At 69.2% G+C, this 56,232-nt stretch carries 50 protein-coding genes (2 of these 50 cut by a window edge); 22 read left to right on the top strand and 28 right to left on the bottom strand.

The window, feature by feature from the left end; all coding sequences use genetic code 11:
• From FHT38_RS17610 to FHT38_RS17575, 8 genes are all read right to left on the bottom strand, one after another.
• Positions 1-1,072: the 5' portion of a bifunctional diguanylate cyclase/phosphodiesterase gene (locus tag FHT38_RS17610; protein WP_183492720.1), read on the bottom strand. 779 nt of this gene lie to the left of the window's left edge; only the first 1,072 of its 1,851 coding nucleotides appear in the window; the start codon lies at positions 1,070-1,072; its stop codon lies beyond the left edge, outside the window.
• Positions 1,069-1,638, bottom strand: a complete 570-nt coding sequence (locus tag FHT38_RS17605) for a YfiR family protein (RefSeq protein ID WP_183492719.1) — start codon at positions 1,636-1,638, stop codon at positions 1,069-1,071. Before FHT38_RS17605 ends, FHT38_RS17610 begins: the two co-directional genes overlap by 4 nt.
• Before the next feature lie 16 nt (positions 1,639-1,654).
• Positions 1,655-3,619 carry a TonB-dependent siderophore receptor gene (locus FHT38_RS17600; RefSeq protein ID WP_183492718.1) on the bottom strand — a complete coding sequence of 655 codons (1,965 nt, stop codon included), beginning with the start codon at positions 3,617-3,619 and terminating at the stop codon, positions 1,655-1,657.
• Positions 3,620-3,821: 202 nt separating this feature from the next.
• The gene (locus FHT38_RS17595; RefSeq protein ID WP_183482193.1) at positions 3,822-4,940 is read right to left on the bottom strand and encodes an ABC transporter substrate-binding protein; all 1,119 of its coding nucleotides are present in this window, start codon (positions 4,938-4,940) and stop codon (positions 3,822-3,824) included.
• A 124-nt stretch (positions 4,941-5,064) separates the two neighbouring features.
• Positions 5,065-5,841 (bottom strand): arsenical resistance protein ArsH, encoded by a 777-nt coding sequence (arsH, locus tag FHT38_RS17590; protein ID WP_183492717.1) that lies wholly within the window; start codon positions 5,839-5,841, stop codon positions 5,065-5,067.
• Positions 5,834-6,532, bottom strand: coding sequence for an MIP/aquaporin family protein (locus FHT38_RS17585; protein ID WP_183492716.1), 699 nt, complete (start codon positions 6,530-6,532; stop codon positions 5,834-5,836). The genes arsH and FHT38_RS17585 overlap by 8 nt, the downstream gene beginning before the upstream one ends.
• 4 nt (positions 6,533-6,536) lie before the next feature.
• Positions 6,537-7,040, bottom strand: a complete 504-nt coding sequence (locus tag FHT38_RS17580; protein ID WP_183492715.1) for an arsenate reductase ArsC — start codon at positions 7,038-7,040, stop codon at positions 6,537-6,539.
• A 45-nt stretch (positions 7,041-7,085) separates the two neighbouring features.
• Positions 7,086-7,412 (bottom strand): helix-turn-helix transcriptional regulator, encoded by a 327-nt coding sequence (locus FHT38_RS17575; protein ID WP_091726457.1) that lies wholly within the window; start codon positions 7,410-7,412, stop codon positions 7,086-7,088.
• 237 nt (positions 7,413-7,649) lie between these two features.
• Between FHT38_RS17575 and FHT38_RS17570 the strand changes: the two genes are divergently transcribed.
• Genes FHT38_RS17570 through FHT38_RS17560 form a run of 3 tightly spaced genes read left to right on the top strand, consistent with a single transcriptional unit; the run spans position 7,650 to position 10,847 of the window.
• On the top strand, positions 7,650-9,620 hold the full coding sequence (locus FHT38_RS17570; protein ID WP_183492714.1) for a hypothetical protein: 1,971 nt from the start codon (positions 7,650-7,652) through the stop codon (positions 9,618-9,620).
• Positions 9,621-9,649: 29 nt separating this feature from the next.
• The gene (locus FHT38_RS17565) at positions 9,650-10,318 is read left to right on the top strand and encodes an SH3 domain-containing protein (RefSeq protein WP_183492713.1); all 669 of its coding nucleotides are present in this window, start codon (positions 9,650-9,652) and stop codon (positions 10,316-10,318) included.
• Positions 10,319-10,343: 25 nt separating this feature from the next.
• On the top strand, positions 10,344-10,847 hold the full coding sequence (locus FHT38_RS17560) for a GNAT family N-acetyltransferase (RefSeq protein ID WP_183492712.1): 504 nt from the start codon (positions 10,344-10,346) through the stop codon (positions 10,845-10,847).
• 31 nt (positions 10,848-10,878) lie between these two features.
• On the opposite strand, the gene FHT38_RS17555 is transcribed toward FHT38_RS17560, so the two are convergent.
• Positions 10,879-11,751: an NmrA/HSCARG family protein gene (locus tag FHT38_RS17555; protein ID WP_183492711.1), complete on the bottom strand. Its 873-nt coding sequence runs from the start codon at positions 11,749-11,751 to the stop codon at positions 10,879-10,881.
• Between the two features lie 113 nt (positions 11,752-11,864).
• On the opposite strand from FHT38_RS17555, the gene FHT38_RS17550 reads away from it, so the two are divergent.
• Both FHT38_RS17550 and FHT38_RS17545 read left to right on the top strand, forming a co-directional pair.
• Positions 11,865-12,743, top strand: a complete 879-nt coding sequence (locus tag FHT38_RS17550; RefSeq protein ID WP_183492710.1) for a LysR family transcriptional regulator — start codon at positions 11,865-11,867, stop codon at positions 12,741-12,743.
• 358 nt (positions 12,744-13,101) lie between these two features.
• Positions 13,102-13,332, top strand: a complete 231-nt coding sequence (locus tag FHT38_RS17545) for a DUF3606 domain-containing protein (protein ID WP_183482145.1) — start codon at positions 13,102-13,104, stop codon at positions 13,330-13,332.
• A 77-nt stretch (positions 13,333-13,409) separates the two neighbouring features.
• On the opposite strand, the gene FHT38_RS17540 is transcribed toward FHT38_RS17545, so the two are convergent.
• Positions 13,410-14,324 carry a hypothetical protein gene (locus FHT38_RS17540; protein WP_183492709.1) on the bottom strand — a complete coding sequence of 305 codons (915 nt, stop codon included), beginning with the start codon at positions 14,322-14,324 and terminating at the stop codon, positions 13,410-13,412.
• On the bottom strand, positions 14,324-14,710 hold the full coding sequence (locus FHT38_RS17535; RefSeq protein WP_183492708.1) for a response regulator: 387 nt from the start codon (positions 14,708-14,710) through the stop codon (positions 14,324-14,326). Before FHT38_RS17535 ends, FHT38_RS17540 begins: the two co-directional genes overlap by 1 nt.
• A 230-nt stretch (positions 14,711-14,940) precedes the next feature.
• Between FHT38_RS17535 and FHT38_RS17530 the strand changes: the two genes are divergently transcribed.
• A complete protein-coding gene (locus FHT38_RS17530) occupies positions 14,941-15,441 on the top strand; it encodes an endonuclease V (protein WP_183492707.1) in 501 nt (166 codons plus the stop codon).
• A gap of 40 nt (positions 15,442-15,481) precedes the next feature.
• On the opposite strand, the gene FHT38_RS17525 is transcribed toward FHT38_RS17530, so the two are convergent.
• A complete protein-coding gene (locus FHT38_RS17525; protein ID WP_183492706.1) occupies positions 15,482-16,981 on the bottom strand; it encodes an efflux transporter outer membrane subunit in 1,500 nt (499 codons plus the stop codon).
• 104 nt (positions 16,982-17,085) lie between these two features.
• Between FHT38_RS17525 and FHT38_RS17520 the strand changes: the two genes are divergently transcribed.
• The 8 genes from FHT38_RS17520 to FHT38_RS17485 all read left to right on the top strand — a co-directional run bounded on the left by FHT38_RS17520 (position 17,086) and on the right by FHT38_RS17485 (position 28,610).
• Positions 17,086-17,703, top strand: coding sequence for a TetR/AcrR family transcriptional regulator (locus FHT38_RS17520; protein WP_183492705.1), 618 nt, complete (start codon positions 17,086-17,088; stop codon positions 17,701-17,703).
• A gap of 86 nt (positions 17,704-17,789) precedes the next feature.
• Complete coding sequence (locus tag FHT38_RS17515) at positions 17,790-18,905, top strand: efflux RND transporter periplasmic adaptor subunit (RefSeq protein ID WP_183492704.1); 1,116 nt, start codon at positions 17,790-17,792, stop codon at positions 18,903-18,905.
• Positions 18,902-22,015, top strand: a complete 3,114-nt coding sequence (locus tag FHT38_RS17510) for an efflux RND transporter permease subunit (RefSeq protein ID WP_183492703.1) — start codon at positions 18,902-18,904, stop codon at positions 22,013-22,015. Before FHT38_RS17515 ends, FHT38_RS17510 begins: the two co-directional genes overlap by 4 nt.
• Positions 22,008-22,814 (top strand): oxidoreductase, encoded by an 807-nt coding sequence (locus FHT38_RS17505; protein WP_147239954.1) that lies wholly within the window; start codon positions 22,008-22,010, stop codon positions 22,812-22,814. The genes FHT38_RS17510 and FHT38_RS17505 overlap by 8 nt, the downstream gene beginning before the upstream one ends.
• A gap of 54 nt (positions 22,815-22,868) precedes the next feature.
• Positions 22,869-23,177: a hypothetical protein gene (locus FHT38_RS17500; protein WP_183492702.1), complete on the top strand. Its 309-nt coding sequence runs from the start codon at positions 22,869-22,871 to the stop codon at positions 23,175-23,177.
• A gap of 250 nt (positions 23,178-23,427) precedes the next feature.
• On the top strand, positions 23,428-24,636 hold the full coding sequence (locus tag FHT38_RS17495) for a C2 family cysteine protease (protein ID WP_183492701.1): 1,209 nt from the start codon (positions 23,428-23,430) through the stop codon (positions 24,634-24,636).
• Positions 24,637-24,763: 127 nt separating this feature from the next.
• A complete protein-coding gene (locus FHT38_RS17490) occupies positions 24,764-25,081 on the top strand; it encodes a protease inhibitor I42 family protein (RefSeq protein WP_183492700.1) in 318 nt (105 codons plus the stop codon).
• A 415-nt stretch (positions 25,082-25,496) separates the two neighbouring features.
• Positions 25,497-28,610, top strand: a complete 3,114-nt coding sequence (locus FHT38_RS17485; protein ID WP_183492699.1) for a class I SAM-dependent DNA methyltransferase — start codon at positions 25,497-25,499, stop codon at positions 28,608-28,610.
• A 516-nt stretch (positions 28,611-29,126) separates the two neighbouring features.
• Here FHT38_RS17485 and FHT38_RS17480 read toward each other — a convergent pair.
• Positions 29,127-29,903 carry an alpha/beta fold hydrolase gene (locus FHT38_RS17480; protein ID WP_183492698.1) on the bottom strand — a complete coding sequence of 259 codons (777 nt, stop codon included), beginning with the start codon at positions 29,901-29,903 and terminating at the stop codon, positions 29,127-29,129.
• A gap of 124 nt (positions 29,904-30,027) precedes the next feature.
• Here FHT38_RS17480 and FHT38_RS17475 point away from each other — a divergent pair, with 124 nt between their 5' ends.
• Positions 30,028-30,909 carry a LysR family transcriptional regulator gene (locus FHT38_RS17475; RefSeq protein WP_183492697.1) on the top strand — a complete coding sequence of 294 codons (882 nt, stop codon included), beginning with the start codon at positions 30,028-30,030 and terminating at the stop codon, positions 30,907-30,909.
• A 96-nt stretch (positions 30,910-31,005) separates the two neighbouring features.
• The gene (locus FHT38_RS17470) at positions 31,006-31,902 is read left to right on the top strand and encodes a hypothetical protein (protein ID WP_183492696.1); all 897 of its coding nucleotides are present in this window, start codon (positions 31,006-31,008) and stop codon (positions 31,900-31,902) included.
• Positions 31,903-31,920: 18 nt separating this feature from the next.
• Here FHT38_RS17470 and FHT38_RS17465 read toward each other — a convergent pair whose 3' ends face one another.
• From FHT38_RS17465 to hemP, 9 genes are all read right to left on the bottom strand, one after another.
• Positions 31,921-35,502 carry a hypothetical protein gene (locus tag FHT38_RS17465; RefSeq protein WP_183492695.1) on the bottom strand — a complete coding sequence of 1,194 codons (3,582 nt, stop codon included), beginning with the start codon at positions 35,500-35,502 and terminating at the stop codon, positions 31,921-31,923.
• Between the two features lie 164 nt (positions 35,503-35,666).
• The gene (locus FHT38_RS17460; protein WP_255488842.1) at positions 35,667-37,121 is read right to left on the bottom strand and encodes a DUF2325 domain-containing protein; all 1,455 of its coding nucleotides are present in this window, start codon (positions 37,119-37,121) and stop codon (positions 35,667-35,669) included.
• 12 nt (positions 37,122-37,133) lie between these two features.
• Positions 37,134-37,976, bottom strand: coding sequence for an energy transducer TonB (locus tag FHT38_RS25675; RefSeq protein ID WP_183492694.1), 843 nt, complete (start codon positions 37,974-37,976; stop codon positions 37,134-37,136).
• Positions 37,973-38,761, bottom strand: a complete 789-nt coding sequence (locus FHT38_RS17450; RefSeq protein WP_183492693.1) for an ATP-binding cassette domain-containing protein — start codon at positions 38,759-38,761, stop codon at positions 37,973-37,975. Before FHT38_RS17450 ends, FHT38_RS25675 begins: the two co-directional genes overlap by 4 nt.
• Complete coding sequence (locus tag FHT38_RS17445) at positions 38,761-39,834, bottom strand: iron ABC transporter permease (protein ID WP_183492692.1); 1,074 nt, start codon at positions 39,832-39,834, stop codon at positions 38,761-38,763. The genes FHT38_RS17450 and FHT38_RS17445 overlap by 1 nt, the downstream gene beginning before the upstream one ends.
• A gap of 22 nt (positions 39,835-39,856) precedes the next feature.
• Positions 39,857-40,738, bottom strand: coding sequence for a hemin ABC transporter substrate-binding protein (locus FHT38_RS17440; protein WP_183492691.1), 882 nt, complete (start codon positions 40,736-40,738; stop codon positions 39,857-39,859).
• The gene (locus FHT38_RS17435; RefSeq protein ID WP_183492690.1) at positions 40,732-41,826 is read right to left on the bottom strand and encodes a hemin-degrading factor; all 1,095 of its coding nucleotides are present in this window, start codon (positions 41,824-41,826) and stop codon (positions 40,732-40,734) included. Before FHT38_RS17435 ends, FHT38_RS17440 begins: the two co-directional genes overlap by 7 nt.
• A 15-nt stretch (positions 41,827-41,841) precedes the next feature.
• Positions 41,842-44,067 (bottom strand): TonB-dependent hemoglobin/transferrin/lactoferrin family receptor, encoded by a 2,226-nt coding sequence (locus FHT38_RS17430; protein ID WP_183492689.1) that lies wholly within the window; start codon positions 44,065-44,067, stop codon positions 41,842-41,844.
• A gap of 147 nt (positions 44,068-44,214) precedes the next feature.
• On the bottom strand, positions 44,215-44,439 hold the full coding sequence (gene hemP / locus FHT38_RS17425; protein WP_183492688.1) for a hemin uptake protein HemP: 225 nt from the start codon (positions 44,437-44,439) through the stop codon (positions 44,215-44,217).
• A 202-nt stretch (positions 44,440-44,641) separates the two neighbouring features.
• On the opposite strand from hemP, the gene bfr reads away from it, so the two are divergent.
• Complete coding sequence (gene bfr / locus FHT38_RS17420) at positions 44,642-45,118, top strand: bacterioferritin (RefSeq protein WP_067068504.1); 477 nt, start codon at positions 44,642-44,644, stop codon at positions 45,116-45,118.
• A gap of 230 nt (positions 45,119-45,348) precedes the next feature.
• On the top strand, positions 45,349-45,588 hold the full coding sequence (locus FHT38_RS17415) for a bacterioferritin-associated ferredoxin (RefSeq protein ID WP_183492687.1): 240 nt from the start codon (positions 45,349-45,351) through the stop codon (positions 45,586-45,588).
• Between the two features lie 141 nt (positions 45,589-45,729).
• Here FHT38_RS17415 and FHT38_RS17410 read toward each other — a convergent pair whose 3' ends face one another.
• The gene (locus FHT38_RS17410; RefSeq protein WP_091726326.1) at positions 45,730-46,002 is read right to left on the bottom strand and encodes a hypothetical protein; all 273 of its coding nucleotides are present in this window, start codon (positions 46,000-46,002) and stop codon (positions 45,730-45,732) included.
• 188 nt (positions 46,003-46,190) lie between these two features.
• Between FHT38_RS17410 and FHT38_RS17405 the strand changes: the two genes are divergently transcribed.
• The 3 genes from FHT38_RS17405 to FHT38_RS17395 all read left to right on the top strand — a co-directional run bounded on the left by FHT38_RS17405 (position 46,191) and on the right by FHT38_RS17395 (position 50,210).
• Complete coding sequence (locus FHT38_RS17405; RefSeq protein WP_183492686.1) at positions 46,191-47,822, top strand: gamma-glutamyltransferase family protein; 1,632 nt, start codon at positions 46,191-46,193, stop codon at positions 47,820-47,822.
• Positions 47,823-48,193: 371 nt separating this feature from the next.
• Positions 48,194-49,588, top strand: coding sequence for an MFS transporter (locus tag FHT38_RS17400; RefSeq protein ID WP_183492685.1), 1,395 nt, complete (start codon positions 48,194-48,196; stop codon positions 49,586-49,588).
• A gap of 7 nt (positions 49,589-49,595) precedes the next feature.
• On the top strand, positions 49,596-50,210 hold the full coding sequence (locus FHT38_RS17395; RefSeq protein ID WP_091726312.1) for a GNAT family N-acetyltransferase: 615 nt from the start codon (positions 49,596-49,598) through the stop codon (positions 50,208-50,210).
• A gap of 36 nt (positions 50,211-50,246) precedes the next feature.
• Here FHT38_RS17395 and ugpQ read toward each other — a convergent pair whose 3' ends face one another.
• The 5 genes from ugpQ to ugpB form a co-directional block, all read right to left on the bottom strand.
• Positions 50,247-51,023, bottom strand: coding sequence for a glycerophosphodiester phosphodiesterase (gene ugpQ / locus FHT38_RS17390; protein WP_183492684.1), 777 nt, complete (start codon positions 51,021-51,023; stop codon positions 50,247-50,249).
• 81 nt (positions 51,024-51,104) lie between these two features.
• Positions 51,105-52,190 (bottom strand): sn-glycerol-3-phosphate import ATP-binding protein UgpC, encoded by a 1,086-nt coding sequence (locus FHT38_RS17385; protein ID WP_091726304.1) that lies wholly within the window; start codon positions 52,188-52,190, stop codon positions 51,105-51,107.
• A gap of 21 nt (positions 52,191-52,211) precedes the next feature.
• Positions 52,212-53,060, bottom strand: a complete 849-nt coding sequence (ugpE, locus tag FHT38_RS17380; protein ID WP_183492683.1) for a sn-glycerol-3-phosphate ABC transporter permease UgpE — start codon at positions 53,058-53,060, stop codon at positions 52,212-52,214.
• A 1-nt stretch (position 53,061) separates the two neighbouring features.
• Entirely contained in the window at positions 53,062-53,949 is an 888-nt protein-coding gene (ugpA, locus tag FHT38_RS17375; RefSeq protein WP_183492682.1) for a sn-glycerol-3-phosphate ABC transporter permease UgpA, read from the bottom strand.
• Between the two features lie 27 nt (positions 53,950-53,976).
• The gene (gene ugpB, locus FHT38_RS17370) at positions 53,977-55,299 is read right to left on the bottom strand and encodes a sn-glycerol-3-phosphate ABC transporter substrate-binding protein UgpB (RefSeq protein WP_183492681.1); all 1,323 of its coding nucleotides are present in this window, start codon (positions 55,297-55,299) and stop codon (positions 53,977-53,979) included.
• 409 nt (positions 55,300-55,708) lie between these two features.
• Here ugpB and FHT38_RS17365 point away from each other — a divergent pair, with 409 nt between their 5' ends.
• On the top strand, positions 55,709-56,232 hold the 5' end (the start) of the coding sequence (locus FHT38_RS17365; protein ID WP_404935744.1) for a DUF3683 domain-containing protein. 3,379 nt of this gene lie beyond the right edge of the window; only the first 524 of its 3,903 coding nucleotides appear in the window; its start codon is at positions 55,709-55,711; its stop codon lies beyond the right edge, outside the window.

Genomic DNA, 56,232 nt, shown 5'->3' with positions numbered 1-56,232 from the left:
GGTCGTTCTCGAGCGCGAGGCGCGACTGCAGCGCCTCGCCCAGCTGCGGCGTGAACAGCTGGAAGGTGTCCTTGCCCATCTGCTTGGCCTGGCGCATCGCCGCGTCGGCGCAGCGCATCGCATCGCTGGCGTCGTCGGCCTGGTCGGGCAGCAGCACGGCGCCGGTGCTGGCATGCAGGTGCAGCCAGTGGCCGTCGAAGAACAACGGCTGGGCCAGGCCCGCCTGCAGGCGCTGCGCATAGGCCTGCAGCGCGGCCGCGTCGGGCCGCGGGGAGAGCAGCACCGCGAATTCGTCGGCCGACAACCGCGCGGCCGCGTCGCCGGGCCGGCAGAGCTGGCGCAGGCGCTGGCCGGTCGCCTGCAGCGCCGCATCGCCGGCGGCGTGGCCGAACTGGTCGTTGATCTGGGTGAAGTTGTCCAGGTCCAGCAGCAGCAGCGCTGCGCCGCCGTCCTGGCGCAGCGCCTTCTCCAGCAGCCGGCGAAGGTGCTCGCGGTTGGGCAGGTCGGTGAGCGCGTCGAAGCGGGCGAGGTAGCGGGTGCGGCGCTCCGCCTCCTGCATCTGCGCGCGCAGCCGCTTGGACAGCAGCCAGGCCAGGCCGGCGGTAGCCGCCAGCGTGCCCAGCGTCGCGCCGATGAACTGCGCCAGGTCCCACCACATCGGCAGCCGGCTGGCCTCGACGGACAGCGTGCCCACCGCCTGGCCGTCGGCCATCACCGGCACCTCCAGCGCCACCTGTCCGGCCCAGGCCTCCAGGCGCGAGCGCTGCGCGGCCGGCCGGGTGTAGACCGCGGACGGCTGGCCGTCGCGCTTGAGCAGCCGTGCCCGCAGCGTGGCGGGATTCTGGCGCAGCGCCTGCAGGATCTCGCCGGCCTCGTCGCGGCTGTCGAAGACCAGTGCGGCGGAGGCCGTCTGCGCCACGATGCCGGCCTGGGTGCGCAGGTCCTCGAGCTGGCGCTGCTGCAACCGCCAGTACTGCATCACGCTGAGCAGCAGGGCGAAGGTGAGCAGCGCGGCCAGCGACACGGCCAGCTCGCGCCAGCGTTCCAGCGCGTCGAGGATCTTGGCGTTCATGGCGAAGTGGCGGGGTGACGCACGTAGCGCGCCAGGCGCAGCAGCTTCGCGCTGATGGCCAGGCCGGCGCGCCGGACGGCGTCGAGGTCGACGTCGAAGACGATACGCCCGTCCTCGATCTGGAGGTTGAGCATGGCGCCCTGGTCCAGCATGCCGGCCTGGTCGGACAGCACCAGCACGGGCTGGCGGTCGAGCAGGGCGCGCCAGGCGGGTTTGGGCTCGGACAGGTAGAGCAGGTGGCAGCCGGCGAGCTGGTCCGGGCGGGCGAGGCGGCGCACCTCGATCGCCAGGTGCCGGATCGAGCGCCCGGTCAGCCCCTGCAGGGCCGTCTCCAGGCCGCTGTCGCCGGCGGTGCACAGCTGCAGCGCGCGGCCGTGTTCCCGCTCCGCGGGCCAGTTGACGAACATCAGCGCGCGGTAGACCACCTCGGCCTTCAGGCCGTCCGGTCCGGCGGCCTGCGCCGCGACCGGGCGCAGCGGCGCCGCGCCTGCGAGCGCGAGCAGCAGCAGCGCCGCCATGCGCCAGGGGCGCAGGTCGGTCGGTCGTCGAAGCAGGCGAGCGCGCATCGGCATCGTCGGCGGCTCAGAAGGCGGTGCGCCACGCCAGGCGCCAGGCGCGGCGCGATTGCGGGATCGCGCTCAGCGCGGCGTCGGGGGATGAGGGGTCGAGGTTGTCGCGGTCCAGCAGGTTGTCCACCTGCAACGCCAGGCTCTGGCGCGCGTCGATGCGGTAGCTCAGCTGGGCGTTGACGAAGCAGGCGGGCGGCACCTTCACGCGTCCCAGCCGCGTGCCCAGCGCGGTCCACTCGACGCCGAGCTGCCAGGCTCGCCATTGCGGCGTGATCGCATGGCCCTTGACCATCCAGGTGGGCGCGTTGCTCAGGCGCCGGCCCTGCTCGTCGCGGGCGTCCATCCAGGAGGCGCTGGCGCGCCACAGCCAGCCGCCCTCGACGCGCTGCTCCACGCCCAGGTCCAGGCCGCGCAGACGCACGCGGCCGCGGTTGACGTACTGCACCACGGCGTCGGGGTCGTCGCTGAGCGGCACCTGTTCGATCAGGCGGTTCAGGCGGGTGTCGTAGAGGTTGGCGCTGAGCGCCTGGCCCGAGGCGAGCAGGTATTCCCAGGCGAGCTCGGCGGAGCCGAGCCGCTCGGGCTTGAGCCCCGGATTGGCCAGCTGCGTCTGGCCGCCGTCGTCGTAATAGCGCTCGTAGAGGTTGGGCGAGCGGAAGGAGCGCGCCCACATCAACTTCAGGGTCTGGCGTTCGTCCGGCCGGAAGACCAGCACCGTGCGCGGCGACAGCGCCGGCGAGAAGCCGCGCGCGTGGTCCAGCCGCAGGCCGGTCGTCAGCTGCCAGTGCTGCGACAAACGCCACTGGTCCTGCACGGACAGCGCGGCGGAATCCTGCGAGACGTCGCTGTCGAGCCGCGACTCGTAGGGCGCCACCTGGTAGTTGCGCTGGATGCCGTAGGGCGAGGTGCGGATCTCCGCGCCGGCCATCAGCTCGTGGTTGAGCAGGCCGCGCCAGAGCACGCGCGCGTCGAGCGTGAGCCACTGGGCATAGGCCTCGTCGCGGTCGATGACGTCCGGCGACTGGCCGAAGACGTAGCGGCCGCGGAAGTCGTACTGCGACAGCCCCAGGCGCAGGCTGCGCCGCAGGTCGTCCTGCCAGCCCTCGTCGTAGGCGGCCTCGACCATCAGCTGGCGGTCGGTGTAGCGGGTGCCGGACACGCCGGGCAGCGTGCCGTAGGGGGCGGTCGGCGCGTCCTTGTCGCGCTGCACCGCGGCCATCGACAGCTTCCAACGGCCGAGCCGGTACTTGGCCAGCACCGCGGCCTGGCGCTCGCCGTCCAGGCCGCGGATCCAGCCGTCGGCGGTGCCGAGCTCCGGGAGGAAGAGCGTCTCGCCGGCGGTGCGCTGCAGGTTCAGTCCGATGAAGAGGTCGCCGCCCGCGGCGTCGGTGGCGCCGTAATGCATTTCGACCCGGCGCTGCCCGCGCGAGCCGGCGCTGCCGAGCACGGACAGGCCCGGCGCGTCGGCGCCGTCCAGCGTGACGACGTTCACGACGCCCAGCAGCGCGTTGCTGCCGTAGATCGACGACCCCGGCCCCTGGACCAGCTCCACCCGCTTGGCCCATTCCGCGACGACGGGGAATTCCAGCTGCGGCAGGCCCTGGTCGTAGATGGCGTCGTTGACGCGCTGGCCGTCGATGGCCATGAGCACGCGGGAGTTGTAGTCGCCGGGCCGGTTGAACCCGCGCACGCCGAGGTTGCTGTAGCTGCGCGTGTTGCCGAGGTAGACGCCGGGCAGGCGGCCGAGCATGTCGCCGATGGTCTGGTGGCCCAGCGCGGCGGACTCCTGGCGGGTGATCACGCTGACCGCGGCGGGCGCGTCCATCAGGCTCTGGGCGTAACGCGACGGGCCTTGCACCTCGCGCCGGAGCAGCGCCTCGAGCTGGTCCTCGTCTTCCGCGCCCGGCGCCGCATGGGCGCCCGCGTGCGTGAGCAGGCCCAGCAGGCCGCATGCGGCCGATGCGATCAGGTACTTCACGAGGCAACGCCGTGCGGCGGCAACGGCGGTGGTGGTGGGGAGGTCGCGAAGCTTAGCGACGGAGGGCGGAAAGCGCGCTGTCAGACTTCACGGAAGCGACATGAACGGCGGGGACGGTTGCACTGTTCGGAAGCCGGACCTCGGTCGAGCGTCGCCGCCGCTCGCCGCGAAGGCCCATGGCGTGACGCGAGCTCCGCGGTGCTCAACGCACCAGCCGGCCGCCGACGCCGAGCACGGCGAAGTCCACGTAGCGCGACGGCGCCTGGCCCTTGCCGAAGGTCAGGCGGTGGCCGCCGACGTCGGTCTCGAAGCCGCGTTCCAGCGTCTCGGTGAGGGCGGCCGCGCCGGGGGCGCTGCGCTCCAGGGCGCGCACCAGCGCCTTGGCGGCGATGAAGCCCTCCAGCGAGCGCGAGGACAGTTCCGGATCCTTGGCGTTCTGGCTCAGGCGCAGGTAGTCGCGCACCACCTCGCGGTCCAGGCGGTCGTCGGTCGGCAGCACCAGCGAGAAGGCGAAGCCGCGCGCGCGCTCGGGTCCGAGCTTCTTGAGCAGCGCCTGCACGTCGATGATGGACATGCCGTACAGCCCGGCGCGTCCGCCGGCGGCCTGGTAGCGGCTGGTGAACTCGATCGCGGCGGCGGTCGTGGCGGCGAGGAAGATCACGTCCGGCGTCTGCTTGACCATCTCGTCCACCGCCTTGCCGACCTCGGTGGTGTTGCGCGCGTAACCCGACTGGGCGACCAGCGTGAGGCCGTGGGTCTTGGCCGAGGCCTGCGCGCCGGCCAGCGCGTCGCGCCCGAGGCCGTCGTCCTGGTAGACGACCGCGACGCGGGTGCGGCCCATCTCGCCGAGCTGGCGGAACAGGCGTTCGACTTCCTCGCGGTAGCTCGCCTTGACCGGATACATGCCGCGCGCCGTGAGGATGCTGGTCGCGCCGGAGATCGCGCCGACCATGGAGACGTGGGTCTTCTCGAGCACGCCGTCCTGCTTGAGCGCTTCCAGGTTGGAGGTGCCGACGGTGCCGATCAGCGCCGTCGGAGCGTCCTGGGCGATCATTTCCTTGACCAGCCGCACCGTTTCCTCGGGCTTCTGCGCGTCGTCGCGGGTGACGAACTTGATGCGCTGGCCGCGGACGCCGCCGCGGGCGTTGACCTCGTCGATCCACAGCTTGGCGCCGGCGCGGATGGCCTTGCCGGTGACGGCCTGCGGTCCGCTGAACGGGGCGACCTGGCCCACGACGATGTCGGCATGGACCGCCGGCGCGGCGGCCAGGCAGAGGAGGGCCAGCAAGCGGCGGGCAGCGCGAGGGAGGGCGAGGGTCATGGTCGTGACGGCGGGCGTGCGGGGTCCCGCATTGTCGTCAATGCGGCCGCGGGAGTCATAACGGCTGGGCGAGGGGAGGACGCGCGGTGCTCAAGGACCGGTCGCGACCCCGGCCGCCGTCCCGTCAAGCGCAGCCGCAGCGGCTAGCTCCCGCTGCGGGCGAGCAGCCGGTCGCCGCCGCGAGATCGACGCGCTTGGCCAGCGCCGCGGCGTTCTCCTTGCGCTCGCTGTAGCGGTCGAGCAGGTAGGGGCCCAGGTCGCGGGTCAGGAGCGTGAACTTGAAGAGCTCCTCCATCACGTCGACCACGCGGTCGTAGAACGCGGAGGGCTTCATGCGGCCTGCCTCGGTGAACTCGGCGAAGGCCTTGGCGACCGACGACTGGTTCGGGATGGTGAGCATGCGCATCCAGCGGCCCAGCACCCGCATCTGGTTCACCGCATTGAAGGACTGCGATCCGCCCGACACCTGCATCACCGCCAGCGTCTTGCCCTGCGTCGGACGCACCGATCCCGTCGACAACGGGATCCAGTCGATCTGCGATTTCATGATCCCGGTCATCGCTCCGTGGCGTTCCGGCGAGCACCAGACCATGCCCTCGGACCAGGCGGCGAGCGCGCGCAGCTCCTGCACCTTCGGATGCGACTCGGGAGCGTCGTCCGGCAGCGGCAGGCCGGCCGGATTGAAGATCCGCACCTCCGCGCCCATCGCCTCGAGCAGGCGGGCGGCCTCGAAGGTCAGCAGCCGGCTGTAAGAACGCTCGCGCAGCGAGCCGTACAGCATCAGGATGCGCGGCCGATGCCGCGACGGCGCGGGCACGGTCAGGCGGTCCTGGCTGGGCACGTCGAACAGCGCGCCATCCAGCGCGGGGAAGTCGGCATCGGGGAAGAGGGTGTCAGACATGGGGCGCGGGTGTCGAGGTGGGGGAGGGGGCGTGGCGGAGCTCGCCGGGAGGCGGGGACAGGCAGCGGTTCACGGCCACGGCGAGGGCCGCGCCGATCAGCTCGGCGACGATGAAGCCGGGCGCGCTGGCCGGCGCGATGCCGGCGAAGCTGTCGCTGAACATGCGGCCGACCACGGCGGCCGGGTTGGCGAAGGAGGTCGAGGCGGTGAACCAGTAGGCCGCGCCGATGTAGGCCGCCACCAGGGCCGCCACGCGCGACGCCGGCGCGCGCAGGATCACCAGCAGCAGGCCGAAGGTGGCGACGCCCTCGGCGATCCATTGGCCCGCGCCCGCGCGTGGCTTGGAGGAGAACTGCAGCAAGGTCATGTCGAACATCGCATGCGCCAGCCAGGCGCCGAGCACGGCACCCGCCAGCTGGGCGACGACGTAGGGCAGCAGCGCGGGTCCAGGCAGCGCGCCACGCCAGGCCATGACCAGGCTGACGGCCGGGTTGAAGTGGGCGCCGCTGATGGGGCCGAAGACCTCGATCAGCACGATCAGGCCGCCGACCGTGGCCAGGGTGTTGGCCAGCAGCGCGATGGCGGCGTTGCCGCCGGCGAGCCGCTCGGCCATGACGCCGGAGCCGATCACGATGGCCAGCAGCAAGGCCGTGCCCAGGCCCTCCGCGAGCAGTTGGCGACGCAGGTCCATCGCGTCAGCTCCGCGAGATGGCGGCCAGCGCCTGCTGCAGTTCGGCCCGTCCCATCGTCGCCAGCGGCAGTTGCAGCAGCTGCAGCATGCGGTAGCCGATGGCCTGCCGCGTCAGCTCGAACGCGCGGCGCTTGCCTGGCTCGCCCCCCTCGGCATCGGACGGATCCGGGTATCCCCAGTGCACCTTGACCGGTTGACCGGTGCCGCCGAAGAAGACCGGGCACTGCTCGGCCGCGGCGCTGTCGCACACGGTGATGACGATGGACAGCGGCGGCGCGTCCGATGAGGTGAACTCGTCCCAGCTCTTGCTGCGGCAGCCCGCGGTGTCGACGCCGGAGGCCTGCAGCGCCTCGAGGGCGAATGGGTTGACGCGCCCACTGGGCGCGCTGCCGGCGCTGAAGGCTCGCACGTCCTTGCCGATGTGCTTCGCCCAGTGATTGAGCATGCCCTCGCCGAGCACGCTGCGCGCGGAGTTGTGGGTGCAGAGGATCAGCACATGGACGGTCATGGTTCAGCGGCTTCCGGGAGGTGAGGGCGACAACGGCGTGGGCATTCAGCAACCGCAGCCGGACGGGGCCGACGGCAGGGCGCAGGACGCGCCCTGGCAGCAGTTCTCGGTGAGGTAGCCCAGCAGCTCGTTCATGCGGGCGTACGCGGCGCGGTAGATGAGGTTGCGGCTGGAGCGCTCCTGCGTCACCAGACCCGACCCCACCAACTCCTTGAGGTGGAACGACAGCGTCGCGGCCGGCACGCCCAGCCCCTCCTGGATCGCACCGGGCGTCAGGCCGCTGTCGCCGACAACGACCAGCGCACGATAGATCTGCAGGCGCAGCGGTTGGGCCAGGGCGCCCAGGGCGCGGACGACGTCGTCTTGTTCCATCATTCGAGAATAGTCGAAATGATGGCGGAGAGCAATGCTTCCGATCACCGCGGTTCGGGGCGGGCGAGCGAGTCCGCTGGCGCTGGCTTGCTCAGGGCGCCATTCGGGTCATCAGGAGTCCTTACACTCCGCCGCTCAAAGAACGAGGACCACCGGCGATGGCCGGCCAGGGAGCGAGGAATGGGCATGAATGCGAGGACGCGCGCGGCTTGGGGCCGGGCGCGAGGATGGTTGGCCTTGTGCGTGGGCGTCGTGGCGCTCAGCGCCTGCGGTGGTGGCGGGGGTGGAGGATCGGATGCCGGCATCAGCCCGCCACCGGCGGGCGCGGCGTCGCTGATTCCCGTGGCCCCGGCACCCGGGGCGGTGCTTCAGGCCGATGCGGCCACGCTGCGGCCGCTGGCGACCGGCCACCTGTGGCGCTATCGCGGGGTCAGCGTGGTGCAGGGCAATGCCAGCCCGGCCTACACGACGGACGTCACGATCGCCGCGTCGGGCGGGGCCTGGACCGAGTCGGCGACCAACGCGAGCAACGAAGGCGCCGCGTCGCATGGGGTGGCGCTCGAAGGCGGCAGCGTGGTCGTCACGGAGCAGTTCGACTTCACCGGCAAGGGATCGGGCGAGACCGTCCGGATGACGCAGCTGCGCTCGCCGGTGCGGGTCGACGACCAATGGACGATCCTGGAGCGGCGCTTCACCGACACCGCGATCGACGTGGACGGCGACAAGCGGACCGACGCGGTCGACGTGGCGATGTATGCGCGCGTGATCGGCGAGGAATCGGTGGCGCTGCCCCGCATGGTGGCGGTCAAGGCGGTTCGCGTGGACACCAAGCCGCTGGTGCGCGTCGTGCCCAGCAGCACCGGCACGCCGGGCGAGGTGACGACGCTGGAGATCTCGGATTGGTATGCGCCGGGCATCGGCCTCGTCCAGGAGCGCACGCGCGCGCCCCTGCCCAACAGCACGGTGCTGCGCGAGACGACCGAGGTGCTCCTCGGCTACGACATCGGCAGCGATGGCGGCGGCATCGCTCTTTACCGTTCCGCACAGGTGCCGGCGACGGCGCAGTCGATGGCCGGCGAGTTGCTGCCGGAGGCGGACAAGATCGTCGCCGTCGGGGAAGTCGGCAACGAGGTGCTGCTGTTCCAGCAGTCCAGCGCGAGCACGGCTTCCGACCTGATCGTGTCGCGCCTGGATCGCAACGGCCGGGTGCTCGACACGTTGCGCCACACGGGGCTGTCCCGCAACGGGGTGGTTCCGCCGATGCTGCACGCGAGCGGAGCGGTCGTTCTGGGTCGCGCGGAGAACCGGCCGGCCGAGGAGGTGCAGCTGCTGAGCTTCGACGCTCGCGGCGCGCTGTCCGCGACGCGGCCGACGATCAACCTTCGCAGCTCGAGCGATTTCCCGGATCAGGCGGTGCAGTTCGGTCCGGTGTCCGCCACCACGGACGGCCGGATCGTCTGGCTGCTGTGGGAGCGCGCAGGCCTCTTCGGGACCGCTCCGACGCTGGTGCTGCGCGGCTTCGACATGAACGGCGCGCCGACGGACCGCGAAGTCCGTCTCGAGGGATCGGCGACCAGCCAGCAGCGGCTGGCGATGTCGGGGCGCTACGTGATGGCGACGTGGAAGCGGCGCAATCCGATCAGCGGTTTCGACCAGCAACTGGCCGCCATCGAGCCGAACTCGCTCAGCGGCACGCGGACGACGATCGCCTCGGACCTACCCGCGTTCCCCAACTACGTCACCGACTATGGTTTCTTCAACCAGGTCACAGGCACCACCCTGGCGTGGGTCCGCGGCCTGGGCAGCGGGAGCGACCTCCCGGGCGTCGGCATGCTGCGCGTCAGCGGCGGGATGATGCCGCTGCGTGCCACCACCGGTCCGCTCGATACCGAACTCGTCACCGGCCTGCCGCCGACCGGGTCGATGTCGCAACTGGCCGGGCGCGGTCAGCGGATCTTCCACATGCAGGTCGTGCGCGGCGCGCCGTGGTCCGACATGACGGCGGAAGCCACGACGCTGCTGAAACTGAGCTGGGTCGACGCCGAGGAGCGCCCGCTGAGCCAGACGCCGGTGCGCTCGATCGAGCTGCTGCCGGATCGCGCGGACATGCCGTCGACGATGGTGGCGCTGTCGGACCGCGTGCTCGGATTCAGCGGGGTCACGCAGCTCAGGACGACGGTGATGTGGGTGCCGAAGGAGGCGCGGTGAGGGGCCTCGGTTTCCTTGGGACCTTGTCCTTGCTGCCGAGCCGAGCGCTGATCCTGGCGATCGGTCTCGGGATCGGTGGAGCGGCCCTGGCTTCCGGCGGTCCGCCGGAGCCGGCCAGCTGCGACTTCGCCGCCTTCGTCGAGGAGACCGATCCCGCCGGGCTCAACGTGCGCGCGGAGCCGTCGAGCGCCGCGCCGGTGCTGGGCAAGCTGCCGCCCGTCTGGACCGATGGCTCCGGCATGCGCGCGCGCGCGCTGGTGAAGGTCACCGCAAGCTCGAACGGCTGGTTCCGCATCCGCGAGGCCTTCGACGATGAAGCCTTGACGGGCCAACCGGCGCGGCCGGTCTACGAAGGCGAGGGCTGGGTCAGCGGACGCAAGCTCATCGTGAAGTCGCAGGCCAACACCGGCCGCACCCGCCCCGACCCCAAGGCGCCCGTCGCCGTCCAGCTCAAGGACGGCCTGGTCTTCGACGGCAGCAGCACGATGACGGCGGGTCGCCTCGTCGATTGCCGCGGCAGCTGGGTGCAGGTGGATTACGACGAATCCCGCTTCTCCGCCGAGATGCGGCCCTACCTGCAGGTTTCGCCCGCCGCCCGTGCCGGCCAACCCAAGGGCCGCTTCCGTGCCTGGCTGGATCAGATCTGCGGCATCCAGGAGACCACCTGCGACGGGTCGTCGTCGCTCGACGCGAAGTAGCGCACGGCGCGGGCTCCCACCCATCATGAATCCCATCCTCACGCTCACCCGCGTGACGCCCGCTGACGCCGCGCTCCTCGACAGGCTCTGGCAGTTCTACGAACTCGAGTCGTCGTTCTGGTCCGGCGAGGACATCGACGAGACGGGTCGATTCACCTCGCTGGACGACTTCCTCGAGCGCCTGGGCACGCCCGACCCGTTCGACTGGGCCTACCTGATCCGCCATGAAGGCCAGCTCGCCGGCCTGCTGCTGGTCGGCCACCAGAACCTGCGCGGCCAGTCGATCATGGAGTTCTGCGACCTGTACGTGCTGCCCAAGTTCCGCGGTCGCGGCCTCGCCTCCGAGGTGGTCCGCCAGGTGGTGCTGGCCTCGGACCACCCGTGGCTGATCTGCGTGTTCCGGGCGGATGCGCAGGCGCTGCGCTTCTGGCGTCGCGCGTTCGAGCGCCTGCCGTTCGCCTCGGTCCACGAGGAGTCGCCTTCAGAGGATCCCGACCTGCACGAGTTCATCGTCATGCCGCCCGCGTGACGGTGCGCGCGCGGCGGCACGGCCTGCCTCGTCAGGCCTTCTTCAACTGCTCGGCGACGAAGGCCTGATACGTGCGCATCGGTCGGCCGAGGATCGCTTCCAACTGCTGCACGGCGCCGTCGGCCGGGATCTGGCCGACCTGCTGGATGCGCTCCATCATGAGCCGCAGGTCATAGGCCATCCAGGGCGGGACATGGTTCTGGACCAGTTGCGCTTCAAAGGCACCGACGTCATCGCCGCCGTAGTGGATCTGGCGGCCCAGCGCCTGGCTCCAGACGGCCGTCGCTGATTCCCCGGTGAACAGTTCCCGGCCGGCGACGTCGAGGGTGACCGCGGGCAGCGGTCCTTCCGCGCGGTCGCGGCGCAGCAGTTCCGCCACGGCGATGTCGGCGATGTCGCGCGCGTCGACCATCGCGACGCCGGTGGTGCCGATGGGCATCGGGAACACGCCGTAGCCCTCGATGACCGGCTGGATGCCGATGTCGTTCTGCATGAAGTACGCCGGACGCAGGACCGTCGCGGGCAGGCTCAGCCGGTCGATCATCCGTTCCACCGTGTGCTTGCTGGTGAAGTGCGGCACCTCCGGATATTTGTCGGCGTTGATGACCGACAGATAGACGATGCGCCGGATGCCGGCCTCGCGCGCCACGTTCAGCGCCTGCAGCGACTGGGTGAGCTCGTCGGCCACCAGCGCGTTGAGCAGGAACAGGGTGCGCACGCCGGTCATCGCCGCCCGCAGGGAGGCGACGTCGGTGAGGTCGCCGACGACGGCCTGGACGCCTTCAGGCAGCGACGCCTTGCCGGGTTGACGGACCAGGGCGCGGACCTGGGCGCCTTGCTCGGCCAGGCCGCGAACGACGAGGGAACCGATGGTTCCGGTGGAACCGATGACGAGGATGCTCATTTGAAACTCCGTTTGAAGAAGGGGTGTGTCGGGGTGACGGACGAAAGATAGGCCGTTGCAGTCGATGAACACAGCCGCCAGAATCGAGACATCCCGTCTCGGATCCGGAACACATGGACCTCAATGCCCTGGTGGACTTCAACCTGGTCGCCACCCACGGCGGCTTCGGGCGCGCCAGTCGCGCCAGCCGCCGCTCGAAGGCCACGCTGTCGCGTCGCGTGGCGGATCTGGAAGAGCAGCTCGGCGTGCGGCTGATCGAGCGCAGCGCCAAGGGGCTGGAGCTGACCGACGCTGGCCGGCAGTTGCTCAGCCGGACCGCGGGTCCGATGGGCGAGGTGCTGGACGCGTTCACCGCGACGCGGGAGGGCGACGGCCAGGTGGCCGGCCGGCTGCGGGTGGCCGCCCCGGTGCTCTTCTCGCAGCTCGCGATGGGGCGTCATTGCGCCGAGTTCCGCCAGCGCTATCCGGGCGTCACGGTCGAGGTGGTGGCGGAGGATCGGGTGGTGGACCTGGTCGAAGAGCAGTTCGACGTGGCGATCCGTCCGAACCCCCGGCCGGACACGACGCTCGTGGGCAGGAGCTTCGCCAAGGACCGGCTCGTCGTGGTGGCGGCGCCGTCGATCGCGAAGCCGCGGCGAAGCAGAACGCCGGTGCGGGTGCCTGCCGTGGTCAATGCCTTTCGCGACGGCGAGACCTGGCCCCTGGACGGCACCGGCCTGACGCTGGAGCCGGTGCCCGTGTTGCGGCTGTCGTCCATGCTGATGCTGCGCGACGCCGCGATCGCCGGGGCCGGCGTCGCGCAGGTGCCGCAGTCGATCGTCTGGGACCAGCTCGCGAAGGGCGCGCTGGTGCAATGGGGCGCGACGGGCGGCAAGGAGGTGGATCTGTGGGTGCTCCACACCTCGCGACGACTGGCCAGCCCGAAGGTCAAGGCCTTCGTGGACTTCATGTCATCGTGCTATCCCGATGGCCAGCTGGTGCTGGCCGGTTAGACGGCGCGGGACAAGGGCTTCGCCGGCAAGCGAGAATTCGCCGGCCGCATCGACGGCACCCGAGCGCCAACCTGTCGCGATCCTCGCGAATGACGGCGCCCAGTCAAAGTCCGGAAGTATTCAGAATGATGGAATGGATCCCGATCGTCCTGGTGACGTTCAAGCTGCTCGTGTTCGGCACCGGCATGTTCTTCGCCATCAAGTGGCATTACGACAAAGAGAAGAAGAGCCGGAAGAAGTGAGTCGAAGCGCGAGCCCAGGGCCACTCGCATGGCGAGTTTGAAACGGGGTCGCCCGCGGGAACGCAGCATGCCGCTCAGCCTGCGAGCGGGCCCGCGTCGTGGCCCGGGAGCAGGCCATGTCCGAAGAAGCAAGTTTCGCCTCGCCCTCCGGTGAACTCGGGCCACTCGTCGATGTCGGCGACCCTGGGCAGGTGGACGCGTGGGCCAGGAAGCTCGATGTGTCGCCGCAGCAGATCCGGGAGGCCGTCGCCGCGGTCGGGACCTCGGCCGCCAACGTCGAGGAGTACCTCAAGGGCACTCGCGCGACCACGAATGCGGACAGGACGTCCAGTGCCGGGACGAACTGAGGTCGCGAGCGACTGCCGGTCCCGCTGCGGTCGCGCCGAAGGCGAGCGCTGAGCTCGGGGGCTGCCGCATCGCGTAGTCAGCGCCGCGGCGTGGGGTCCTGCGCGCTCCGTGGCGAATTGCATCCCACCGTCGAGAGCTGGTGTCGCTGCAGGGCTGCGTGCCACGCCGGGCTGCAGGCCACCGCTTCCGTCGCGGCGAGCAGCCGGTCCGTCACCCGCTCATCGGGCACCCGGATGACCACGCGGCGCACGATGACCTGCGGTTCCGGGAACGACCGCCACTTGAAGGGCTGAAAACATCCCGCGAGCTCGCCGCTGCCGGCCAGCTCGGAGCGGCTCATCACCACGAAGTCCACCCGTCCCAGGCAGAGCTTCTTCAGGTTGGACACGTGGTCAGGCGCATCCTCCCGCTTGATCTTCCGCGCCTCGACATACGGCCCGAGCACGCGATAGATGTGCCCGGCAATCGCGCCGAAGCGCATGCCGACGAGGTCCTCCGGCGAGGACATCGGCAGCGGGCGCAGGCTCACCAGCACGTTCTCGTCCACCAGCAGCGGCACCGACCATTTGCCGGCCCTGGCTTCCTCCGACAGGAACTCGGGCGCGAGGAACACGGCGAGGCCCTGAAACCGCGGGCCTTCGAGCCTCAACTCCAGGCGCTTGCGCGGCACGGTCTCCAGCGTCAATGGCACCGGCAGCCTGGACGCGTCTCGCAGCAGCCGGACGAAGGTCGGCGCCAGGCCGCTCTCGGCGGCCTCGCCAGCCTGTACGAAGGGCGGCTGGGAGTAGCTGTTCAGGACGACGTAGCCCGTGCCGGGTTCCTGGGCGATCGCCGTCGCCGGCATCAACAGCGCGGCGAGGAGCAGCCCGACGGTGGCGGGGGCTCCCCAGCGGCTCGGCGCTTGGGGCGTCGCGAAGGGACTTGCCGAGGCGATCCGGCCGTCCGTCCGGGCGGACGGGTCGACTTCAGGTGCGGAACCCCGGCGCAGCATCACGGCCTCCGCTCGGCATCCCGCGACAGCAAGGTGCTCAGCTCCCGCTCGAGGTGGTTGAAGTCCACCGGCTTGAGCCAATAGGCGGCGGCGCCCGCGTCCAGCGCGCGGCGCCGGTCGGTCTCCGCGGAGAAAGCCGTCACCATCGCCACCGGCACCCGGCTGTCCGAGGGCAGGGAACGCAGCCGGCGCAGGACCTCGAGGCCATCGCAGTCCGGCAACTGCATGTCCAGCAGCACGACGTCCGGGCGGAAGCGCTGGAATCGCTCGACGCCATCGGATCCCGTTTCCGCCACCTCGAAGTGCAGGCCGGGGAACCGGGTCGCCCACTGCTGCATCACCAGGATGTTGACGGGGTTGTCCTCGATGTAGAGGACCTTCCCCACCAGATCAGTCTTGGAAGAGTGTCGCGCCTCCATCGCCATTCCTCACCTTCAGCGCAGTTCGCGGCGGCAATGGCAGGCATGCGGCAATCCCGGTGCCGGGCCTCGGTGCCCGGACGTCGTGGCGGATCCTCAGGCGAGGGACAGGTCCACGCGGAAGGTGATCTCGTGGGCGGATGCCCGCGGGCGTTGCCATGCAGGACGGCGCGCAGCGCACGCTGATAATTCGGCGCATGAAACTCGTTGTCGCAGTTCATTTCGACGGTGCCCAGGCGAATGCCGCGGCGGTGGCTTTCGACGCCTGGGATGCGGCGGAGCCGATCAAGACCTATGTCTCGCCCATCGCGCCGGTCGAGAAGGCCGTCCGGGGTGCCGTCGACCTGAGGGAAGTCGCCTGCGTGATGCAGCTGCTGCGCGAGCACGGCCTCGCGCCCGAGCTCCTCCTGATCGACGGCTTCGTCCATCTGGATACCGATGAAACGCCGGGCGTTGGCCGGCATCTGTATGAGGCGCTCGGCGGCGCGATCCCGGTCGTCGGGGTGTCGAAGAAGAGCCTGCCGCGCTTGTCTGCGCAGTCGGAAGTGCTGCGGGAAGACGAAGCGCCGCCCTTGGTGGTGACCTGCGCGGGGATCGACATCGGCGCGGCGAAGGTGCGGCTGCGGTCAATGCACGGCAGGAAGCGGGTGCCGACGCTCATGAAGCTCGCAGCACGTCTCGCGAAGAACAAGGAGTAAAGCCGGGCGGGCTCGGCCGCCCGGTCCCGATGTCACGCCTTCATTCGCCGCTGGGCTTCCACATCGAAGCGCTTTGCTGGTCGCGGTGAATCGTCTCCGCGTCCGGACTCCACCCCCCACCGAGCGCCTTGAAGGCGCCGACGGCCGCGCGGGCCGAGCCGGTGCGCGCCTGGACCTGCGCATCGGAGGCGCGGAGCAGGTTCTCGTCGGCCTGCAGCACTTCGATCAGGCTGACGACGCCCTTCTGATAGGCGGCGAAGGAAGCCCCGCGCGCGCGCCGAAGGGCATCCACGCCCTGGGCGAGCACCGCCGCCTGCGCTTCGCGCTTGACCACGGCGGTGAGGGCGTTCTCGACGTCCTCGCCCGCCTGCAGCACGGCCAGGCGGTACGCGGCGAGCATCTCGGCCTCCTGGCCCCGCGCCAGGCGGATCTGCGCATCGATGCGGCCGAAGTCGAACAGCCGCCAGCGCAATCCGACGACGCCGGCCGCCTGGCTCGCGCCGCCGCTGAAGAGCTGGCCCGCCGACACCGACGTCGCACTGCCGATCAGGCCGCTCAGCGAGAGCTTGGGGTAGTACTCGGCCATGGCCGCGCCGATGCGCGCGTTCGAGGCGGCCAGATGCCGCTCGGCGACGATCAGGTCGGGCCGCCGCTGCAGCAGGTCGGCCGGGGCGCCGATGCCGGCGATGCCCGGCGCGATGGGCACCTCCGCGTCCGCGAGCCTGGCCGCATCGGTGCCCGCCGGGCTCCCGAGCATCACGTCCAGCGCGTTCCTGGCCGCGTCCAGGCCCTGCTCGAGTTCAGGAATGGTGGCCTGCGCTTGCGCCAGCGCGCCCTCGGCCTGGCTGACTTGCAAGTCGGCTGCCAGTCCCTTGCCATTCAGCAGACGGACGGTGGCCAGAAGGTCCTGGCGCGTGCGGACCTGATCCCGCGCGATCACCAGGCGCGCCTGCAGTCCGCGCAGGGCGATGTAGAGATCGGCCGTCTGGGCGGCCACGGCCAGCCGCGCCGCCACGGCGCCGGCTTGCGAGGCCTGGTACTCGGCGATCGCGGCTTCCCGCTCACGGCGCAGGCCGCCGAAGATGTCCAGTTCCCAGCTCGCGTTGCCATTCAGCTCGTAAGCGCTGCCGTGGCGATCGAATCCCGGCCGCGAATCGAGGATGCGCCCGAGCGGGGTTTCGACGGACTGGTAGGCGCGCGCCGCCTGACCGCTGACGCTGCCGATGGGCAGCAGTGCGGCGTTGGCGGCGCCCACGCCCGCTTGCGCCTGGGTGACACGCGCTGCCGCGCGGGCGAGGTCCAGGTTCTGCGCCAGCGCCAGCGTGACGACCCGCGTCAGCTGCGGATCACCGAAGCCTTCCCACCAGCGCACCAGGTCGGCGTCCGCCGCCGCCTGTCGCTGGTCCAGTTGGGATTGCCCATGGAAGCGCTCCGGCAGGACGGGCCGGGGCTGGACGTAGTCGGGACCGACGGCACATCCGGCCAAGCCGGCCGCCATCAGCGATGCAACAAGGGATGCGGCGGCGAGGCTGCGCGACATGGGGGGACCTCTCAAGAGCTGGACGTGATCTGGATGTTTGTAGTGACTATATTACCAAATGGTCACTCGTTGTCCATCCGGGTCGTGTCGCGTAAGCTGCCGTGATGAAAACGACAAGCAGCGCCCCAACGCCCTCGCGTGGCCCCGTCGACCACGAAGTCCGCGACCAGGTCGTCGCCGCGGCCACCGAGCACTTCAGCCGCTATGGCTACGAGAAGACGACGGTGTCCGATCTGGCCAAGGCCATCGGCTTCTCCAAGGCCTACATCTACAAATTCTTCGAGTCCAAGCAGGCCATCGGCGAAATGATCTGCGCCCAGTGCATCGCGGAGATCGAGGGCTCGGTCGCGGCCTCGCTGGCGGACGCGGCATCGCCGCCAGACAAGATCCGCCGCCTGTTCAAGGCCTTCACCGAGGCCAGCCTGCGGCTGCTCTTCCAGGACCGCAAGCTCTATGAGATCGCCGCCTCGGCCGCCACGGAGCAATGGGCCGTGGTCGCCGCCTATGACCAGCGCGTGCAGCAGCTGCTCCGCGACGTGCTGCAGGAAGGCCGCGCCAGCGGCGACTTCGAGCGCAAGACCCCGCTCGACGAGACGGTCATGGCCATCTACCTGGCCCTGCGTCCCTGTTTCAACCCGCTCATGCTCCAGCACAGCCTGCACCTGGCCGAGGAAGCGCCGGCGCATCTCTCGAGCCTCGTTCTGAGAAGCCTGTCACCCTGAATTCGCGTCTTTTCGCCGAGTGACCGTTGACTAAATTGGTCACTAGTTCCAGAATGGAAGCCTGATCACTCGTCATTGGGGCTTTCATGCGCCGGCGTCGCCTTCCCGTTTCCACGCTTCTTCTCAGCCTGCCGGTCCTGCTCGCGGCCTGTGGCGAGAAGCCCGTCGCAGATCCCCGGACCGAGGCGCCGCTGGTGCGCGTGGCCACGGTGCAGACCGCGGCGCCCACCACCCGGTCGTTCACCGGCACCATCGGCGCGCGGGTCCAGAGCGATCTGGGTTTCCGCGTTCCCGGCAAGGTGCTGGAGCGGCTGGTGGATGCCGGACAGACCGTCAAGCGCGGCCAGGCGCTGATGCGCATCGATCCCGAGGACCTGAAGCTGGCCGCCCATGCGCAGCAGGAGGCGGTGGCGGCGGCGCGGGCGCGGGCGCGGCAGGCCTCCGAGGACGAGGCGCGCTATCGCGATCTGCGTGGCACCGGCGCCATCTCCGTGTCCGCGTATGACCAGGTCAAGGCGGCGGCCGACGCCGCGCAGGCCCAGCTCAGCGCAGCCGAGGCCCAGGCCGATGTCGCCCGCAACGCCAGCCGCTATGCGGTGCTGCTGGCCGATGGCGACGGCGTCGTCATGGAGACGCTGGCGGAACCGGGTCAGGTCGTCGCGGCGGGACAGCCCGTGCTGCGCCTGGCACACGCGGGGCGGCGCGAGGCGATCGTGCAGTTGCCTGAAACGCTGCGCCCGGCCCTGGGCTCCAGCGCCCAGGCAACGCTTTTCGGCCGCGGCGGCGACGCATCGCCCGCCAAGCTGCGGCAGCACTCGAACGCGGCGGATCGGTTGACCCGCACCTTCGAGGCCCGCTATGTGCTGGAGGGCGAGCTCGCCAGCGCGCCGCTCGGCGCCACGGTCACCGTGCAGATCCCGGAAGGGGCGGCGTCGCCGGCCGCCGGCGCCTACGTGCCGCTGGGCGCGTTGTTCGATGCCGGCAAGGGCCCGGGCGTGTGGGTCGTCCAGGGGGAGCCGGCCAAGGTGTCCTGGCGGCCGGTCGCCGTCCAGCGCCTGGACGAGGAAGGCGCGCACATCGGCGGCCAGATCAAGCAGGGTGACCGGATCGTCACGCTCGGCGCGCATCTGCTGCGCGAGGGCGAGCAGGTCCGCGTCGGCTCCGGCGCGGCGGTGGCGTCCACAGCGGGAGCCCGTCCGTGAGCGAAGGCCGATTCAACCTGTCGGCCCTCGCCGTGCGCGAACGGGCCATCACGCTGTTCCTGATCCTGTTGATCTCGCTGGCGGGCGTGGTCTCGTTCTTCAAGCTGGGGCGCGCCGAGGATCCCTCCTTCACGATCAAGGTGATGACCATCATCACGGCCTGGCCCGGCGCGACCGCGCAGGAGATGCAGGACCAGGTGACCGAGAAGATCGAGAAGCGCCTGCAGGAGCTGCGCTGGTACGACCGCAGCGAGACCTACACCCGCCCGGGACTGGCCTTCACGACGCTCACGCTGCAGGACAGCACGCCGCCCTCCGCGGTGCAGGAGGAGTTCTATCAGGCCCGCAAGAAGATCGGCGACGAGGCGCGCAACCTGCCGCCCGGCGTGATGGGCCCCTTCATCAATGACGAGTACTCGGACGTCACCTTCGCGCTGTACGCGCTCAAGGCCAAGGGCGAGGAGCCGCGCCTGCTGGTGCGCGACGCGGAGACGCTGCGCCAGCGGCTGCTGCACGTGCCGGGCGTCAAGAAGGTCAACATCGTCGGCGAGCAGGCCGAACGCATCGAGGTGCAGTTCTCGCAGGAGCGCCTCGCGACCCTGGGCCTCTCGCCGCAGGAGGTGTTCGCCGCGCTCAACAACCAGAACGCGCTGACGCCGTCCGGCTCGGTGGAGACGCGCGGGCCGCAGGTGTCCATCCGCCTGGACGGCGCCTTCGACGAGCTGCAGAAGATCCGCGACACGCCGCTGGTGGCGCAGGGGCGCACGCTGAAGCTGTCCGACATCGCCACGGTCAAGCGCAGCTACGAGGACCCCGCGACCTTCCTGATCCGCAACGGCGGCGAGCCCGCGCTGCTGCTGGGCGTCGTCATGCGCGAGGGATGGAACGGACTGGACCTGGGCAAGGCGCTGGACCACGAGGTCGGCGCGATCAACGCCGGCCTGCCCCTGGGCCAGGCCCTGAGCAAGGTGACCGACCAGGCCGTCAACATCGACGCCTCGGTCGACGAGTTCATGGTCAAGTTCTTCGCCGCGCTGATGGTGGTGATGCTGGTGTGCTTCGTCAGCATGGGCTGGCGGGTGGGCCTGGTGGTCGCCGCGGCGGTGCCGCTGACGCTGGCGGTGGTCTTCGTCGTGATGCTGGCCACCGGCAAGAACTTCGACCGCATCACGCTGGGCTCGCTGATCCTGGCGCTGGGCCTGCTGGTGGACGACGCCATCATCGCCATCGAGACCATGGTGGTGAAGATGGAGGAGGGCTACAGCCGCGTCGCGGCCTCCGCCTACGCCTGGAGCCACACCGCGGCGCCGATGCTCTCGGGCACGCTGGTCACCGCCGTGGGCTTCATGCCCAACGGCTTCGCGCGGTCCTCGGCTGGCGAATACACCGGCAACATGTTCTGGATCGTTGGCATCGCGCTGATCGCGTCATGGGTGGTGGCGGTGGTCTTCACGCCCTACCTCGGCGTGAAGATGCTGCCCGAGCTCAAGCGCGTCGAGGGCGGGCATGACGCGCTCTACGGCACGCCGAACTACCAGCGCTTCCGCCGCATGCTGGGCTGGGTCATCGCGCGCAAGTGGCTGGTCGCCGGATCGGTCGTCGGTCTCTTCGTCCTTTCGGTGCTGGGCATGGGCGCGGTGAAGAAGCAGTTCTTCCCGGTCTCGGACCGCCCGGAGGTCCTGGTCGAGGTGCAGATGCCTTATGGCTCGTCGATCGCCCAGACCAGCGGCGCCGCCGCGAAGGTCGAAGCCTGGCTGGCCAAGCAGGGCGAGGCCAAGATCGTCACGTCCTACATCGGCCAGGGCGCGCCGCGCTTCTACTTCTCGATGGGCGCGGAGCTCCCCGATCCCTCGTTCGCGAAGATCGTCATCCGGACGGACAGCCAGGACGAGCGCGAGGCGTTGAAGCTGCGCCTGCGCCGGGCCATCGCCGACGGCCTCGCGCCCGAGGCCCAACTGCGCGTGACGCAACTCGTCTTCGGCCCCTACTCGCCGTATCCGGTGGCGTACCGCGTCAGCGGTCCCGACCCCGAGGTGCTGCGCGGGATCGCCGCCGAAGTGAAGCAGGTGATGAATGCCAGTCCGCTGATGCGCACGGTGAATACGGACTGGAACTCGCGCGTCCCGGCGCTGCATTTCAGCTTGCAGCAGGACCGCCTGCAAGCCGTCGGCCTCAGCTCCAGCGCGGTGGCGCAGCAACTGCAGTTCCTGCTCAACGGCGTGCCGGTCACGGTGGTGCGGCAGGACATCCGCAGCGTGCAGGTCATCGCTCGCGCCGCTGGCGATTTCCGGCTCGACCCGGCCAAGCTCGGCGACTTCACGCTGACCGGCGCGAACGGGCAGCGCATCCCGCTGTCCCAACTGGGCGAGATCGAGGTCCGTTCCGAGGAGGCCGTCATGCGCCGGCGCGACCGCGTGCCGACTATCACGGTGCGGGGCGACATCGCTGAAGGCTTGCAGCCACCGGACGTGTCGACAGCCATTTCGCATCAGCTGCAGCCGCTGATCGCGAAGCTGCCCAGCGGTTATCGCATCGAGCAGGCCGGCTCGATCGAGGAGTCGGGCAAGGCGACGACGGCAATGCTGCCCCTGTTCCCGATCATGGTGGCGCTCACGCTGCTCATCATCGTGCTGCAGGTGCGCTCGCTGTCCGCGATGGTGATGGTCTTCCTCACCAGTCCGCTGGGCCTGATTGGCGTCGTGCCCACGCTGCTGCTGTTCCAGAAGCCGTTCGGCATCAATGCGCTGGTGGGCTTGATCGCGCTGTCGGGCATCCTGATGCGCAACACGCTGATCCTGATCGGGCAGATCCATCACAACGAGCAGGCCGGCCTGACGCCCTTCCACGCGGTGGTCGAGGCCACGGTGCAGCGCGCCCGCCCGGTGATCCTGACGGCGCTGGCCGCCATCCTGGCCTTCATTCCGCTGACCCATTCGGTGTTCTGGGGAACGCTGGCCTACACGCTGATCGGCGGGACCCTGGCGGGCACCGCGATGACGCTGGTCTTCCTGCCCGCCATGTACGCCATCTGGTTCAAGCTCAAGCCGGGCGATGCCACGGTCGAGTCCACGTCTCCTCTCTTTCCCGCTGCAAAGGACGCCCATGTCTGATTCCCAAGTTGTCGTGATCACCGGCGTGTCGTCGGGCATCGGTCGCGCAAGCGCTGAACTCTTCGCCAAGCGCGGCTGCAAGGTCTTCGGCACCGTGCGCAACGTCGCCAAGGCCTCGCCCATCGCGGGCGTGACCCTGGTGGAGATGGACGTCCGCGACAGCGCGTCGGTGGAGGAGGGGATCCTGGCGGTCCTGAACCAGACCGGGCGCATCGACGTGCTGGTCAACAGCGCCGGCGTGACGCTGCTCGGGGCGGTCGAGGAGACCTCGGTGGAAGAGGCCCAGGCGCTCTTCGACACCAACGTGTTCGGCGTGCTTCGCACCACGCAGGCGGTGCTGCCGTCGATGCGCAAGCGCCGCGCGGGCAGGATCGTGAACGTCAGCTCCGTGGTGGGCTTCCTGCCGTCGCCGTACATGGGCGCGTACTCGGCGTCCAAGCATGCCGTCGAGGGCCTGTCCGAGACGATGGACCACGAGCTGCGCGCCTTCGGCATCCGCGTCGCGCTGGTCGAGCCGTCGTTCACGCGGACCAACCTGGACCTGAACGCACCGCAGGCGGCCTCGGCCATTTCTGCCTATGACGCGGAGCGCAAGCTCGTGGTCGCCGCGATCGAGAAGAGCGTCAGGAAGGCGCCGGAGCCCGAGGGCGTGGCGCGGACCATCGTCGACGCGGCGCTCGGTCCGTGGCGGATGCGGACCACGCCCAAGGGCGAGGCCACGTTGCTCAAGCGGCTGCGCCGCTTCATGCCGGCGGGTCCCGTCGATGCGGGACTGCGAAAGAACTTCGGACTGTCCTGATGCCCCGGACGCCGTGCGCGTCCGGTCTTTTCGTTCCTTGATGAGGAGGTTCCCATGCGCCTGGTCACTGCTTCAGCCGCCGTGCTGCTCTCGCTTGCGCCCCTGCTGGCGATGTCCCAACCCAAGACGGAGCTGGCGCCTTCCAAGGTCGCCAAGAACTGTCGCAACGTCAGCGCGGAGATCCGCTCGGGCGCGCCGCTGACCCGCGAGGCGGTGGTCGCCGAGATGGTGCGCGCTCGCGCGGAAGGCGAGATGGACTACCACATCAGCTCCACACCGCCTGCGGGCGCGCGACCCCTTTGCGAATCGTCGCCGGCGGCGTTGGCCGCATCGGCGCCTGCCGCGAGCGCTACCGCCCGTTGACGATCGAGGTGCGCTCGATCGGCGACGAGCCAGCGTGATCTCCCTCCGCGCCGTCTGTCCGACCTCACATCAGCAAGGTTGAGGATGGCGCGCCCCAGAGCGCGGCGCCGCCCCCTAGATGTCAAGTTGAGGGGCCTCCCGGTGACGCCTAGATTGGCAGTCGAGTGGCGAGTCGTGGCCGGATCCTCCGGTCACGAAGCCCGCCGCTTTCGACGCTGCTTCTGGTGCGTCAATGAACAGGGAGACTTCAATGAATGAGCCGAAAGTTGGCCTGGCGAATCCCTACGCGGTTGCTGAACTCGCGTTGGGCAGGAACGTGCGCTGGAGTGCGGTCACGGATCGAGATGCCTTCGTGAAGAAGACGCTCGGTGCGTCGGTCGAGGAGCTGTGCAAGCCGGTCCCCGGCAACCTCCTCGTGAGCGGCCTGGCCGACTCTCAGGGATCGCTCGCCGGCATCCAGGAGATGAAGCCCGACCAACGGGCCAAGGCCCTGGGGTCGATGGCCAAGGGCAGCCCGATGGAGGCGGTGCTGTCGAAGCTGTCTCCGGACGCCCTGCAACGTGTCGTCGGCGCGTTGGCCGGCGGGGACAAGGGCAGCGCGCCGTCGGCCACCGCGGCCAAGGGCGTCACGGCGCCCGGATACACGCCGCCAGGCGCGGTCTGGGCCGATCCCGGCGACTTCTTCGAAGAGGCCGCCGAGTACTTCGACCCCGTCCAGGGCGCGCTGGGCGATTGCTACTTCATCGCCGCGCTGTCGGCGGTGGCGTGGTCGCGTCCCTACGTGATCATGCAGCGCTCGCGCGCCACCGGCGCCGCGGCGGCGAGCTTCGTCGATCGCATCGACTTCTATTCCGGCGGCCTGAAGACGATGGAGGTGTCGGAGCGCGTGCCGCTCGTGACGAGCACGAATGCCTGGATCTATGCGCGCTCGTCCGAAGCCGGCGAGATCTGGCCGGCGGTCTACGAGAAGGCCTTCGCGAAGTGGAAGACCAATGACGCGACCGACGAGCCGAACTACGGGCCGATTGCCGGCGGCTGGCCGGTGCAGGCGACGACGGAGTTGACCAATCTGACGGGCGTCACCAAGACCTGCTCGGCGCTCAGCGAGGACGACATCTGGACGGCGGTGCGGTCCAACTGCCTGTCGTATCGCACCTTCAATCCGATGACCGCCTGGACCTTCTGCCAGACGCCATCGCCGGTGGAATACAGCGGCACGGGCATCGTCGGTTATCACGCCTACACGATCCTGGGCTGGGCCTACGTCAACAACACGAAGTACATCGTGCTTCGCAATCCGTGGGGACACAACAGCCCGGTCATCAACAGCCTCCCGGGCAACTGGTCGGCGTATGACACGAGCTTCTGGCGCTCGGTGCCCTTGAATGCCGGCGGTGTCTTCGCGATTCCCGCGGGCACCTTCAAGAAGTACTACTGGCAGTTCGGTTGGGCGAGTTGAGCGCACGGAGCGCACGGCTCCAAAAGCGGGTCCCGTGACGGCCTCCGCGCCTGGCTTCATCCAGGCGCGGAGGCCGTTGTCGTCGCGCCGATTCTCCGACCGGCGTTGACATCGGAAAGGCGCCAGGATGGCTCCAGTGCTGAGCGTGGCTGACAACGGCAAGACCATCGACCTGCGAGTCGGTCATTCGGTCCTGCTGCGCCTGCCTGAGAACCCGAGCACGGGATACGGCTGGACCGTCGATGCCGATTCCCGTCTGGTGGAGGTCGGCGAAAAGCGCTATGTCCATTCGTCGGAGACGGTTGGCAGCGGCGGCGAGTCGCAATGGTCGATCAAGGCTATGGCACCAGGCACGACGATGCTGAGGCTCAAGCACTGGCGGGAATGGGAAGGGGAGGGGGCGGTGACGGAGCGATGTGAAGTCGGACTGGTGATTTCGGCTTAGCGCTGGCCGCGGCTTCTCTCGGTGAAATGGCGCTCTCGCCACATTCCGATCACTCACTTGGCCGAAACTTCCATCGCAAAACGGTTATTTAACTGCGAACACAGGCTAAGACGGAGCAATTTCCGCTTGGAGGCTAGGTGCCAAGTGACGACAGGCAGCGGCCGATCGATCGCGCGCGTGTATCCATCCGACGGCAATGCTCCTTCGATTCCATCTCACCAAAACCGAAACTGCAGCCATGGAATTCGCTGGTTATCGGTAACGGGGGAATGGTCAGATGGCGCCTAAACACTCCTTCATCCTCAAGATGAAGGATGCACGCCAGTAAAGCTTTGCGCATAAGCAACACTCGGCCTTGCTAAGCCTTGCGATTGCCAAGGACTATCCCAATCCCGCTGCAGCCCTGGGAGGGTCCATGGTGAGGGTTCAAGCCGTAGAGCGCGTCACGCCAACGATGACGCCCGCAGAATTTGTACGGAAATGGGGCCCGGGCACGAAGGCCGACAAGCTCAATGAGCGGGCCGGCGCGCAATCCCATTTCATTGACCTCTGTTCGTTGCTGGGTGTTCCATCGCCAACGGATGACGAAGACGATGGCTACCGCTTCGAACAGGGATTCCAGGGCGTGGCAGGGCGCCAGCTCTATGCCGACGTTTGGAAGCGAGGATTCTTCGCCTGGGAATACAAGCGTCCCGGCGAGGATCTGCGACAGGCGTTGCAGCAGTTGATGCAGTACGCGCTGCCCCTGGAGAACCCACCGCTGCTGGTGGTGAGTGATCGCCGGCGCATCGAGATCCACACCCACTTCACCGGCTGGCCAAGCATCAGCCATGAGATTCGACACGAGGAACTGTTGGAGCCGAGGGTCGCGGCCAAGCTTCGCCAAGTATTCACTAACCCCGAGCAGTTCCGGCCAGAGCGCAGTTCTAGGCAACTAACCACTGATCTGGCTGCTCGATTTGCTCAGGTGGCCGGCGGCCTGCGGGACCGAGGCGAAGACTCCTTCAAGGTCGCTCACTTCCTGACGCAGTGTGTGTTTTGTTGCTTCGCCGAGGACGCCAAGCTGCTGAAAAACAATGAGTTCCGGCATGTAGTGCAACGGCAGCAAGACCCTGATCGCCTACGTAGGAGGCTCGCCGAGTTGTTCACGCAGATGCGTACCGGCGGCGACTTTGGTGCCGACGAGATCGCTTGGTTCAATGGCGGCCTATTCGCCCAAGTCGACGTGCCGGCACTGACGCTTGCAGAGATTCAAACCCTCGGCGAGGCGGCCGAAGCTGACTGGCGGGCGATTGACCCAACCATTCTCGGAACGCTCTTTGAGCGCGGGTTCGACCCGTCGAAATCCAATCTTGTCGGCGCCCACTTCACGGACCCGCTCATGATCGAGAAACTGATAGACCCTGTGCTGCGAAAGCCGTTGCTTGCTGAATGGACCGCTGTAAGAGACGAGATCTCCGGCCTGTTGAGCTCTCGCGACTACATGAACGTACGGGCCCGTGGCGTACCTAGCAAGAATCCGGACCTGCATCCGCGATACGCTGCCCTGCGGTCACAGGCAAGTCGCGCGGCGAATAAGGCTCAGACATTGTTCGCTGCCTTTTTGGAGCGACTGAAGAACTATCGCGCCCTTGACCCGGCGTGTGGCAGTGGCAATTTCCTTTACATGGCATTGCGGGCGCTGAAGGATATAGAACTCCAAGCGAATCTCGATGCTGAGAGAGTAGGACTTGAACGGCAGTTGCATTTTCAAACCGGACCTCAGAACGTCTTAGGCATCGAGAAGAACGAATTCGCTGCGGAATTGGCCAGGGCCACGGTCTGGATCGGTGAGTTGCAATGGATGAGGGATAACGGCCTAACTCCTGATGAACGGCCCGTCCTTAAGCCGCTCAATCAAATTGAGTGTCGGGATGCTCTTCTGGGCGCCGACGGCTGCGAGGCTCCTTGGCCACAGTCTGACGTCGTCATAGGCAATCCCCCCTTCGTCGGTGACAAGAAGATGAGAACGGAGCTCGGCGACACCTATACCGATACCTTGCGTACTGTGTTCAAGGGGCGCGTACCGGGTGGCGCCGATCTGGTTTGCTATTGGTTCGAGAAGGCGAGAGCGCGGTTCAATGCCGGGGAACTGGAATACGCCGGGCTCGTTGCCACTAACTCGATCCGAGGTGGAAAAAATCGAGTAGTCCTAGATCGACTTGTCGAGTCAGCTCCGATCTTCGAAGCTTGGAGCGACGAGCCTTGGGTCAATGAGGGGGCAGCCGTCCGAGTATCGATCATCGCCGTTGGCCATTCGACGACCGAACGTCGACTCAATGGTCTCATCGTGCAGAGGATTGACCCCAGTCTCAGTTCTGGCGAAGCAAGTCTTCATGGCAGCCGTGTTCAATCTAGTTCGCGCGTGGCCTCATTTCAGGGGCCCGTGAAAGTCGGGCAATTTGATGTCCCTGGACATGTCGCGCGGATGTGGCTACGACTTCCAAATCCAAACGGAAAGAGCAATGCGCAGGTGCTTCGGCCGTTAGTAAACGGCTTGGATCTGACTAGACGTCCGACGGATGTCTGGATTGTCGACTTCGGGATGGCGATGTCGGAGACGGATGCTTCGTTGTTTGAGGCCCCGTTTGCACATGTGAGAGAGTACGTCCGCCCGTTTCGGCTTAAGCAGCGACGACAGTCGCGAGCTCGCTGGTGGTGGCTTCATGGTGAGACCGTGCCTGGCCTTCGCCGCGAACTTGCACGAATCGATCGATATGCCGTAACGCCTCGCGTCGCTAAATTCCGCATCTGGTCATGGCGCAGCTCGATATCGCTGCCCGACTCCGCTGTTGTCGCAGTCACACGAGCCGATGACGCGACCTTTGGCGTTCTTCACAGTCGTTTTCATGAACTGTGGTCACTTCGCGCCGGGACGTCTCTAGAAGATCGACCGCGGTATACGCCCACGACATGCTTCGAGGCTTACCCATTTCCATACGGGATGACACCGGCTGCCACATCCAGTTTGCAGACGATAGAGAACAATGGGATTCGCATTCCTGCAGGTTTGGAGCCGGATGTTAAAGAACGGGCAAACGCGATTGCAGTGGCGGCGGCACGGTTGCTTGAACTCAGAGAGGCGTGGCTGAATCCAGTCGAATGGTGCCTGCGCGTACCCGAGGTCGTGCCTCTCGGAATGAGTCGTTCCCCGTACCCGGATCGGATCGTCCCGATTCCTGGCTTTGAGAAGGAAGTCGCAAAGCGAACCCTGACGAATCTGTACAACCTCCGACCGGTTTGGCTGGTCCGTGCGCATGAGGCTTTGGACTGCGCGGTCGCCGCTGCCTATGGATGGCAGGACTACACCCCGCAGATGGTGGACGATGAGGTCCTTAGGCGGTTGCTGGCGCTGAATCTGGAGCGCGCCGAGACGCAGCCAGGAAAACAGCAGGAGCTTCCGCTTCTCGGGCTAGTGGCTGGTCATCGCGCTCCGGCGGTTAAGCGTCAACGCAGCACGGGAACGAAGAAGGTGAAGCGAACGGCCTGAGTGTCCCCGGACCGTTTGACTGCTTGGGCCAAGCCATCGCCGCGAAGCAGCCTTTGGTCTGTGACCGCTCATGGCCCCGACGCGCAGCTCATTGGCTCCCCAGAAAGCCGTCGTTTGACAGCACACGATGGTCGCCTGCTCGTCGCCAGCTGTTCGGGGCGGGGCGGGGCGATGCGATGCTGCTGCGCTCTGGCGCAAGAGCTCATCCCGTGAAGCTCAGCCTCCAGCTGGCTCAGGATCGCGGCAGGGAGTCCACAGGGCTGCCCCTGTCTCCGACTCCGCATCGCTTGTTCGCCTCCGCGAGCGATGCGATCCGCGCCAGCCATGAAAGTGATCCTCTTCCTGACCGCCTGCCTGCTGGCGCCGGCGGTCCTGACCTTTGCGCACCAAGTGCGGATGTTGCGACGTGAACTCCGAGCCTCGGTTCAAGCAGGTGGCGTGCTGCGCGATTGCGCCAGCGCCTCTTCGGCCCTGTGCTGCATCGCTACCCACCGACCCGCCGCGCAGCCCGACTCGTCAACGCGAAACGGCGGCCGTCGCAGCGAGGATCGCCGCCGCCACGTCAGCCGGACGCGAAAGATGCGGCGCATGGCTGGTCGGCAGCGTCACCACGGTCGCTTGAATCTTCTTGGCCAGGGCGCGCTGAAGATCGGGCTGGAGCATGTGGTCCTGCTCGCTGATGACGTACCAGGAGGGCTTCGTCTTCCAGGCCGCGACGGACACCTTGGTTTCGAAGTTCTTCCCTTGGGTGAGATGCTGCGTGGCGGCGATGACCCTGGTGCGCTCCTCGGGGAGGTCCTGGGCCAGGTACTTGGAGACGCCCTCCGGCGTGAGGGCAAGGAAGCCATCCTTGTCCGCGACGAGCGTGGTGAGGCCAGGCGGCGTGGGGTAGTCCTTGTTCAGGTCGGCAATCGACTGGTTCTCGGACGGGGCATAGGCCGCGACATAGACCAGCGCCTTCACGTTCTCCTGTTGTCCCGCCTCGGTGATGACGACGCCTCCGTAGGACCAACCCACCAGGACCACCGGACCCGATTCCCTGTTGAGGACGCGGCGCGTGGCGGCCACATCGTCCGCCAGCGAAGTCAGGGGATTCTGGGCGGTCACCACTTTCAGGCCCTTTGCCTGGAGGAGCGGGATGACCTGGCTCCAGGTGGAGCCATCCGAGAACGCGCCATGAACGAGCACGACGGTAGGCTTGACCGCCCCGGCCTGTGCCGTCGTAGCGGCAGTGGATGCGAGCGCGGACGCGCCAAGGGCGGTTGCGAGGATGGCGGTCTTGACCACGGACATGAGTTTTCCTTCGGTGAACTGGATGAAATGGGGGCTGGCATCGATCGATGGACGCAACTCTAGATATGAGCCGTCAATGATTAAATGGCGTCCGTGACTCATCACATAGTCCGGAGCGTTTCAAATGGATCGACTGGGTGCCATGCAGGTCTTCGTCAGGACCGTGGAGCTCGGCTCCATGTCCGCGGCGGCGGCCGAGCTCGACCTGTCATCTCAGTTGGCTGGCCGGCAGGTGCGGGCGCTGGAGAGCAGCTTGGGCATCAAGCTGCTGAACCGCACCACCCGGCGACAAAGCCTGACCGATGGCGGACGACTTTTCTATGAGCGGGCAAAGAACATCCTGGCCGAAATGGAAGCGGCACAAGCGCAGATCGACGAGTCCAGAGCGCTTCCCAGCGGACGTCTGCGCATCAGTGCGCCCATCACCTTTGGAAGCAGGGCGCTGGCGCCTCGACTGGCGGAGTTCATGAGCCGATTTCCGGACGTGTCGGTGGAACTCAGCCTCACGAATCGAACCGTGGATCTCGTGGATGAGGGCTTCGACGTCGCTTTTCGGACCGGCGATCTGCCCGACAGTGGATTGATGGCCAAGCGCCTGGCGCCTCATCAACTGGTCTTGTGTGCTTCGCCCGCATATCTGAAGAAGCGGGGCCATCCCCGGACGCCGGAGGACCTCCGCAGGCACGAGTGCCTGGTGTTCGCGCACACCTCCTTGCGAACCCAGTGGTCCTTCGAAGGCCCTGAAGGCGTGGTCAGGGTTCCCATCACGGGCAAGTTCCTGACGGACAGCGGTGAGGCCCTTCGCGCCGCGGCAGTGGCAGGCGTCGGCGTCATCCTGCAGCCCACCGAACTGCTGGCCGAGGACATCCAATCCGGTCTGCTGACCAGGATCCTCAAGAAGTACCAACCGATCCCGCGGCCGCTGCACGTCCTTTACGCGCCCGACCGCCGAATGACGCCAAAGCTTCGCTCGTTCCTGGACTTCGCGTCTGACACGTTTGGATAAGCGGCAGAGCGCATCCTGTGTAGCCCAGCGTCCGGCCGGCTCGGGATTGCCACGGGATCCACGGCGCCTCCGCGAGCGATACGATCCGCGCCAGCCATGAAATTCCTCCTCTTCCTGATCGCCTGTCTGCTGGTGCCGGCCGTTTTGACCATCGCGCATCAAGCGTGGCTGTTGCGGCAGGAGCTCCGTGCCCCGGTGCAAACAGGTGGAACGGCGGTGGAGTGCCGCGCCAGCCCGCTTTATGGATTCCTCGGCGGCGCGTGGACCATGTTCTTCGGCGGCATCCTCTGGTCCTTGCATCGGTCGTCGCCGACGGGGCTGGGCGAGGGGGAGGCGTTGTTTGGCGCACTGGCGGCACTGGCGGTGCTGCTCATCTGGCTGTACCTCATCACCAAGGTCACCGCCAACGAACTGGGTGTGCGCCAGCGCGGCATCCTCGGCTGGTGGCGATCCGCCGCCTGGACGCAGATCGTCAAGGTGGATCACACCTCCCAGCCGCGCGGATGGTTTCGGCTGCACACCGCCAGCGGGCGCGTGATCCGGGTGGACCCCGGCCTGACGAACATGCCGCAACTGTCGACCATGATCCTGGCCCACACGCTCGTGCACATCATTGAGCCCGACACGCTCGAAATCCTGAGACGGAGCGCGCTGGGCGAGAAGATCGGCAACGAACAGCTCAACCAGCGGCTCTATGTGCGGTCGGCTCCGATGCTGCGTCTTGCTGGCGGGCTGGCGTTCGTCGGCTTGGTGTGCGGCGTTGCAGGCTGGTACGGCTTCGCGCACGAGGACCAGGCGCTGAGATGGGCAAGCCTTTCGGTCATTCAAGGCGTGCGCCAGGCAGCGATGTCGCTGGGGCTGACCTTCATCCTCTGGAGCTTGTGCTTTGCCGCGGGTGCCGCCGTGATGGCCATCAAGCGCGCGCGGCAGCGCAGGCGCGATGCCGCCGCCAGTCCCGCCGCCAGTCCCGGCGGCACGGCGCAGATTCAGTAGCGCGGGATTCGCTCCGGCTCAAGCCGGCGGCGGCGCGGGATTGCGCGACGGGTATTCGGCGATCTGCAATTGCGCGTCCGCCCCCTGCGTGCGTCCTACCTTGATGACGACGTTGATCCCGTCGACGGCCGAAGACCTGCCGCGCTCGAAGAGGTTCATCGTCGAGCGCCGCCACGTGGACGGCTCGTTCAGCAGCTGATCGCGGTCGGCCTTCACCGACTGGGCCATCGCGTCGTTGCCGGTCACGCTGGCGACGTCCTTGAGCATGTACAGCGTCTCGAAGTGCCCCGAGGCCTGCGGCATCATCGTGTCGTGGATGTTGTAGTGCGCGAAGTTGCTGGTCTGCAGCGCCTGGGCCTGCTCGAGGAAGCGGTCGAGGTCGCGGTGGGCGAGGTCCCGACCCTGGGTCTGCTTCTGCTCCTCGGTCCAGCCGCTCAGCGTTTCCAGGTAGCGCTGGATCCACTGCTCGCGATTGAGCTCGACCTCGGCCATCAAGGGCTGCGGTGAGTTGTAGAAGCGGTCGTGGTCCGCATCGATGGTGCCGGCGAAGTCGAGCACCGTCACCGACACCTTCTCATAGGACTGGCCGAATTCGCGGGTGCCGGAAAGGAGCATCGGCCCCTTCACGCCGGTGATCCCGGTGGATTCCGGCGGCGCCGCCGAGGGAGACGGCGCTGGCGCCGGCGTTGATGCCGGCGCTGGTGCTGAATGCGCGGGATGCGGCGGACGCGGATAGTTGTTCGGGTCGCCCACGTTGGCCGTGAGGCTGGCCGTGGCGCGGAACTTGTGATTCGCGATCGACACCTGTTCATTGAGCACGCGCACGTTGCCCGAATGGTCCGCATAGAGCTGCTGCTGCCGCTCGGTCGACAGCTGCACCGAGGCATTCGGCCCGAAGGTGGCATTGCGGCGGCCCGGGCGCGGGTCACCCACGCTGAGGCCGGCGGACGCCGACAACTCCAGCACGCTGCTCGAGGTGTCCTGCGTCATGTCGGAAATGATCAGCTTCCCGTTGCGCGCCAGCAGGGCGGCGACCGCGTCGTCGAAGGGCTGTCCGCGTTCGTCCCGCAGCGTGTCCCATTGGGCGAGGTCGCGCACCACGTTCTTCAGGTGCTCGATCATCTCGGGCAGCCGCCCTGGCTCGCGACGGATGCGCATGATGGCGCCATCGACCTGCGTGCTGTTGTAGCCGCCCTTCAGGCCACCGGAGAGGCGCAAGCCCAGCACGTCCTCGGCGAGCTTGAAGGTCGGGCCCGCGCTCAGCCCCACCTCGCCCCCGGTCTGCCGGATCGAGCCGGCGGTGATCTGCAGGCCCTGCATGGGATGGAAGATGTCGATGAAGGCTTCGCGCTTGACCTGGGCGCTCGCCACGGGCGTGATCAGCGGATGGCCCGCCGCCGGCGTTGAGATCGACATGTTCGACAGCAAGCCCGCTCCGATGACGCCACCGTCGCTGGCGCGCAGCCGGGTGCGCAGGTCCCAGCTGTCGAGCTTGGCGCACAGATCGTCGACGAAGCGCTGTCGAGCATCGGTCGCCGGAGACAGCAAGCGATGGGCCGCCGACAGGCCTTCATTCGCCCGGGCCACCAACGCGGCCGTCTGCGCCTCGTCCTGCGTCGCGGGCTGCGGGGATCGGGCCGAGACGGCCTGCAGCATGGAGGCCGCGCGCATCGCCATGGCGAGCAGCGACCCGGCGGGGGGCACGGGCACCGGCGCGCCCTGCAGGGCCTCGCGAGCCTGCGCCCGGATCGATGCCATCTCGGCGCCGGTCGGCGTGTGCGTCGGAGGCAGATCGGGGTGCGCCCGCATGAAGGCACCGAGCGCGCGGCCGAGGGCGATCTCGGGCGACGGGGCCTCTCGCCGTGCGAAGGCCTGGTCGATGAGCTGGCCACCGGCCTGCTCCAGCGCATGGGCGGCGGCGACCAGGTGCTCGCGCACCTGCACCGACGGCGTGCGCACGCCGACGGAAGCCCCCACCGTGTCGAGCCGCTCCAGCACGCCGGCACGCAGCGGCGTCTTCTTGCCCAGCGGATTCAGGGTGGGCGGGTCCAGCTCCTGTCGCTGGCGCGTGGTACCCCGCTCGAGGTCCGCCGCGGACGCGCCGCCCAGGCCGAGCATCTGCTGGACCCGGCTCGCCATTCCAGCCTCGGGCGCCTGCGCCCGGTCGATCCATTGCGTGACCATCTTGGTCAAGCGCTTGTTGACGCGGCCGTAGTGCGAGTCCGATGCATTGGAGACGAAGCCCATGCGCACCGCGCGCAGTGCCGCCAGATCGCGCTGGCTGATCAACGCGTCCGCGCCCGATTCGGCGCTGGCCATGGCCGCGCGTTTGGCGCCTTCGAGCCACGCTCGCACGGGTTCCGAGGATTCCTGGCGCTGTGCAAGATCGGCGCGCCAGAAGGCTCGCACATCGAGCGACTGCGGCGCCACCTCCGCGATCGTGGCCTGGTCGCGCGCCGCGAGCATCAGGACCTCGGTGCCGCGGTGCACGCCGCTCATCTGGCGGAACAGCGCCTGCACGTCGGCCTCGGCCTGCGCAGCCCCATCGTTCCCGGCGGTCGCCATCCAGCTCAAGGTGGGCGCGCCCATCAATGCCCGCAGCGCGTCGGCACCGCGCGCGGCGTCGCCGCCCGTCACATGCGCCAGCATGCGGGACGTGGCCTCGACCATCGACGACCGCGACATCGCCTCCTTCAGCGGCTGATTGGGCAACCGATGCGCCAGCGCCCTCAGCTGGGCGGTGAGCGCGGGGGTGGGCTCGGTGGCCATGAAGCCAGGCGGATGCGCCTGCATCAACGCCACCAGGCGATGTTCGGCCGCATTCAGTGCCGCGTCGTGATACTCCTGGATCTGCTGCGCGCCTTCGACCGCCGCCTGCATCGGCGGCCGCTGACGTTTCACCTCCTCGAGCGTCGGTCGGTGCCCAGGCCCGGCCGCACCGAGCTGTTGGTCGATGCGATCGAGCTCGCCGACGGCGAAGTCCAGCCGCACTCGCGTCGCCGTGTGCATGCGGGCTGCCGCTCCCAGATTGCGCAGCTGCGCCGAGGACAGCACCGCATCGAGATCGGCGGCCGCCGCGCGCAGCGTGTGGTGTGTGTCTCCTCCCGGTGCGGCCCGGTGCTCGCGCGCTGCGGCATCGAAGGCGTTCTTCGCGGCATCCACCCGTTCGCTGAAACCGGGGTCGACCGGCGCGCGCACCACCTCCGCCGCGCGGCTGTGGTGGACCGGGTGCATGCCACCACTCGACTGATGCGCCCCCAGCGGCACCGGGGTGCCGTTCTTCTCGCCGGTGAGAAAGCTGGACATCGGCGCCGGAAAGGCCGAAGGGATCAGCCCCGCCGGCGAATGAGCGGCCACGCGACGACGCAACTTCGAGCTGCCTGGCCGGTCCATGTTCGACGGCGCATCGGCCATGGCCCGTCCTGACACCTTCAGCACCTCGGCCTGATCGGGCTCGCGCTGCGCGCGTGAGCGCAGGGGATGGTCGGCATCGCCCAGCAGCTTCGGGGCCGCGGGCTGCTCGGGGTGTTCCCGCGTGCGCTCGGTGCCCGGCACGACGAGGGTGGCGCTCAGCGGGCGCGCGTTGAGCCATTCAGGCATGGGTGCTCCTTGACGGAGCAACAGTAGGCGGCTTGCCTGCTTGACGCCGAGCGGCAGCGAAGGCGAGGCGCCTATTGCGAAGTGGGCTGATTCATCCTGCCGCGGAGCGCTGGCGGGAGGTTGGGGCAGCGGGCCGTCGGGCGGCTACATGGCTCAGGCTGGACTCAGTCTTGAGGACCCGACTGAGTGACCGTCGCTTCCGCGGCGTCAGCCTGACCCAGTGAGCCGAGCGCTCGGCGCAGACCGCTCGCGCTCGGCTTGTCCACGAAGACGCATTGCTTGTTGTGCCGCTTGCAATGGTCCTTCACGCGCCAGTACGCGTCGTGGCTGATGCAGCCGGTCTGGCAGATCACCAGGTCCGCGGCCGCGAGGCTCGCGTCGAGCTTGGACACCGCGTCCTCCTCTCCGCCGTCGTGATGCAGGAAACGGCCGCCGGTGCGCTCGATCAATTGGCGGTAGATCGGCACCACCGCGGGCCGTCCGCCGACGCACAGCACCGAGCGCTCATCCAGCGACGGCAGCATCGACGTCGAGGCGTCGTGCGCTTCCTGGATCGGGTGCTGGAACTGCCGCTCCGCCAGCGCGAGCGCCTGCTGCAGCTCGTCCGCGCGCCGTTGTTCGCGCTCGGCCTGCTGGCGGGCGGTCAGCAGCGCTCGCTCCAGCTGATGGATGCGCTCCTGCTGCGTCTGCAGGTGCTTGGCCTGTTCGTGCCGATGCCGCAGTCCCGGGATGCTGTCCTCGAGCTGCTGCAGCTCCTCGCGCAGCCCCGCTGCCAGGGTGTCGCGCGCCATCAGCTCGCCGCGCAGGCGCAGGCATTCGGCCTGCGAGGCTTCGAGCTCGCGTGCCCGCTCGGCCAGCAGGCGCGTGCTGCGGGACTGGGCCTGCGCCAGCTCGCGCGTGAGGACCGCGTGCTCGTCCTGCAGTTCGTCGAGCCGCTGCAGGTCCGCGCGATTCGCGGCACCGACCTGGTGCTGGAGCATGTGGATGTCGCGCAGGATCTGCTCCTGCAGCGCGGCGTCGCAGCGCGCATGCGTCAGCGCACCCCACAGCGCGCCACCGACATCGTTGCCCTGCTGCGCGGCATGCCACCAGCGCGTCAGCGCCTCCGCGGTCTTGTGCTGCGACGACTGCCGCAGCGCGATCGCGAAGCGCTGGTCCAGCTCCTTCTGCAGCATCTCCGACACCGGCCCGCGCCGCGCGCACTCGTTGATCGCGCCGCAGTGCATCTCGTAGTCGTTGCTCAGGGCCTGACCGCCGAGCAGCTTGCCCAGCTTGCGGCGCAGCACCGGCATCGGCAGGCACACGCCGATCACCGGGCACAGGGCCTGCGACGGCAGTTCCCACAGGCGTCGACGGCGCGAGCCGCGCGGCACCGGCGTGTCCTCGGCATTCGGCGCCGCGGTCGACGCGGGAGCCTCGCCGCGTGCCAGCGCCTGCGCGAGCGGAAGCCCCGCCACCGCGGCGGGCACGGCCTCGCCTTCCTGCATGAAGACGCCGGCGCCAGTCACCGGGCCGCGGGTCGCCATCGGCAACGGGGCGTCGCCCGGCGCCCCGCCGAGGCCGGCGTCGGCGCGGGCCAGCAGGCTCAACAACGAAGGGGAAGTGGACTTGTCGCACATGGCGAGGACTCCTTACTGCAAGGGGGCGGCCTGGAGCGCGAAGCGCACCGGGTATTCGATCCAGCTCGCCAGGCGTTGGTCGCCGCGGCGGGCCGGGGTGTACGGGCAGGACTCGGCGACGCGACGCGCCGCTTCGTCGAGCAGGCGCCAGCCGCTGCCGCCAGCGATGACGACCTCGGCCGCGCGCCCCTCGGGATCGACCTTCACGCGCAGTCGGACCAGGCCCTGGATGCCGCGATCGCGCAGCAGTGCTGGGTAGTGGCGGGCCGTCTGGCGCTCGCTGCACAAGCGGTGATCGGCGGGCAGCGTGGCGGGGAGGTCGGTGGCAGTCGGTGAGGGTGGCTGCACCACGGCGGGCAGCGGCGCCACGGCCGTGGTCGTTGTCGCCGCCGCGGCTTGGCGCGCGGGCATGGCGTTCGTGTCGACAGCGACCGTGGCGCCAGCGGCAGGGGCGGTGGCCGTGCTGGTGGCGCTGCTGGCGCCGGTGTTGGTCACGCCGCTGGCCACAGGGGTGTCCAAGTGCGATGAGGCTGGCGGAGAGAGCGGGGGAGTCGCGGCGATCTCGACGAGGGGCGGCGGCAGGTCGGGAACCGGCGGTGCATCGAGCGCGGAGCGCGGCAAGGCGATCGGCGACATCGTGGTCGCCGATGGCGCCATCGCGGCGGCGGCGGACGTCGTGGTGAACGGCAGCAGCCGCGCGCTGATGCCCGTCGGCGCCATCGAGACCGGCGCGGAGCGCTGCGGTGCGAAGGCGCTGGCGAGCGCGAGCAGCATCGCCGCGTGGACCGCAGCGGTCATCGCCCAGCCGCTCCAGCGCGGCGCGAGTCCGTGCAGGCGCAGTGCGGGCGCGGTCACGCGCGCGCTCCCGTCAGGTGGCCCAGCAGCGGCAGGATCGCGAGCCCATGGTCGTCGGCCAGCAGGCGCAGCCGCGTGTCGTAGAGCTGCTCCAGCAGCGGCAGCGTCGACGGCAGCGCGTCGCAGTCGGCCAGCATGCGGCCAGCCTTCAGCAGCCAGAGCCGGTCGAAATGGTTCAGCGCCAGGTTGAGGTCGTGCAGCACCGCGACCAGCGCATGGCCGCGCGCCGCGGCGAAGTCGGACATCGCGGCCATCAGCGCGACGCTCAGGCCGGGGTCGAGCGCGGCGACCGGCTCGTCGACGAGCAGCAGCCCGTCGCGCGCATCCCAGGCCTGCGCGAAGACGCGCGCCAGCTGCACGCGCGCCTGCTCGCCGCCGGACAAGGTGTCGAAGCGGCGGCCGTGCAGGTGCTCGGCCTGGGCGTGCGCCAGGGCCTCGCGCACGATCCGGTCCTGGTGGCCATCGCCCTGGCGCGCCACGCGACCCAGGGCGACGACCAGCTCGACCGGCAGCCCGAACGCGACGCCATGCTGCTGCGGCAGCACCGCGCGACGTCGCGCAAGGTCGCTCGAGGACCACGTGGCCAGCGGCCGTCCGTCGAAATGCAGCAGGCCGGCCGAGGGACGCAGTTCCCGCGCGATCAGGCGCAGCAGCGTCGACTTGCCGGCGCCGCTCGGACCGAGGATCGCGATGCGCTCGCCGGGCTCGACGTGCACCGTCACCGGCCCGATCGCCGTGCCGCCGAGCGTCACGCGCACGTCCTGCAAAGTCAGCAGCGAGGCCATCACGCGCTCCCCATGCGACGCACCGCGCCGCGCAGCAGGACCAGGAACCACGGTGCGCCGATGAGCGCGCTGAACACGCCCACCGGGATCTCCGCCGGCACCGCGAGCGTGCGCGCGAAGCTGTCCGCGACCACCAGCAGCAAGGCGCCGGCCAGCATGGCGTTGGGCAGCACCCGGCGCTGGTCCGCGCCGACGAGCTGACGCGCCAGATGAGGCGCCATCAGGCCGATGAAGCCGATGCTCCCGCACCAGGCCACCGCGAGCGCCGACAGCAGCGCGACCATGCCGATGCATTGCCAGCGCAGCCGCTCGACGTCGATGCCGACATGCGCGGCCGCGGCCTCGCCGAGCGCGAGGGCATTCAGCCGCGGGGCGACGCGCAGCGCGAGCGCGCCCAGCACCAGCAGCGCGCCGCCCATCACGGCGGCCATGATCCAGTTCGCGCCGGCCAGCGATCCCAGCGTCCAGAAGTTGATCGCGCGCAGCTGCTCGTCGTTGGCGATGAAGCTGCACAGGCCGACGATCGCGAAGGTCATCGCCTGCAGCGCCAGCCCGCACAGCAGCAGCGCCGCGATCGACCCCGGCGCCAGCCAGCGCGACAGCCGGTCCAGCGCGAAGCACACCGCCAGCGCGCCGCAGAAGCCCACCAGCGGCAGCAACCACAGGCGCACCTCGGCCGGCAGCGCGGCGTGCAGGCCGGCGAAGACGGTGAGCGTCAGGGCGACGGCCGCCGCCGCGCCGCTCGTGACGCCGAGCAGGCTGGGCTCGGCCATCGGATTGCGGAACAGCGCCTGGCTCAGCGCGCCGGCCAGGCCGAGCGCCGCGCCGACCGCCAGCGTGAGGCCCAGGCGCGGCAGTCGCAGCTGCCACAGCACGTGCGCGCCGCCGGTCTTGGGCGCGTCGCTCCACGGACCGTTCAGCCAGTCGGCGGCCGAGATCGGAACCGCGCCGAACTGCACCGCCGCGAGGACCGCCAGCACCAGCGTGAGCGCGAGCAGCACCGGTCGCGACCAGGCGCGGCGGACCGGCGCCACGGCGACCGGCGACGGCAGGGCGGATCCGACGGTGCTCATCGCGTCGTCCGTCGATCGGTGCTCACGCCGGCTGGCCCGTGCCCGTCGGCGCATGCAGGCCCCGCGCCAAGGCCGCCAGCGCCTGAGGCGCGCGCGGTCCGAAGCCGAGCAGCGCCATCGTCTCGAGGACGAGGACGCGTCGATGCTGGCCCGCCGGGGTCTGTGTCAGTCCAGGCAGCTTCAGCAGGCCGTCGACACCACCGCTGGCCTCCACGCCTTGCGTGGTCGCCAGGATCACGTCCGGCGCGGCCGCGATGGCCGCCTCGGGCGAAAGCATCTTGTAGCCCTGCGTGTCGCCGAGCGCGTTGACCGCACCGGCGTAGCCGATCATGGCGTCCGCGGCCGTCGCGGCGCCGGCGATGCGCGCCTGGTTGGCCGCGTTCGACAGCACGAAGAGCACGCGCGGCGGGCGGTGTCCGGCGGCGAGCTGGGTGACCTGCGCGCGGCTGGCCGTCCACTCGGCCTGCAGCTGCTGGGACAGCGCCGCCGCCTGTTGCGGGCGACCCAGCAAGTCGCCCAGGCGCCGGGTGCGATCGAGCACGCCGTCGAAGCGGTGCTCCGCGCGCAGCACGTGCAGCGGCACCTGGGCCGCCTCCAGCTGGCGCAGCACCGCGGGAGGGCCGGCCTCCTCGGTCGCGACGATCATCGTCGGGGCCAGCGACAGCAGCCCCTCGGCCGCGAGCGTGCGCGCATAGCCGACATTGGGCAGCTTCGTCGCCGCCGCCGGATACAGCGAGGTGCTGTCGACGCCGACGAGCTCGGCCTGCGCGCCCAGCGCGTAGATCAGCTCGGTCAGCGCGCCGCCGACGCTGATGACGCGCCGCGGCGCGGCCAGCGCCGGACCGCTGATCGTCAGCAGCGCCGCGGCCGGCGCCAACGAGAGCAGGTCGCGGCGGCTCAGCATGGCACCGCCTCCGGCGCGCCCTCGACCAGGCTCTCCAGGAGATTGCGCCAGTCGCAGCGCTCGGCCTGTCCCGGCTTGCGTTCGCCGAACAGCATCGCGATGGTGCGGCCCTCGACATCGAACAGCTCCAGCGAGCACACCAGACCGTCCACCGTCGGCTTGCGCACCAGCCAGGCCGCGGCGATGTGGTCCTCGCGCAGGTGCAGGTTGAAGCCCGGGTCCAGCACGTTGATCCACGGTCCCATCATCGCGACCTTGTGCACCGGGCCGCTGTGGATCTGGATCATCCCGGGGTTGCCGACGAAGACCATGAGCGAGACGCCTTCCTGCGCCGCGCGGCTGAGCAGCTCCTGCGCGCTGGACGGCGCCACCGGCTGGGCGAAGCGCGGCTCCGCCAGGCGCAGTGCCTGCGTGCGGCTCAGGCCGTGGCGCCGGAGCAGGCCGAAGAAATCGTGGGTGTCGCGCAGCGAGGCCCATTCCGCGCGGAAGGCGGCGACGTCGACGCGGGCATCGGGCGTCGGCGTCGGTTCCCGCCAGGCCTCGCCGGGCTCGAAGCCGGGCTGTTGATCCTCGGCCAGGAAGCGCGCGACAAGCGCCTCGTAGGCGGCCAGGTCGCTCTCGGGCTTCATGAAGACCTTGTGGATCGCCTGCCCCGCCGCGTCGAAGAACTGCAGGCTGCGTTGCACCGCGCCGTCGGACAGACGCTCCGCCACCGCGAAGCCGTGGCGCCAGTGGCTGTAGAACACGCGCAGGTCGATCGCGCCGCCCAGCACCAGGCCGACCAGGCGCTGCGGCCCCTGCGCGCTGACCTCGCGATAGACGCCGACCTTCTCGTGCACGCAGGACTCGTTGCGGGTGAGCGCCATGACGGGGCCCAGCGGCTCGAGCGCGGCGACGAGGTCCTGCCAGTCGGCGCGCAGCCGGCGCGCGCGCAGCGGGGACTCGTCCTCGGCGAACGAGCCGGCGTGGGCCGCGAGCAGCTCGCCTTCGGAAATGCTCAAGGCGCTGGCGATGTCGCGGTGGCGGGCCTTGCGCTCATGGCGCGCCGTGGCGAAGGCCTGGCGCAGGGCGGTGAAGCTGGCATGCATGGGAGGAACTCCTGATCAGAAATCGGCGCGCAGCGACACCTGCACGGCGCGGCCCGGGGCGGTGAAGGCGTCGACGACGGCCAGCCCGGCCGCGTTGCCGGCCGCGCCCTGGACGTCGCTCCAGCGCCAGTACTTCTTGTCGAAAAGGTTGGTCACGTAGGCGGCCAGCGTCCAGGTCGGCGAGAGGCGATAGCTGCCGCCCGCGTCGACGACGTCGTACTTCGACGGCGCGTACTGGGTCGTGCGCGGCGCCACGTAGATGTCGGACGGCCTCTTGCCCGAGCTGTGGACCCAGCTGGCATTGGCCGTCCACGGGCCCGATTCGTAGCGCACGCCGAGTTGGCCGCGCAGCGGCTGGACGCTGTTGAGCGGGCGTCGCTCGCCATTGAAGTCGCTGTGGCCGCGCGACTTCGCCACGGCGGCGTTGAGGCTCAGCCCCGGGCGCAGGTCCCAGACCGCGCGCGCCTCGACGCCCTTGATGCGCGCCCGCGCGAGGTTGACGTACTGGAAGATCGCCGGGTCGGCCGGCGTCAGCGAGCCGCTGACCTGCTCCTGCGAGATGAAGTCGCGGTAGCGGTTGTCGTAGGTGCTCAGCTGCCAGCGCAGGACCTGCTCGAAGCGCCCGCGCAGGCCGAGCTCCCAGCTGGTCGAGTGCTCGGCCTTCAGGCCGGGATTGGCGATGGAGCGGTAGCCCTGCACCGGGTTTTCGAATCCGCTGTTGACCTGGTCCGGCGCCGGCGCGCGGAAGCCCTGCGCCCACTGCACGTACGGCTGCAGCGCCGGCAGTGCGCGCCAGATCACGCCGACGCGCGGCGTCACCGCGTGGTCGCTGAGCGGGGCTGCGTTGCCGCTGTAGCCGGCCGACTTCGGCTTGAGCTTGTAATGCTCCAGGCGCAGCGCCGGAATCACGCTGAAGTCGCCCGCCTCGATCTCGTCCTGCACGAAGGCGCCGGCCAGCGTGTAGGTCGTGTCGGGGAAGGGCTTGCTGGGGGAGGTCTCGCCTGCGGGCGGCACGGTGCCATCGCGCACGCCCTCGATCGTGTTGCGGCTCACGTCGACGCCGTAGCTCAGCCGCTGGCTGGCGAGCTGCGTCTGCGCCTGCGCGCTCAGGCCGACCAGGCGCTCCTTGTAGGTGCCCAGCCGGGTGCGGTCGGCGGCGCCGTTGCGGTCCTCGAAGGAGAACTGCCGCGTCTCGCTGTCCTGCATGTACAGGTGGGTGGTCGCCTGCTGCAGCCAGGTCGCGTTGAGGTCTTCGTAGCGGTGTTCGATCGAGGCGCGGGTGCGCTCCGACCGGTCGCGCGCGGTGAGGCCAAGCACCGCCGTGGCCGGCAGCGTGCCGCTGGCCGGCGGCGCGGTGATGGCGCTGAGCACCTCGGTGTCGACCTTGCGCTCGCGATGTTCCAGCGTGCCGCTCAGCCGGTGGTTCGCGTTGACGCGATAACCGACCTTGGCCATCACGCTGTTGCTGTCGACGTCGGCGGGATTGGGCCGGGTCCGGTTGGCGTTGCGCGCGTCGTTGTCGCCTTCGTTCTTCGTCTCGTGGCCGCGGCGGACGGTGGCCTGCACCAGGCTGCTCCAGTCGCCGCCGCCGAAGGCGACCGCGGCGCTCGCCTGCCGGGAGTTGTCGACGCTCGCCGCGCCCAGGCGCGCGAAGCCGGCGAAGGTCTTGCCATTCACCAGCAGGTCCTCCGGCGACAGGGTGCGCAGGCTCAGCGCGCCGGCCAGGCCGTCGCTGCCGTAGGAGGTCGAGGTCGGGCCGCGCAGGACCTCGACGCTCGACAGGCTGTTCAGGTCGACGAAGTCGGCCCGGCCGCTCGCGAACGCGCCGAACGCGTAGCCCTGCGGCAGCCGGATGCCGTCGACCATCATCAGCACCCGGTTGCCCTCCAGGCCGCGGATGTTCAGGCCCTCGTTGCCCGGCCGTCCGGTGGATGCGCCGGCGGCGGTGAAGCGCGGCGCCGTCGCCTTGACGTCGAGATCGACTTCCTCGGACAGCAGGTCCTTGAGGTCGCGCGCATCGCGGCGCTCGAGCTGCTTGCGGTTCTTCACCGTGACCGTGTTGGGCACCGCGTCGATCGAGCGTTCGGTGCGGGTCGCGGAGACGGTCAGCTCGCCGAGCGGCTGGGGGGACTCGGCGGTCGGCGGGTTCGTGGAAGCCGGCGTCTGGGCGAAAGCCGGCGGGAAAGCCAGCGGAAATGCCAACGACAGGGCGAGCGCGACGGGCGTCGGGCGCAGGTGCATGGTGTCGAAATCCTTGTAGTTCTTGGATCTCGCACGGGCTGGCGCGGCGCGGGCTGGTGCGGGCGGTCCTCTCGGACGGCCGGTTCGGGACAGGGGAACGGGAACGCGAGCGGCGGGGCGGTCCTCGGCCGGCCGCCGCTCAGCGGGTCACTTGGTCAGGATCAGCTTGCCCAGCGACGTCACGCGCAGGCGGTAGAGCTGGCCGGCGTGCTCGATCTCGACCTCGCGGTCATTGCCCATCAGCGCCTGGCTGCTGATGCGCCGGCGCTGGACCAGCGGAGCCGCTTCACGCGGCGAACCTGCGGCGACCCGGGCGCCATCCAGCGCAACGGCTTGCAGGGCTTCGATCTGGGAGTGGTGATGGGCATTCATGCGAAGCATCTTAATGAGAACCATTCGCAATAGCAACCGAGAATCGCGGCGATGGCTTTTTTCTTGATCGATGGCGACTCGCCGGAGCGAGGAACGTGCTGCGAATACTTCGCATGCAGAGCGGACGGGGCGGGTCTTGTCCCCATTCGTCGTAGGGATGAGGACAATGCGCGCCATTCCGTACGATTTCCAGGAGAAGAACATGAAGGGCGATGCCAAGGTCATCGAGTACTTGAACGCGCAGCTGAAGAACGAACTCACCGCGATCAACCAGTACTTCCTGCATTACCGGATGCTCAAGAGCTGGGGCTTCGAGAAGCTGGCCAAGCACGAGTACGCCGAGTCCATCGAGGAGATGAAGCACGCCGACAAGCTGATGGATCGCATCCTGATGCTGGAAGGCCTGCCGAACCTGCAGGACCTGGGCAAGCTGTACATCGGCGAGAACGCCGTCGAAGTCCAGCATTGCGACCTGAAGATCGAGATGGGCAGCCATCCGCTGCTGAAGGAAGCCATCGCCTATTGCGAGTCCGTGCGCGACTACGTGTCGCGCGAGGTCCTCGAGGAGATCCTGTCCGACACGGAGGAGCACATCGATCATCTGGAAACCCAGATCGAGCTCATCGCCCAGGTCGGCGAGCAGAACTGGCTGCAAAGCCAGATGGGCGACGCCAGCTGAACGCCAGCCACGCCCATCCTGGGGCCCAGCCGTCGCCAGGGACCCCGAAGCCCCGCTTGCCGGGGCTTTTTTTCGTCCGCGCGTCGGCGCAAGGCGGGGTGATGGAGGCGCCGTGTCGCAGTTCACCGACATTGGCCGGACGCCGCGCAGGGGCTCTGTGACCTAATTGAGAGGAATTCGCGTTTGCGTTAGTATCGCGGCCATTCCAGGTTCGTTCCTGTTTCGCCGCCATGATCGTCTGCCTCTGCCACCGAGTTTCCGACCGCGACATCCGCCGCACCGTGGCCGATGGCGTGCACAACTTCGAGGTGCTCCAGGACGAGACCCAGGTGGCGTCGGCCTGCGGCAGCTGCCACGACTGCGCCCGCGAGATCTTCGATGAAGCCCGGCGCGCCTGCGCCGCCGCGCACGGCGTGACCTGCACGAGCAGCGCCCGCGTCATCCCAATCGCCCAGATGGTTGCGGCCTGATCCAGCGTCGGCACGCGGCCTCAGGCCGCTTCCGGTCAGGCGCCGGACAAAGCAAAACCGCAGACCGGTCACCCGGTGCTGCGGTTTCTTTTTTTGGAATCGCCGAGGACGTCGCCAGCGACGTCCTCACGCCATCACCGCTTACTTGGCGGCGGAAGCGCCTTCAGCGGGCTTCTCGGCCTTCTTGTGGGTCTTGTGCGTCGCCTTCTCGCCGGTGGCCTTCTCGCCGGCGGCCTTGTGGTGCTTGGCGGTCTTGTGCTCGGCCTTGGCATCGGAGGCCGGGGCGGTCGTCGCGGCCGGAGCGGCCTGGGTCGCGGGCGCGGCCGGGGTGGTGGTGCCTTGGGCCATCGCGGCGCCGGCGATCAGCAGGGCGGGAATCAGGGCCAGGGTCTTGACGGTCTTGAAGGCTTGCATCTGGTTTACTCCAGCAGGTTGAACAAGGTGAGCGAACAACGACGCCGCATGTGTGTGTGTTGACATGGGTTCGCAGCTTTGCAATGGGTTACGCAATCCGCACGGGTCCTTCACGCGCCAGGTCTTGCGCGCTGTCGGCGGCGACGGCCATCGGGCAAGATGCCCCGCACCCCTACAGGAGACATCCCATGACCGCCCCCGCCCATGCCTTCGACTGGACCCGCGGCTACCCGAGCCAGCGCAGCCCGGTCTTCGCGCGCAACGTCGTGTCGACCTCCCACCCGCTGGCCGCGCAGGCGGGACTGCGCATCCTGGGGCAGGGCGGCAACGCGGTCGACGCGGCGATCGGCACGGCCGCCTGCATGACGCTCGTCGAGCCTTGCAGCAACGGGCTCGGGTCCGACGCCTTCGCCATCGTGTGGGACGGCCGGTCGCTGCAGGGACTGAACGCCTCCGGCATCGCGCCGCAGGCCTGGACCCCCGACTACTTCGACCGCAAGCACGGCGCCGGCAGCGCGATGCCACGCCGTGGTTGGGATGCGGTGACCGTGCCCGGCGCGGTGGCCGGCTGGGTCGCGCTGAGCGAGCGCTACGGCAAGCTGCCCTTCGCCGACCTGATGGCGCCGGCCATCGAGATCGCCGAGCGCGGCTATGCCGTGCCGGTGATCGTGCAAAGCAAGTGGCGCATGGCTTCCGAAGTGGCGGACCTGGTCGCGCAGCCTGGCTTCGCCGAGGCCTTCCTGCCGCGCGGACGGGCGCCCGAGGTGGGCGAGCTGTTCCGCTTCCCCGGCGCGGCGCGCACGCTGCGCCTGATCGCCGCGACCAAGGGCGAGGCCTTCTACCGGGGCGAGGTCGCCGAGGCCACCGCCGCCTTCGCGCGCGAGACCGGCGGGGCGATCACTGCCGCGGACTTCGCGGCCTACGCGCCGCAGTGGGTCGACACCATCTCGATGGACTACGCCGGCCACACGCTGCATGAGATCCCGCCCAACGGGCAGGGCATCGCGGCGCTGATCGCGCTGGGCATCCTGAAGCAGTTCGACATCGGCGCCTTGCCGGTGGACTCGACCGCGTCGCAGCACCTGCAGATCGAGGCGATGAAGCTGGCCTTCGCCGATGTCTACCGCCATGTCGGCGATCCGCGCACGATGAAGGTCCAGGTCGCCGAGCTGCTGGATCCGGGCTACCTGGCCAGCCGCGCGAAGCTCATCGACATGAAGCGCGCGCAGGACTTCCAGGCCGGCAATCCGGTCAAGGGCGGCACCATCTACCTGACCGCCGCGGACGAGAGCGGCATGATGGTCAGCTTCATCCAGAGCAACTACATGGGATTCGGCTCAGGCGTCGTGGTGCCGGGCTACGGGCTGTCGCTGCAGAACCGCGGCCACGGCTTCACCCGCGAGGCCGGACATGCCAACGTCGTCGCGCCGGGCAAGCGGCCGTTCCACACCATCATCCCGGCCTTCCTGATGAAGGACGGCCAGCCGCAGATGAGCTACGGCGTGATGGGCGGCAACATGCAGCCGCAGGGCCACCTGCAGACGCTGGTGCGGATGCTCGACTACCGCCAGCATCCGCAGGCCGCCTGCGACGCGCCGCGCTGGCGCTTCAACGAGGGCCTGTCGATCAACGTCGAGTCCTCGATGGCGCCGCAGACCATCGACGGCCTGCGCGCGCTCGGCCACCAGATCGGCGACATCCACGACAGCTACCAGGACTTCGGCGCCGGGCAGTTCATCTGGCGCCTGGGCGATCCGGCGGTGGAGGGCTACGTCGCCGCGAGCGACCCGCGTCGCGACGGCGCCGCCGCGGGCTGGTGAACGGCGACTCCCGGGCTGGCCGCCAGCGCCCGGGTTCCCCTGTCTTTCCTCACTTGTGGCGGCCGGAAGGGCGCTGATAGCATCGGCGCCTTCTTCCTCCCCGGAAGCTCTCACGCCACGATCCCCGATCGGAGCCGACCCCATGACCAAGCTGCTGGACCGCACCAAACACGACGCCCGGGCGTCGGTGCGCGCGCTTGGGCCATCCGGCTGGGCGCGACGACCGTAGGCGTCACGATGACGCCCGCCGGCCTGCCACGGCCGGTTCCCAGGTCCCTGGCTTTTCGCGACGGCGACGCCCACCGCGTCCCGCTCGCCCGATCCGCGCCCGGCGCACGACGCCCCGCGCGGACCGCATCCGGAGTGTCAACATGCTGCCGATCAAGGCATCCACGTGGGTCGACCGTCTGCTCGACCGCTTCCTCGATCTCCTGCGCCTGCCGTCCGAGGATCTGCTGCGCAACCTCGTCTACCGGCGTCTGTGGACGTCGATCCTGATCAGCTCGCTGGGCGGGCAGATCACGCTGCTGGCGCTGCCGCTGACCGCGGCGGTGCTGCTGCATGCCTCGCCCACGCAGATGGGCGTACTGACCGCGATGGAGCTGGTGCCCTTCGTGCTGTTCTCGCTGCCGGCCGGCGTCTGGCTGGACCGGGTGCGCAAGCTGCCGGTCTACATCGTGGGCGAGCTCACGCTGGCCGTCGCCGTGGGCAGCGTCCCGGTGGCCCACTGGATGGGCTGGCTGGGGATGCCCTGGCTGTACTTCGTCGGCTTCCTGCTCGGCACCGTCTACACGATCGCGGGGAGCGCCTCGCAGATCGTGCTGACGCAGGTGGTGAGCCGCGACCGCCTCGTCGAGGCGCATGCGAAGAACGCGCTGGCTTCCTCCGGCGCCGAGGTCGCGGGCCCCGGCGTCGCGGGCGCGCTGATCAAGCTCGTCGGTGCGCCGCTGGCGCTGGCGGTGGATGCGCTGCTGCTGGTGGCGTCCGCGCTCATCCTGCGCGGGGTGAAGGTCACCGAGACGCTGCACCGCCTGGACGGCGCCGACTTCTGGCGCGACCTGAAGGCCGGCGTCGCCTTCGTCCGCGGCAAGCCCATGCTGGTCGCGCTGGCCTGCGCGGTGGGCGGCTGGCAGATGTTCAACCAGGCCGCGCAGGTGGTGCAGATCCTCTTCGCGACGCGGGTGCTGGGGCTGTCGGCGCAGAGCGTGGGCCTGTCCTACATCGCGCTGGGCGCGGGCACGGTGCTGGCGAGCGCGCTGGGCCATCGCATCAGCGCGCGCTTCGGCCCCGGCCCCAGCCTGATCGGCGGCTTCGCGATGTGCGGCATCGGCTGGGCGGCGCTGTGCGTCGCGCCGGCCAACGCGGTCGGCGTCGCGGCCTTCGCCTTCACGCTGTTCATGTTCGGCGTCGGCGCGGTGCTCATCTTCATCAACTTCCTGTCGCTGAGACAGGCGGTGACGCCCGCGCCGCTGCTTGGCCGGATGACCAGCACCATGCGCTGGCTGATCCTCATCCCCGCCGGTCCCGGCGCGCTGATCGGCGGCTGGCTCGGCGAGCATGTCAGCCTGCGCGCCGCGCTGGCCTTCGCGGGCGTCGGTGCGTTGCTGCTGGCGGTGCTGGCCTGGCAGGTCCGGGCGATCCGCCTGGTGAAGGTGCTGCCCAAGGTCGAGGGCGAGGATCCGCCGCTGGGCGCCGAGGCGATGCCCGGCGTGACGCCGGCCCAGACCGCGGGCACCGCGCAGCTGCAACCCGCCAACGGCAACTGAGGTCCCCATGCGCGTTCAAACCGCCCCCGATCCGCTCCTGGTCGAGGTCCCCGAGCGGATCGACACCGCCCGGCTCGTGCTGCTGTCGTCGCGCGCCGGGCTCGGCCCCGCGCTGAACCGCGCGGTGCTCGAGGCCCAGGAGCATCTGAAGCCCTGGATGCCGTGGGCGCACGAGACGCCCACCGTCGAGCAGTCGGAGGGCGTCGCGCGGCGCATGCAGGCGCAGTTCCTGCAACGCGAGCACCTGGGCTACTACCTGCACGAACGCGGCGCCGACGGGCGGCCCGGGCGCCTGATCGGCGGGGCGGGACTGCATTCGCCGGACTGGCAGGTGCGCCGCTTCGAGCTGGGCTACTGGATCGTGCCCTCGCACACGGGGCGGGGGCTGGTGGTCGAGGTCGTCGCCGCGCTGGTGCGCCTGGGCTTCGAGCAACTGCGGGCGCGCCGCCTGGAGATCCGCACCGACTCGCGCAACGCGGCCAGCCGCGCGGTGGCCGAGCGCTGCGGCTTCACGCTCGAAGGCGTGCTGCGGCGCGATGCGCTCGACGTCGAGGGCCAGCCCTGCGACAGCTGCGTCTACGGCATGACGGACCTCGCCGACCTGCGCCAGCCGGCACGCTGACCGGGCGGTCTGGCGCCGTGGCGTCTTCGCGGAAGGTCAGGCGGTCGGGCTGAAGCGGTCCACCGCGTCGGTGATGATGCCGTCCACGCCGTTGGCGATCAGCCATTGCGCGGCCGCGGCGTCGTTGACGGTGTAGACCAGCGCCTTCATCTCGGCCTCGCGCAGCCGCGTGACCAGCGCCTGGTCCATCAGCGCGTAATGCGTGATCACCGCGCGGCAGCCCAGCGACTGGGCCAACTGCAGCCAGCCGTCGCCGTCGAGCTTGTCGAGCAGCAGCCCGCGCGGCACCTGCGGCGCCGATTCGCGGGCGCCGCGCAGCGCTTCCGGCTGGAAGCTGCTGAACAGCACCGACACCGGCGCCGTCTCCTCCCACAGCCGCAGGACCTCCCGACCGACGATCTCGCCGGTGCGGAACTCGTCGCCGGGCGTGGGCTTGATCTCGATGTTCAGCGCGTGCTGGTTGCGGCGCACGAAGGCCGCGATGCTTTCCAGGCTGGCGGGCGGCTCGCCGGCGAAGGCGCGGCTGTGCCAGCGTCCGGCGTCCAGTCGCGACAGCTCGCTCCAGTTCCGGTCGGCGGCGCGGCCGCGCGCGGTCGTCGTGCGGTCCAGCGTCGCGTCGTGCAGCAGGAAGGGCACGTCGTCGGCGCTCAGCTTCACGTCGCACTCGAAGGCGCAATAACCATGCCGCGCGCCTTCCCGGAACGCGGCCAGCGTGTTCTCGGGCGCCAGCTTGCCGGCCCCCCGGTGGGCCACCCAGAAGGGCAGTGACCAGGGCCAGCTGGGTTCGTCGAGGGCATGCGTCGAGACCGTCATGTCGTTCTCCCTGATCGTTGTCGCGGATCGTTCGTCTGTGGCCGCCGGCCGCGGTGGATGGCGCGCCGACGGCGCAGCACGTCAGTCGACGCGCTGCCCGGTCGCCGGGTCGAACCAGTGCAGCCGCTCGCCGGGCGCCTGCAGGAGCACCTCGTCGCCTGGACGCGGCGGCGTGTCGGTGCCATCGATGCGCAGCGTGAAGGCAGCCTCGCCGAGGCGGCCGTAGACCAGGCGCTCGGCGCCCAGCATCTCGACCATCTCCACCTTCAGCGGCCAGGCGGTCGCGTCGGCGGCGACAGCCTGGCCGTCGTGAGGCAGCGCATGCTCCGGACGCAGGCCCAGGGTCAGCTCGCCCTCGCGCGGCGCCGCCAGCGGCAGGTGCAGCGAGGTGCCGCCGACATGGAAGCGCCGGCCCTCGACGCGGCCCTTGAGCAGGTTCATCGCCGGCGAGCCGATGAAGCTCGCCACGAAGGTCGTCGCCGGACGGCCGTAGACCTCCTCCGGCGTGCCGAACTGCTCCATGCGCCCGCCGTTCATGACGACGATGCGCTGCGCCAGCGTCATCGCCTCGACCTGGTCGTGGGTGACGAAGAGCGAGGTCACGCCCAACTCGCGGTGCAGCTTCTGGATCTCCAGCCGGGTCTGCACGCGCAGCTTGGCATCGAGGTTGGACAGCGGCTCGTCGAAGAGGAAGACCTGCGGGTCGCGCACGATCGCGCGGCCCATCGCCACGCGCTGCCGCTGGCCGCCGGACAGCTCGCGCGGCCGGCGCTGCAGCAGGTGCGACAGCTCCAGGATGCCGGCCGCCTTGTCCACGCGGGCGCGGATCTGCTCGGGCGGCAGCTTGCGGATCTTCAGGCCGTAGGCCATGTTCTCGAACACGCTCATGTGCGGGTAGAGCGCGTAGTTCTGGAACACCATCGCGATGTCGCGATCGGCCGGCTCGATCTCGTTGACGACGCGGTCGCCGATGGCGATCTCGCCGCCGCTGATCTCCTCCAGCCCGGCGACCATGCGCAGCAGCGTGGACTTGCCGCAGCCCGACGGCCCGACGATGACGACGAACTCGCCATCCGCGATCTCGGCGTTGACGCCGTGGATCACCGGGTTGGCCTTGGCGCCGGAGCCGTATTGCTTGACGACCTTGCGCAGGGAAATGCTTGCCATCGGAGTCTCTTCTCGTGTTCTTTACTTCTCGGCGTCGACCAGGCCCTTGACGAACCAGCGCTGCATCAGCACCACCACCAGCGCGGGCGGGATCATCGCCAGCATGGCGGTGGCCATGATCACGTTCCAGTCGTTGGCGGCGTCGCCGCCGCTGATCATCCGCTTGATGCCGATGACCACGGGGTACATCTGCTCGTCCGTCGTCACCAGCAGCGGCCACAGGTACTGGTTCCAGCCGTAGATGAACTGGATGACGAAGAGCGCCGCGATGCTGGTGCGCGACAGCGGCAGCAGCACGTCGCGGAAGAACTTCATCGGCCCGGCGCCGTCGATGCGGGAGGCCTCGACCAGTTCGTCGGGCACGGTCAGGAAGAACTGCCGGAACAGGAAGGTCGCCGTCGCCGAGGCGATCAGCGGCACCGTCAGGCCGGCGTAGGTGTTGAGCATCTTCAGGTCGGAGACGACCTGGTAGGTCGGCCCGATGCGCACCTCCACCGGCAGCATCAGCGTGACGAAGATGGCCCAGAAGAAGAAATTGCGCGCCGGGAAGCGGAAGTAGACGATCGCGAACGCGGACAGCAGCGAGATCGCGATCTTGCCCACCGCGATGACCATCGCGGAGACGAAGCTGATCCACATCATCTGCCCGACCGGCGCCTTGGAGCCGGCGCCGCTGCTGCCGAACAGCGCGGCCGAGTAGTTGTCCACCAGGTGCGCGCCCGGGGTGAGCGACATCGGCGACTGGACGATCTCCGCGGCGGTCTGCGTCGAGGCGACGAAGGCGATGTACAGCGGGAAGGCGACGATCAATACGCCGAGCACCAGGATCAGGTGGGACAGCAGCGTGAGGGCGGGGCGGCGCTGGACCATGTCAGTACTGCACCTTCTTTTCGACGAAACGGAACTGGATGACGGTCAGCGCGATGACGATGGCCATCAGCACCACGCTCTGCGCGGCCGAGCCGCCCAGGTCCAGCGCCTTGAAGCCGTCGTAGTAGACCTTGTAGACCAGGATGGCGGTGTCCTTGCCGGGGCCGCCCTGGGTGGCGGCGTCGATGATGCCGAAGGTGTCGAAGAACGCGTAGACCACGTTGATCACCAGCAGGAAGAACGAGGTCGGCGACAGCAGCGGGAAGGTGATGGTCCAGAAGCGGCGCCACGGGCCGGCGCCGTCGATCGCGGCGGCCTCGATCAGCGACTTGGGAATCGACTGCAGCCCCGCCAGGAAGAACAGGAAGTTGTAGGAGACCTGCTTCCAGACCGCGGCCATCACCACCAGCGCCATCGCGTGGTCGGCGTCGAGCAGGTGATTCCACTGGATGCCCATCCGCTGCAGGCCGTAGGCCACGACGCCGATGGACGGCGCGAACATGAACAGCCACAGCACGCCGGCGATCGCCGGCGCCACCGCGTAGGGCCAGATCAGCAGCGTCTTGTAGACCGGCGCGGCGCGCACCACGCGGTTGGCCATGGTGGCCAGCAGCAGCGAGACGGCCAGCCCCAGCACCGCCACCAGCAGCGAGAACACCGCCGTCGTCTTGAACGAGGCGAGGTAGCTGGCGTCGTTGAACAGCTGGCGGAAGTTGTCCAGGCCGACCCATTCGGTGGACAGGCCGAAGGCGTCCTGCTGCTGCAGGCTCTGCAGCAGCGCCTGGCTGGCGGGCCAGAAGAAGAACACGCCGATCACCGCGGCCTGCGGCGCGAGCAGCAGCCAGGGCAGCCAGCGTGATCGGAAGACCACGCGCTTCTGCTGGGACATCAGGTCTCTTTCAGGTCGTCAGGGGATTCAGAGCTTGGCCGACTTCTGGAAGCGCTCCAGCAGTTCGTTGCCGCGCTTGACGGCGGCGTCCAGGCCTTCCTTGGGCTGCTTCCTGCCGGCCCAGACCTGCTCCATCTCCTCGTCGATGATGGTGCGGATCTGCGCGAAGTTGCCCAGCCGCACGCCGCGCGACTTGTCGGTCGTCTTGCGGATCATCTGCTGCACGGCCACGTCGGTGCCCGGGTTCTGCTTGTAGAAGCCGCTCTGCTCGGTGAGCTCGTAGGCGGCCTTGGTCACCGGCAGGTAGCCGGTGCGCTTGTGGCTCTCGGACGCGACCTCGGCCTTGGAGAGGTACTGGAAGAACGCGGCCACGCCCTTGTACTCGGCCGGCTTCTTGCCTGCCATCACCCACAGGCTGGCGCCGCCGATCACCGTGTTCTGCGGCGCGCCCGGCACGTCGGGGTAGTAGGGCAGCGGCGCGATGCCGGAGGCGAACTTGGCGTTCTTCTTGATGTTGGCGTACAGGCCCGAGGAGCCGGTCATCATCGCGCACTCGCCCGAATAGAAGGTCGCGTCGGCCGTGTTGCCGCGGCCCTTGTAGACGAACAGGCCCTGCTTGGCCATGTTGGCCAGGTTCTCGATGTGACGCACGTGCAGCGGCGAGTTGAACGCCAGCCGCGCGTCCAGGCCGCCGAAGCCGTTGTTCTTCGTCGCGTACTCGACGTTGTGCCAGGCGGAGAAGCTCTCCAGCTGCGTCCAGCTCACCCAGCTGGTGGTGAACGGGCACTTGTGGCCGGCGGCCTTGAGCTTGGCCGCGGCGATGGCGACCTCGGGCCAGGAGCTCGGCGGCTTGTTGGGGTCCAGGCCGGCGGCCTTGAACGCGTCCTTGTTGTAGTGGAAGACGGTGGTCGAGCTGTTGAAGGGGAAGCTCAGCATCTGGCCGTTCGGTGCCGTGTAGTAACCGGCGACGGCGGGGACGTAGGCGGCGTTGTCGAACTTGGCGCCGGCCTGCTGCATCACCTGGCCGACCGGCACGATCGCGCCCTTGCTGGCCATCATCGTGGCGGTGCCGACCTCGAAGACCTGCAGGATGTGCGGCGCGTTGCCGGCGCGGAAGGCGGCGATGGCGCCGGCCATCGATTCGTCGTAGCTGCCCTTGTAGGTCGGGACGATCCGGTAGTCCTTCTGGCTGGCGTTGAAGTCCTTGGCCAGGTCGTTGACCCAGTCGCCGAGGGCGCCGCCCATCGAGTGCCACCACTGGATCTCGGTCTGGGCCGAGGCGGTGAAGGGGGTCATCAGCGCGACGGCCGCGACGGATGCGGCCAGCAGGGAAGTCTTGAGGGGCTTCATGGGTCTCCGATGCTCGGGGAGGGTGGTTCTGCGGTCCCGGGGCGGACATCGTCGGGTGGACGAGCCACCGGGGGCCGGCGAGCTTATCGGCGCATTGTGACACTGGCGAACCATCCATCGCAGGGTGCGAAGCCAGGCTTCCCTAGAGTCCCTCGCCGGGGATGGCCCTCTGGCGCTGCGGTAGGATTCCGCCCATTGCCCGAACCGGGCCGGCCGCCGATCGCGGCCATCGCGAACGCCCCTTCCAACCCCGTGTCCAGCGGGCGCGGGGACCACAAGTCCGGGGCGCCGTCCGGCACCGGGCCTCATGCTTTCCCCCAGCCTGGCATCGGCCCCTGTCCCAGGGCGCCGGCCTGCCGCAACCCCGGTGCGCGAGCACCTGGCCGCCATGAACGCACCGCATCTGCTGATGCCCGCCGACCCCGCGATGGCCGGCGACGTGACCCCGACGCCCACGCCCGCCGCCCGGCTGCGCGAGATTCCGTACAACTACACGTCCTTCTCCGATCGCGAAATCGTCCTTCGCCTGCTCGGCGCCCGCGCCTGGGAGCTGCTGGACCAGTTGCGCGGCGAGCGCCAGACCGGGCGCTCCGCGCGCATGCTGTACGAGGTGCTGGGCGACATCTGGGTGGTGCAGCGCAACCCCTACCTGCAGGACGACCTGCTGGACAACCCCAAGCGCCGCGAGGCGCTGATCGGCGCGCTGCGCCATCGCCTGGGCGAGGTGCAGCGCCGCCGCCATCCCGAGGACGACGCCAAGCGCGACGCCTGGGTGGGCGAGCTGCTGACCGCCGCCGAAGCGGCGGTGGGCGCGTTCTCCCACCAGTTCGAGCAGGTCGCGGAGCTGCGCAAGCGCGCGGTCAAGGTCTTCGCGAAGACGACGGCGAAGGACAACATCAAGTTCGACGGCCTGTCGCGCGTCTCGCACGTGAC

It is taken from the genome of Mitsuaria sp. BK041, from assembly GCF_014193085.1.
Classification (GTDB): domain Bacteria; phylum Pseudomonadota; class Gammaproteobacteria; order Burkholderiales; family Burkholderiaceae_C; genus Roseateles.
This window is presented reverse-complemented; position numbering and strand designations above follow the sequence as displayed.

Excerpts from the sequence above, each read along its gene's own strand:
- FHT38_RS17440 (WP_183492691.1), bottom strand. The coding sequence starts at position 40,738 with ATGCTGAGCCGCCGCGACCTGCTCTCGTTGGCGCCGGCCGCGGCGCTG.
- FHT38_RS17520 (WP_183492705.1), top strand. The coding sequence starts at position 17,086 with ATGAAAACGACAAGCAGCGCCCCAACGCCCTCGCGTGGCCCCGTCGAC.
- ugpA (WP_183492682.1), bottom strand. The coding sequence starts at position 53,949 with ATGTCCCAGCAGAAGCGCGTGGTCTTCCGATCACGCTGGCTGCCCTGG.
- hemP (WP_183492688.1), bottom strand. The coding sequence starts at position 44,439 with ATGAATGCCCATCACCACTCCCAGATCGAAGCCCTGCAAGCCGTTGCG.
- FHT38_RS17545 (WP_183482145.1), top strand. The coding sequence starts at position 13,102 with ATGTCCGAAGAAGCAAGTTTCGCCTCGCCCTCCGGTGAACTCGGGCCA.
- FHT38_RS17480 (WP_183492698.1), bottom strand. The coding sequence starts at position 29,903 with ATGTCCGTGGTCAAGACCGCCATCCTCGCAACCGCCCTTGGCGCGTCC.
- FHT38_RS17470 (WP_183492696.1), top strand. The coding sequence starts at position 31,006 with ATGAAATTCCTCCTCTTCCTGATCGCCTGTCTGCTGGTGCCGGCCGTT.
- FHT38_RS17555 (WP_183492711.1), bottom strand. The coding sequence starts at position 11,751 with ATGAGCATCCTCGTCATCGGTTCCACCGGAACCATCGGTTCCCTCGTC.
- FHT38_RS17585 (WP_183492716.1), bottom strand. The coding sequence starts at position 6,532 with ATGGACCTGCGTCGCCAACTGCTCGCGGAGGGCCTGGGCACGGCCTTG.
- FHT38_RS17450 (WP_183492693.1), bottom strand. The coding sequence starts at position 38,761 with ATGGCCTCGCTGCTGACTTTGCAGGACGTGCGCGTGACGCTCGGCGGC.
- FHT38_RS17395 (WP_091726312.1), top strand. The coding sequence starts at position 49,596 with ATGCGCGTTCAAACCGCCCCCGATCCGCTCCTGGTCGAGGTCCCCGAG.
- FHT38_RS17445 (WP_183492692.1), bottom strand. The coding sequence starts at position 39,834 with ATGAGCACCGTCGGATCCGCCCTGCCGTCGCCGGTCGCCGTGGCGCCG.
- FHT38_RS17490 (WP_183492700.1), top strand. The coding sequence starts at position 24,764 with ATGGCTCCAGTGCTGAGCGTGGCTGACAACGGCAAGACCATCGACCTG.
- FHT38_RS17495 (WP_183492701.1), top strand. The coding sequence starts at position 23,428 with ATGAATGAGCCGAAAGTTGGCCTGGCGAATCCCTACGCGGTTGCTGAA.
- FHT38_RS17435 (WP_183492690.1), bottom strand. The coding sequence starts at position 41,826 with ATGCATGCCAGCTTCACCGCCCTGCGCCAGGCCTTCGCCACGGCGCGC.
- FHT38_RS17460 (WP_255488842.1), bottom strand. The coding sequence starts at position 37,121 with ATGTGCGACAAGTCCACTTCCCCTTCGTTGTTGAGCCTGCTGGCCCGC.
- FHT38_RS17525 (WP_183492706.1), bottom strand. The coding sequence starts at position 16,981 with ATGTCGCGCAGCCTCGCCGCCGCATCCCTTGTTGCATCGCTGATGGCG.
- FHT38_RS17550 (WP_183492710.1), top strand. The coding sequence starts at position 11,865 with ATGGACCTCAATGCCCTGGTGGACTTCAACCTGGTCGCCACCCACGGC.
- FHT38_RS17530 (WP_183492707.1), top strand. The coding sequence starts at position 14,941 with ATGAAACTCGTTGTCGCAGTTCATTTCGACGGTGCCCAGGCGAATGCC.
- FHT38_RS17560 (WP_183492712.1), top strand. The coding sequence starts at position 10,344 with ATGAATCCCATCCTCACGCTCACCCGCGTGACGCCCGCTGACGCCGCG.
- FHT38_RS17575 (WP_091726457.1), bottom strand. The coding sequence starts at position 7,412 with ATGGAACAAGACGACGTCGTCCGCGCCCTGGGCGCCCTGGCCCAACCG.
- FHT38_RS17505 (WP_147239954.1), top strand. The coding sequence starts at position 22,008 with ATGTCTGATTCCCAAGTTGTCGTGATCACCGGCGTGTCGTCGGGCATC.
- FHT38_RS17605 (WP_183492719.1), bottom strand. The coding sequence starts at position 1,638 with ATGCGCGCTCGCCTGCTTCGACGACCGACCGACCTGCGCCCCTGGCGC.
- ugpE (WP_183492683.1), bottom strand. The coding sequence starts at position 53,060 with ATGGTCCAGCGCCGCCCCGCCCTCACGCTGCTGTCCCACCTGATCCTG.
- arsH (WP_183492717.1), bottom strand. The coding sequence starts at position 5,841 with ATGTCTGACACCCTCTTCCCCGATGCCGACTTCCCCGCGCTGGATGGC.
- FHT38_RS17430 (WP_183492689.1), bottom strand. The coding sequence starts at position 44,067 with ATGCACCTGCGCCCGACGCCCGTCGCGCTCGCCCTGTCGTTGGCATTT.
- FHT38_RS17410 (WP_091726326.1), bottom strand. The coding sequence starts at position 46,002 with ATGCAAGCCTTCAAGACCGTCAAGACCCTGGCCCTGATTCCCGCCCTG.
- FHT38_RS17465 (WP_183492695.1), bottom strand. The coding sequence starts at position 35,502 with ATGCCTGAATGGCTCAACGCGCGCCCGCTGAGCGCCACCCTCGTCGTG.
- FHT38_RS17500 (WP_183492702.1), top strand. The coding sequence starts at position 22,869 with ATGCGCCTGGTCACTGCTTCAGCCGCCGTGCTGCTCTCGCTTGCGCCC.
- FHT38_RS17485 (WP_183492699.1), top strand. The coding sequence starts at position 25,497 with ATGGTGAGGGTTCAAGCCGTAGAGCGCGTCACGCCAACGATGACGCCC.
- FHT38_RS17540 (WP_183492709.1), bottom strand. The coding sequence starts at position 14,324 with ATGCTGCGCCGGGGTTCCGCACCTGAAGTCGACCCGTCCGCCCGGACG.
- FHT38_RS17580 (WP_183492715.1), bottom strand. The coding sequence starts at position 7,040 with ATGACCGTCCATGTGCTGATCCTCTGCACCCACAACTCCGCGCGCAGC.
- FHT38_RS17385 (WP_091726304.1), bottom strand. The coding sequence starts at position 52,190 with ATGGCAAGCATTTCCCTGCGCAAGGTCGTCAAGCAATACGGCTCCGGC.
- FHT38_RS17415 (WP_183492687.1), top strand. The coding sequence starts at position 45,349 with ATGATCGTCTGCCTCTGCCACCGAGTTTCCGACCGCGACATCCGCCGC.
- FHT38_RS17515 (WP_183492704.1), top strand. The coding sequence starts at position 17,790 with ATGCGCCGGCGTCGCCTTCCCGTTTCCACGCTTCTTCTCAGCCTGCCG.
- FHT38_RS17400 (WP_183492685.1), top strand. The coding sequence starts at position 48,194 with ATGCTGCCGATCAAGGCATCCACGTGGGTCGACCGTCTGCTCGACCGC.
- FHT38_RS17595 (WP_183482193.1), bottom strand. The coding sequence starts at position 4,940 with ATGACCCTCGCCCTCCCTCGCGCTGCCCGCCGCTTGCTGGCCCTCCTC.
- bfr (WP_067068504.1), top strand. The coding sequence starts at position 44,642 with ATGAAGGGCGATGCCAAGGTCATCGAGTACTTGAACGCGCAGCTGAAG.
- ugpQ (WP_183492684.1), bottom strand. The coding sequence starts at position 51,023 with ATGACGGTCTCGACGCATGCCCTCGACGAACCCAGCTGGCCCTGGTCA.
- FHT38_RS17475 (WP_183492697.1), top strand. The coding sequence starts at position 30,028 with ATGGATCGACTGGGTGCCATGCAGGTCTTCGTCAGGACCGTGGAGCTC.
- FHT38_RS17405 (WP_183492686.1), top strand. The coding sequence starts at position 46,191 with ATGACCGCCCCCGCCCATGCCTTCGACTGGACCCGCGGCTACCCGAGC.
- ugpB (WP_183492681.1), bottom strand. The coding sequence starts at position 55,299 with ATGAAGCCCCTCAAGACTTCCCTGCTGGCCGCATCCGTCGCGGCCGTC.